Annotated in this window: 46 protein-coding genes and 1 pseudogene (1 of these 47 cut by a window edge); 14 read left to right on the top strand and 33 right to left on the bottom strand. The window is 73.3% G+C overall.

The window, feature by feature from the left end; translation table 11 throughout:
* On the top strand, positions 1–210 hold the end of the coding sequence (locus ACFZB9_RS34955; RefSeq protein ID WP_391453927.1) for a hypothetical protein. Its footprint begins 1,857 nt before the window's first position; the window shows 210 of its 2,067 coding nt (coding positions 1,858–2,067); its start codon lies beyond the left edge, outside the window; the stop codon is at positions 208–210.
* A gap of 76 nt (positions 211–286) precedes the next feature.
* Here ACFZB9_RS34955 and ACFZB9_RS34950 read toward each other — a convergent pair whose 3' ends face one another.
* Together ACFZB9_RS34950 and ACFZB9_RS34945 are read right to left on the bottom strand one after the other, a co-directional pair.
* Positions 287–1,069: a hypothetical protein gene (locus ACFZB9_RS34950; protein WP_391453925.1), complete on the bottom strand. Its 783-nt coding sequence runs from the start codon at positions 1,067–1,069 to the stop codon at positions 287–289.
* A 119-nt stretch (positions 1,070–1,188) separates the two neighbouring features.
* Entirely contained in the window at positions 1,189–2,802 is a 1,614-nt protein-coding gene (locus ACFZB9_RS34945; protein ID WP_391453924.1) for a peptide chain release factor 3, read from the bottom strand.
* A 266-nt stretch (positions 2,803–3,068) separates the two neighbouring features.
* Between ACFZB9_RS34945 and ACFZB9_RS34940 the strand changes: the two genes are divergently transcribed.
* Positions 3,069–3,527 (top strand): hypothetical protein, encoded by a 459-nt coding sequence (locus ACFZB9_RS34940; protein WP_391453923.1) that lies wholly within the window; start codon positions 3,069–3,071, stop codon positions 3,525–3,527.
* Positions 3,528–3,756: 229 nt separating this feature from the next.
* On the top strand, positions 3,757–4,224 hold the full coding sequence (locus ACFZB9_RS34935; RefSeq protein ID WP_391453922.1) for a hypothetical protein: 468 nt from the start codon (positions 3,757–3,759) through the stop codon (positions 4,222–4,224).
* A 19-nt stretch (positions 4,225–4,243) separates the two neighbouring features.
* Here the strand turns inward: ACFZB9_RS34935 and ACFZB9_RS34930 are convergent, their stop codons facing one another.
* Positions 4,244–4,720 carry a (2Fe-2S)-binding protein gene (locus tag ACFZB9_RS34930; RefSeq protein WP_391453921.1) on the bottom strand — a complete coding sequence of 159 codons (477 nt, stop codon included), beginning with the start codon at positions 4,718–4,720 and terminating at the stop codon, positions 4,244–4,246.
* A gap of 70 nt (positions 4,721–4,790) precedes the next feature.
* The gene (locus ACFZB9_RS34925) at positions 4,791–7,169 is read right to left on the bottom strand and encodes a molybdopterin cofactor-binding domain-containing protein (protein ID WP_391453963.1); all 2,379 of its coding nucleotides are present in this window, start codon (positions 7,167–7,169) and stop codon (positions 4,791–4,793) included.
* 156 nt (positions 7,170–7,325) lie between these two features.
* Here ACFZB9_RS34925 and ACFZB9_RS34920 point away from each other — a divergent pair, with 156 nt between their 5' ends.
* Positions 7,326–7,955, top strand: a complete 630-nt coding sequence (locus ACFZB9_RS34920; RefSeq protein WP_391453919.1) for a DUF1707 domain-containing protein — start codon at positions 7,326–7,328, stop codon at positions 7,953–7,955.
* A 32-nt stretch (positions 7,956–7,987) separates the two neighbouring features.
* Here the strand turns inward: ACFZB9_RS34920 and ACFZB9_RS34915 are convergent, their stop codons facing one another.
* On the bottom strand, positions 7,988–8,491 hold the full coding sequence (locus tag ACFZB9_RS34915) for a MarR family winged helix-turn-helix transcriptional regulator (protein ID WP_391453917.1): 504 nt from the start codon (positions 8,489–8,491) through the stop codon (positions 7,988–7,990).
* A gap of 50 nt (positions 8,492–8,541) precedes the next feature.
* Here ACFZB9_RS34915 and ACFZB9_RS34910 point away from each other — a divergent pair, with 50 nt between their 5' ends.
* Positions 8,542–9,270 (top strand): SDR family oxidoreductase, encoded by a 729-nt coding sequence (locus ACFZB9_RS34910; RefSeq protein WP_391453916.1) that lies wholly within the window; start codon positions 8,542–8,544, stop codon positions 9,268–9,270.
* 38 nt (positions 9,271–9,308) lie between these two features.
* Here ACFZB9_RS34910 and ACFZB9_RS34905 read toward each other — a convergent pair whose 3' ends face one another.
* Complete coding sequence (locus ACFZB9_RS34905; protein ID WP_391453915.1) at positions 9,309–10,571, bottom strand: amidohydrolase; 1,263 nt, start codon at positions 10,569–10,571, stop codon at positions 9,309–9,311.
* A gap of 179 nt (positions 10,572–10,750) precedes the next feature.
* On the opposite strand from ACFZB9_RS34905, the gene ACFZB9_RS34900 reads away from it, so the two are divergent.
* Complete coding sequence (locus ACFZB9_RS34900; RefSeq protein ID WP_329585835.1) at positions 10,751–10,933, top strand: thiazolylpeptide-type bacteriocin; 183 nt, start codon at positions 10,751–10,753, stop codon at positions 10,931–10,933.
* A gap of 105 nt (positions 10,934–11,038) precedes the next feature.
* Here the strand turns inward: ACFZB9_RS34900 and ACFZB9_RS34895 are convergent, their stop codons facing one another.
* The 12 genes from ACFZB9_RS34895 to ACFZB9_RS34840 form a co-directional block, all read right to left on the bottom strand.
* Positions 11,039–12,964 carry a TOMM precursor leader peptide-binding protein gene (locus ACFZB9_RS34895; protein ID WP_391453914.1) on the bottom strand — a complete coding sequence of 642 codons (1,926 nt, stop codon included), beginning with the start codon at positions 12,962–12,964 and terminating at the stop codon, positions 11,039–11,041.
* Positions 12,961–13,710, bottom strand: coding sequence for an ABC transporter permease (locus ACFZB9_RS34890; protein WP_391453913.1), 750 nt, complete (start codon positions 13,708–13,710; stop codon positions 12,961–12,963). Before ACFZB9_RS34890 ends, ACFZB9_RS34895 begins: the two co-directional genes overlap by 4 nt.
* Positions 13,707–14,630 carry an ABC transporter ATP-binding protein gene (locus ACFZB9_RS34885; protein ID WP_391453912.1) on the bottom strand — a complete coding sequence of 308 codons (924 nt, stop codon included), beginning with the start codon at positions 14,628–14,630 and terminating at the stop codon, positions 13,707–13,709. The genes ACFZB9_RS34890 and ACFZB9_RS34885 overlap by 4 nt, the downstream gene beginning before the upstream one ends.
* A 47-nt stretch (positions 14,631–14,677) precedes the next feature.
* Positions 14,678–15,907 (bottom strand): M50 family metallopeptidase, encoded by a 1,230-nt coding sequence (locus tag ACFZB9_RS34880; RefSeq protein WP_391453910.1) that lies wholly within the window; start codon positions 15,905–15,907, stop codon positions 14,678–14,680.
* On the bottom strand, positions 15,904–17,031 hold the full coding sequence (locus ACFZB9_RS34875) for a lantibiotic dehydratase C-terminal domain-containing protein (protein WP_391453908.1): 1,128 nt from the start codon (positions 17,029–17,031) through the stop codon (positions 15,904–15,906). The genes ACFZB9_RS34880 and ACFZB9_RS34875 overlap by 4 nt, the downstream gene beginning before the upstream one ends.
* The gene (locus ACFZB9_RS34870) at positions 17,024–19,780 is read right to left on the bottom strand and encodes a lantibiotic dehydratase (protein WP_391453961.1); all 2,757 of its coding nucleotides are present in this window, start codon (positions 19,778–19,780) and stop codon (positions 17,024–17,026) included. The genes ACFZB9_RS34875 and ACFZB9_RS34870 overlap by 8 nt, the downstream gene beginning before the upstream one ends.
* A gap of 67 nt (positions 19,781–19,847) precedes the next feature.
* Complete coding sequence (locus ACFZB9_RS34865) at positions 19,848–21,572, bottom strand: nitroreductase family protein (RefSeq protein ID WP_391453906.1); 1,725 nt, start codon at positions 21,570–21,572, stop codon at positions 19,848–19,850.
* 69 nt (positions 21,573–21,641) lie between these two features.
* Positions 21,642–23,513 (bottom strand): TOMM precursor leader peptide-binding protein, encoded by a 1,872-nt coding sequence (locus ACFZB9_RS34860; RefSeq protein ID WP_391453959.1) that lies wholly within the window; start codon positions 23,511–23,513, stop codon positions 21,642–21,644.
* Positions 23,514–23,589: 76 nt separating this feature from the next.
* Positions 23,590–25,884, bottom strand: coding sequence for a TOMM precursor leader peptide-binding protein (locus ACFZB9_RS34855; protein ID WP_391453905.1), 2,295 nt, complete (start codon positions 25,882–25,884; stop codon positions 23,590–23,592).
* Positions 25,885–25,896: 12 nt separating this feature from the next.
* Entirely contained in the window at positions 25,897–27,108 is a 1,212-nt protein-coding gene (locus ACFZB9_RS34850; protein WP_391453903.1) for a BTAD domain-containing putative transcriptional regulator, read from the bottom strand.
* A 442-nt stretch (positions 27,109–27,550) separates the two neighbouring features.
* Positions 27,551–27,820 carry a GlsB/YeaQ/YmgE family stress response membrane protein gene (locus tag ACFZB9_RS34845; RefSeq protein WP_391453902.1) on the bottom strand — a complete coding sequence of 90 codons (270 nt, stop codon included), beginning with the start codon at positions 27,818–27,820 and terminating at the stop codon, positions 27,551–27,553.
* A gap of 217 nt (positions 27,821–28,037) precedes the next feature.
* Positions 28,038–28,493, bottom strand: a complete 456-nt coding sequence (locus ACFZB9_RS34840; protein ID WP_391453901.1) for a MarR family winged helix-turn-helix transcriptional regulator — start codon at positions 28,491–28,493, stop codon at positions 28,038–28,040.
* A gap of 147 nt (positions 28,494–28,640) precedes the next feature.
* Here ACFZB9_RS34840 and ACFZB9_RS34835 point away from each other — a divergent pair, with 147 nt between their 5' ends.
* Positions 28,641–29,912, top strand: a complete 1,272-nt coding sequence (locus ACFZB9_RS34835; protein ID WP_391453899.1) for an MFS transporter — start codon at positions 28,641–28,643, stop codon at positions 29,910–29,912.
* Here ACFZB9_RS34835 and ACFZB9_RS34830 read toward each other — a convergent pair.
* The gene (locus tag ACFZB9_RS34830) at positions 29,909–31,537 is read right to left on the bottom strand and encodes an ATP-binding protein (RefSeq protein ID WP_391453898.1); all 1,629 of its coding nucleotides are present in this window, start codon (positions 31,535–31,537) and stop codon (positions 29,909–29,911) included. The genes ACFZB9_RS34835 and ACFZB9_RS34830 overlap by 4 nt on opposite strands.
* A gap of 224 nt (positions 31,538–31,761) precedes the next feature.
* Between ACFZB9_RS34830 and ACFZB9_RS34825 the strand changes: the two genes are divergently transcribed.
* Complete coding sequence (locus ACFZB9_RS34825; protein WP_391453896.1) at positions 31,762–32,121, top strand: hypothetical protein; 360 nt, start codon at positions 31,762–31,764, stop codon at positions 32,119–32,121.
* A gap of 36 nt (positions 32,122–32,157) precedes the next feature.
* Here ACFZB9_RS34825 and ACFZB9_RS34820 read toward each other — a convergent pair whose 3' ends face one another.
* Together ACFZB9_RS34820 and ACFZB9_RS34815 are read right to left on the bottom strand one after the other, a co-directional pair.
* A complete protein-coding gene (locus ACFZB9_RS34820) occupies positions 32,158–32,763 on the bottom strand; it encodes a gamma carbonic anhydrase family protein (protein ID WP_391453895.1) in 606 nt (201 codons plus the stop codon).
* A 205-nt stretch (positions 32,764–32,968) separates the two neighbouring features.
* Positions 32,969–33,673, bottom strand: a complete 705-nt coding sequence (locus ACFZB9_RS34815) for an MBL fold metallo-hydrolase (RefSeq protein ID WP_391453893.1) — start codon at positions 33,671–33,673, stop codon at positions 32,969–32,971.
* A 163-nt stretch (positions 33,674–33,836) separates the two neighbouring features.
* Between ACFZB9_RS34815 and ACFZB9_RS34810 the strand changes: the two genes are divergently transcribed.
* Positions 33,837–34,526: a TetR/AcrR family transcriptional regulator gene (locus ACFZB9_RS34810; RefSeq protein ID WP_391453892.1), complete on the top strand. Its 690-nt coding sequence runs from the start codon at positions 33,837–33,839 to the stop codon at positions 34,524–34,526.
* A 7-nt stretch (positions 34,527–34,533) separates the two neighbouring features.
* Here ACFZB9_RS34810 and ACFZB9_RS34805 read toward each other — a convergent pair whose 3' ends face one another.
* From ACFZB9_RS34805 to ACFZB9_RS34780, 6 genes are all read right to left on the bottom strand, one after another.
* On the bottom strand, positions 34,534–36,192 hold the full coding sequence (locus tag ACFZB9_RS34805; protein WP_391453958.1) for an MFS transporter: 1,659 nt from the start codon (positions 36,190–36,192) through the stop codon (positions 34,534–34,536).
* 137 nt (positions 36,193–36,329) lie between these two features.
* Entirely contained in the window at positions 36,330–36,779 is a 450-nt protein-coding gene (locus ACFZB9_RS34800) for a MarR family winged helix-turn-helix transcriptional regulator (RefSeq protein ID WP_391453890.1), read from the bottom strand.
* Positions 36,780–36,886: 107 nt separating this feature from the next.
* Entirely contained in the window at positions 36,887–39,997 is a 3,111-nt protein-coding gene (locus tag ACFZB9_RS34795; RefSeq protein WP_391453888.1) for a BTAD domain-containing putative transcriptional regulator, read from the bottom strand.
* A gap of 369 nt (positions 39,998–40,366) precedes the next feature.
* The gene (locus ACFZB9_RS34790) at positions 40,367–41,077 is read right to left on the bottom strand and encodes a PASTA domain-containing protein (RefSeq protein WP_391453886.1); all 711 of its coding nucleotides are present in this window, start codon (positions 41,075–41,077) and stop codon (positions 40,367–40,369) included.
* On the bottom strand, positions 41,077–41,658 hold the full coding sequence (locus ACFZB9_RS34785) for a SigE family RNA polymerase sigma factor (RefSeq protein WP_391453885.1): 582 nt from the start codon (positions 41,656–41,658) through the stop codon (positions 41,077–41,079). The genes ACFZB9_RS34790 and ACFZB9_RS34785 overlap by 1 nt, the downstream gene beginning before the upstream one ends.
* A 114-nt stretch (positions 41,659–41,772) precedes the next feature.
* The gene (locus ACFZB9_RS34780) at positions 41,773–42,771 is read right to left on the bottom strand and encodes a hypothetical protein (protein WP_391453884.1); all 999 of its coding nucleotides are present in this window, start codon (positions 42,769–42,771) and stop codon (positions 41,773–41,775) included.
* Positions 42,772–43,350: 579 nt separating this feature from the next.
* On the opposite strand from ACFZB9_RS34780, the gene ACFZB9_RS34775 reads away from it, so the two are divergent.
* Positions 43,351–43,800, top strand: coding sequence for a subtilase-type protease inhibitor (locus ACFZB9_RS34775; protein ID WP_391453883.1), 450 nt, complete (start codon positions 43,351–43,353; stop codon positions 43,798–43,800).
* 168 nt (positions 43,801–43,968) lie between these two features.
* Here ACFZB9_RS34775 and ACFZB9_RS34770 read toward each other — a convergent pair whose 3' ends face one another.
* Complete coding sequence (locus tag ACFZB9_RS34770; RefSeq protein WP_391453882.1) at positions 43,969–45,282, bottom strand: MFS transporter; 1,314 nt, start codon at positions 45,280–45,282, stop codon at positions 43,969–43,971.
* Positions 45,279–45,995 (bottom strand): ArsR/SmtB family transcription factor, encoded by a 717-nt coding sequence (locus ACFZB9_RS34765; protein ID WP_391453881.1) that lies wholly within the window; start codon positions 45,993–45,995, stop codon positions 45,279–45,281. Before ACFZB9_RS34765 ends, ACFZB9_RS34770 begins: the two co-directional genes overlap by 4 nt.
* Before the next feature lie 102 nt (positions 45,996–46,097).
* On the opposite strand from ACFZB9_RS34765, the gene ACFZB9_RS34760 reads away from it, so the two are divergent.
* From ACFZB9_RS34760 to ACFZB9_RS34745, 4 genes and pseudogenes are all read left to right on the top strand, one after another.
* A complete protein-coding gene (locus tag ACFZB9_RS34760; RefSeq protein ID WP_391453879.1) occupies positions 46,098–46,748 on the top strand; it encodes an RraA family protein in 651 nt (216 codons plus the stop codon).
* A 256-nt stretch (positions 46,749–47,004) separates the two neighbouring features.
* Positions 47,005–48,936 (top strand): annotated as a pseudogene (locus ACFZB9_RS34755) (APC family permease); the annotation flags it as partial.
* Positions 48,937–49,647: 711 nt separating this feature from the next.
* Complete coding sequence (locus ACFZB9_RS34750; protein WP_391453877.1) at positions 49,648–50,694, top strand: fatty acid desaturase family protein; 1,047 nt, start codon at positions 49,648–49,650, stop codon at positions 50,692–50,694.
* A gap of 53 nt (positions 50,695–50,747) precedes the next feature.
* Positions 50,748–51,296, top strand: coding sequence for a hypothetical protein (locus ACFZB9_RS34745; RefSeq protein WP_391453876.1), 549 nt, complete (start codon positions 50,748–50,750; stop codon positions 51,294–51,296).
* Between the two features lie 44 nt (positions 51,297–51,340).
* Here ACFZB9_RS34745 and ACFZB9_RS34740 read toward each other — a convergent pair whose 3' ends face one another.
* The 4 genes from ACFZB9_RS34740 to ACFZB9_RS34725 all read right to left on the bottom strand — a co-directional run bounded on the left by ACFZB9_RS34740 (position 51,341) and on the right by ACFZB9_RS34725 (position 56,070).
* Entirely contained in the window at positions 51,341–52,669 is a 1,329-nt protein-coding gene (locus ACFZB9_RS34740; protein ID WP_391453874.1) for a TolB family protein, read from the bottom strand.
* 227 nt (positions 52,670–52,896) lie between these two features.
* Positions 52,897–53,787, bottom strand: coding sequence for a hypothetical protein (locus ACFZB9_RS34735; RefSeq protein WP_391453873.1), 891 nt, complete (start codon positions 53,785–53,787; stop codon positions 52,897–52,899).
* 133 nt (positions 53,788–53,920) lie between these two features.
* Complete coding sequence (locus tag ACFZB9_RS34730; protein ID WP_391453871.1) at positions 53,921–54,586, bottom strand: TetR/AcrR family transcriptional regulator; 666 nt, start codon at positions 54,584–54,586, stop codon at positions 53,921–53,923.
* Positions 54,583–56,070 carry an MFS transporter gene (locus tag ACFZB9_RS34725; RefSeq protein WP_391453870.1) on the bottom strand — a complete coding sequence of 496 codons (1,488 nt, stop codon included), beginning with the start codon at positions 56,068–56,070 and terminating at the stop codon, positions 54,583–54,585. Before ACFZB9_RS34725 ends, ACFZB9_RS34730 begins: the two co-directional genes overlap by 4 nt.
* Positions 56,071–56,299 lie beyond the last annotated feature (229 nt).

Raw genomic sequence — 56,299 nt, 5'->3', positions numbered from 1 at the left:
TACGCGGGCCGGGTCTACGACCCGACCGTGGTGCAGAACGACAACGGCAGCCTGACCATGGTCTTCGCCGGCTACTCCACGCCCAAGCCGCTGCCCACCACCGGCAGCGTCTACGGCACCGATCCGGCGGCCCGCTACACCGTCGGGGCCGCGGCGCCCGCCGAGTACCGCACCATCCTCACCGTCACCCTGCGCCCTGGGGCGCACTGAAACGGCACCGCGTGCGGTGCGGGCCTGGTCGGCGCCCACACCGCACGCGGTGTCACTGGTAGGGATTTTGGGAGGGTCAGTCGCGGGCCTCGCCGCGGCGGGCCGCGACGAAGGCGACCAGGGCGAGGATCGCCACCGTCCAGCCCAGCGTCACCGGGCCCAGGCCCAGGTCCAGGCCGCCGCGTTCGTGCGAGACCGCCATCCAGTCCGCGAACGAGGCGCCCAGCGGGCGGGTCAGCACGTAGGCGATCCAGAAGGCCGGCACGGCGCCCAGGCCCACCAGCCGGTGCGCCAGCGCCGGCAGCGCGATCAGCACGGCGAAGGCGATGCCCGAACTCAGGTAGCCCCAGCCGAAGGTGGTGGCGGTCAGGTCGCCCACCGCGGTGCCGAGCGCGAAGGTGGCCAGCACGGTGGCCCAGTAGAAGGCCTCCTGGCGCCGGGTGCGGATGCTGCGGATGGAGAGCGTGCCCTCGGTGCGGTACCAGGTGGCGAAGATGGCCACCAGGGCGATCAGGAAGGCCGGTGCCGAGGCGGCGTACGGCACGTGCAGCGCGACGTGCAGGGTGTCGGCCGCCATGGTGCCGAAGACGCTGACCATGACGACGGCGGCCCAGTACACCGCGGCGATGTAGCGCCGCACGGTGAACTGCAGCGCCAGGCAGATCAGCAGGCCGAGGCCGCCGATGCCGACGGCGATGATCGGATTCAGCAGGTGGGCCAGGAAGTCCGAGGCGGTCTCGCCCATGCCCGTGGTCAGCACCTTGATGGTCCAGAAGGTCGCGGTCGCCTCTGGCACCTTGTTCATCACACGCAGGCCCGCCCCGGGCGGGCTGCTGACGTGCGGATGGGTGGTCGTCATGGGCGGCAGGATGGCACACCCGGATGAGCGTCTACAAGTTTGTAGACATTCTGTGAGTGCGCCCGCCCCCGCCCGCCCCCGGCCGTTGGCGGGCCGATGGCGGGCGCACCCGGGCCGGATCAGTCCGCGGTGGCGATCAGCGGCTCCAGCAGCACGTCCGGCTTGGCCCGCTGGAAGGCGTTCAGGTGCCACTTGTCGCCGAACAGGGCGAGCAGGACGTTGTCCGAGCGGCGGGTGAGCACCTCGGCGTCGGTCAGCCGGGACTTGCCCACCTCGGCGGCGCCGGCCGGGTCGGTGACCCGGGCCAGGCGGTAGCTGAGGTGGTCCAGCGTGATGGGGGAGGAGAACTCGTGCTCCATCCGGTGCAGCACCACGTCGAACTGCATCGGGCCGACGGCGGCCATCACCGGCGCCTGGTCACCGCGGCGGTCCGAGACCAGCACCTGGACCACGCCCTCCTCGTCCAGCTGCGAGACGCCGCGGCGGAACTGCTTGGAGCGGCTGATGTCCTTGGGCCGGGCCACCGCGAAGTACTCGGGGGCGAAGGCCGGCAGCGGCGGGAACTCCGCCTTCTTGCCGACGTACAGGGTGTCGCCGACGCGCAGCGCGGCCGCGTTGATCAGGCCCACCACGTCGCCGGGGAAGGCGGTGTCGACCACGGTGCGCTCGGCGCCGAAGACGGTGTGCGCGTACTTGGTGGTCAGTGAACGGCCGCTGGCCGCGCGGGTGACGTTCATGCCGCGCTCGAAGACGCCGGAGCAGACCCGGACGAAGGCGATCCGGTCGCGGTGCGCCGGGTCCATGTTGGCCTGGATCTTGAAGACCAGGCCGGAGAAGTCCTCGCCCACCTCGCGCGCGTTGCCGTTGACCATCGGGCGCGGGCCCGGCGCCGGGGCCAGGTCGACCACGGCGTCCAGCAGCAGCTTCACACCGATGTTGGTCAGTGCGGCGCCGAAGAAGACCGGGCTGATCTGGCCGGCCTCGAAGGCCTCCTGGTCGTAGCCGGGGCCGGAGGAGAGCACCAGCTCCAGCTCCTCCAGGGCGTTCGACCAGTCCTCGCCCTCCTGCTCCTGCGCCTGCTCGGCGCTGAGCGTCTCCTCCAGGGCGGCGTGGGTGCCCGCCGGCACCTTGGTGTAGCGCAGCATCTGGTCGGTGTTCCCGGCCTCGACCAGACCGCGCAGGTTGCCCGCGTCACCGACCGGCCAGACCACCGGCACCGGGGTGATGCCCAGGATCGTCTCGATGTCCTCGAGGAGGGTGAGCGCGTTGCGGCCGCGGCGGTCCCACTTGTTGATGAAGGTGATGACCGGGACGCCGCGGTGGCGGCAGACCGCGAAGAGCTTGCGGGTCTGCTCCTCCAGGCCCTTGGCCGCGTCGACCAGCATGATCGCGCAGTCGACGGCCGCCAGCACCCGGTAGGTGTCCTCGGAGAAGTCGGCGTGGCCGGGGGTGTCGACCAGGTTCATCATGTGGCCGCGGTGCTCGAACTGGAGCGCCGCCGAGGTCACCGAGATGCCGCGCTCGCGCTCCAGCTCCATCCAGTCACTGGTCACGCCGCGCCGGCCGCCCTTGGCGTGCACGGCGCCGGCCGAGGTGATCGCCCGGGCGTGCAGGGCCAGCGCCTCGGTGAGGGTGGACTTGCCCGCGTCCGGGTGGCTGATCACGGCGAAGGTCCGGCGGCGGCCGGCCTCGCCCAGGACCTGCAGGACGGGGATGGACTGTTCGTTGCTCAACGTGTTCCCTCGGATGCGGATAGGCAGCAGGCCCGGCGGAAGCCTCCCCGCACCTGTGAGCCCGACGTCTGGTCCGCAGGCCCAAGGGGCGATTCTATTCGGCTGACCGGTCTGGGACCGAATGGTGGGGTAGGGAGTCCCGTCCGTCCCCGTCGTTCACGCGATGGGGTGAAGCGGTGGGCGTGGCGCGCCGGGCCGGGGCCGGTGGCCGGTATACGGATGACAGCCGTCCGTCCCCGTCCTCCCCCCTCGTCCCCGGAGTGCCGATGAACGCCACGAAGCACCTGACCACCCCCCTCACCGCGCTGGCCCTCGGCGCGGCCCTGGCGCTGAGCGCGGGCGCCCCCGCGGCGGTCGCCGCCCCCGCCGCCGTGCCCAGCGCGCTGCACGCCGCGCCGCAGGGCGTGGCCGACGATGTCACGCTCACCAACGACAGCAACGGGCAGACCGTGCGGGTGGCGGCCGGTGACCGGATCGACGTCCGGCTCGCCGGCTCCAGCGCGGGCGGCACCACCTTGGCCTGGACCGAGCCCGCCGCCGGTGACAGCGCCGTGCTGCGGCGCACCGCGGGCGGCACCGCACCGGACGGCAGCGCCTGGGCCGCGTTCACCGCGCAGGGCAGCGGCAGCGGCCAGATCACCGCCTACCGCCGCTGCGTGCCCACCCCGGGCGTCGTCTGCTCGCACGTCGTGCTCCCCTGGAAGGTCACCGTGGTGGTGGATTGATCCGCCCGGCCGCCAACCGTGTGAATGGCCGGGTTTCGCATATCCGGCGGCAGTGCGCGTGAGGTTTGCGAGGCGGGGGGCAAACCCAGTCAATGTGCCAATAGTCGGATATTGACAGATATGGAGCTGTGCTAGCGTTCGACAAGTTCGCTCAAGATGCACCCGGAAGACGGTGTGCCAATTCTTTTCGAGCCGACAGAACGAATCGACTTTTCCAGGGGGAATCACTGTGTTCAAGAAGCGTGCCGCAAAGGCACTCGCGACGGCTGCGGCCGTTCCTGCTCTGCTGATCGGCTTCACCGGCGCCGCCCACGCGAACGGGACCATCACCTGGAAGAACGGCGCGAACGGCCAGTGCTGTTTCCTCGGCTCGCAGCCCGCCGGCGGTGCCGTGGGCGCCAGCACCGTGGGCTGGGAGTGGCACGACGTCCAGAACAGTGACGGCACCTGGAACGAGGTCGACAGGTTCGGGCGCTGCCTGACGGGCTACGGAAGTCAGGCGTACACGGAGAACTGCAACTCGGGCCAGGACGGCACGAACTCGTACCAGCGCTGGCGGGAGGTCTACGCCGGCTCCGGATTCAAGCTCCAGAACGTCCAGAGCGGCGGTTTCCTGGACTGGGCCGGCACGTACAACGTGGGCAGCGTCTACGTGAACGGCACCGACTACAACAACCAGAACCAGCGCTGGTACTAGGCGGCCTTTCCGGCCTGGCCTAGAAGTTCTTCGCGCCGGCCGCGATCGCCTCGCGGATCCGCACGTAGGTGCCGCAGCGGCAGATGTTGCGGATCTCGTCGAGGTCGGCGTCGTCGATCTCGCGGCCGGCCGCCCGGGCCTGCTGGACCTTGGCCACCGCGGCCATGATCTGCCCGGGCTGGCAGTAGCCGCACTGCGCCACGTCGAACTCCAGCCAGGCCTCCTGCATGGGGTGCAGGTCCTTGCCGACGGTGGCCGGCAGGCCTTCGATGGTGGTGATCCGGTCGGTCGGCTGCACCGAGGCGACCGGCACCGAGCACGGGTTGAACGCCTTGCCGTTGATGTGGCTGGTGCAGGCCTGGCACACGCCCAGCCCGCAGCCGTACTTGGGGCCGGTGACGCCCAGGACGTCGCGCAGCACCCAGAGCAGCCGGACGTCGTCCTCCACGTCCACCGTGACCGGCGCGCCGTTGAGGATGAAGGTGTGTTGGGGCACGGTTCTCGAAACTCCTAGTAGGCGCGGTTCGGTACGCGCGGATCAGTACGCGTGGATCGGTACGCGCGGATCAGTACGCGCGGGTCAGGCCGTCGACGGGGGACTGCGGGATGGGCGGGGAGGTCGGCAGCGGGTCGAAGGCGAGCGGCGCCGCGTGGTTGATCGGGAAGCTGGTCGGCATGGTCCCGGTGGCACGGGCGTAGGCGCAGGCCACCGCGGCCATCGCCGAGCCGACCGCCAGCTCGCCGGCCCCGCCGGGGGTGTCACCGCTCGGCGGCATCACCACGATCTCCAGGTCCGGCGGGGTGTTCCACTGCCGGGTGTAGAAGTAGTTGTCCCAACTGCCTTCCTGGAAAACGCCGTTCTCCAGGTGCAGGCCGGAGGTGAGGGCGAGCGCGATGCCGTCCATGATGCCGCCCATCATCTGTGCCTTCAGGCCCAGCGGGTTGACCGCGATCCCGGCGTCCACGGCGCAGACCACCTTGGTGACCCGCGGCCCGGTGCAGGCGTCCGGGATCTGGCGTCCGGTGGTCTGCGGCGTGCAGTCGATCTCGACCAGGACGGCGGCGACGCTGTGGTACTCCGGGTGCAGCGCGATGCCCTGGGCCGTACCCGGGGCCATCGTGCGCCCCCAGGAGCCGAGTTGGGCGACCTGGTCGAGCACCGCCACGGCGCGCTTGTCCTTCAGCGACTGGCGGCGGAACCGGTACGGGTCCTGGCCCAGTGCGGCGGCGAGCTGATCGACCATCAACTCCTGGGCGCAGCGTACGTTGGGGGAGTAGATGCCGCGCATGCTGCCGGTGTTGAAGCCCTTGTCCACCTCGCTGAGCAACTGGGTGGTGAGGCCGAAGTTGTAGGGCGTCTCCTGGCTCAGTCCGAAGATGGTCTCCGAGAAGCCGATGTCGCCGACCGGCAGCTTGGCCACCAGCGCGGTGACGATCTCGCCGAGGCCGTGGCCGAAGTCGGTGGCCACCGAGCTGTGCCGCTGCTCGAAACTGAGCACCTGGCCCAGCGCGTGCACCGCCCGCACCCGGGAGACGGACATCGGGTGGGTGCGGCCCTGGCGGAACTCGTCGGTGCGGTGCCACATCAGCTTCACCGGCTTGCCCATCAGCTGCGAGATCTCGGCGGCCTCCAGGGCCGCGTCGAAGAACAGCTTGCGGCCGAAGGAGCCGCCGCCCTGGGTGACATGGACGGTGACGGCGCCCGGCAGCAGCCCCAGCTTGGCGGCGATCGCCCCCTGCGCCACGATCGGCGACTTCAGCGAACCCCACACCTCGGCCCGCCCCGGACGCACGTCGGCGATGGCGCAGTTGGGCTCCAGCGCCGAGTTGCTGGCGAAGGCGAAGGTGAAGGTGGACTCGATGGTCTTCGCCAGCAGGTTCACCGGCGGTACCGCGAAGGGGAGTTCGGCCGCCTGCAGCTCCTGGAGCACGGTGCTGTCGGAGGAGCCGTCCTCGGTGCCCGGCCCCCAGGTCACCTGCAGCGCGCGGACGGCGTCGATGCACTGACCGAAGGTCCTGGCGCGCACCGCCACGCCGGTCGAGATGGTGACCACGTCGGTGACGCCCGGCATCGCCTTCACCGCCGCCAGGTTCTGCACCGAGAGCGGAGTGCCGTTGACCGTCGGCGGCCGGCAGACCATGGTCGGCAGCGCGTTCGGCACCGTGAGGTCCATGGCGAACTGCTTGCGACCGGTGACGATGTCCAGCGCGTCGATCCGCTGCTGGTCGGTGCCGATCACCTTGAAGTCCGTCTGCTGCTTGAGCGAGACGCCGACCTGGAGGGTGACCTGGCTGGCCGCCTGCGCCGCCAGCGAGCCGTAGTCGGCGTGCTGCCCGCTCGGCGAGCTGACCACGCCGGCGGCCGTGGTCAGCGTCGAGGCGGGGACGCCGAAGCGCGCGGCGGCGGCCGCCAGCAGCCGCTGGCGGGCGATCGCCGCGGCCACCCGGACCGGGGTGTAGGTGGAGACGGTGGTGTTCGAGGCCCCGGTGAGCTGGTTGAAGAGCAGCTCGGGGCGGGCGTCGGCGAGGGTGATCCGCACCTGGGCGAGCGGGAGGTCCAGCTCCTCGGCGATCAGCATCGCGGTGGAGGTGGTGATGCCCTGGCCGACCTCGGCGCGCGGCAGGGCGAAGGTCGCGGTCCCGTCCGTGTTCAGCTGGATGCTGATCAGGCCGGAGGTCGGCAGCGACGCGGTGGTGAGCAGGTCGGTGAGGTCGAGGATGTCGGCCGGCTCGGGCAGCGAGGGGATGGCCGCGGCGGCCGGCGTCGGCGCCAGCGCCGTCTCCTCCAGCTGCGCGGCCACCAGCAGCGTCGGCGCCGCGACCACGTAGCCGAGGAAGCGCCGGCGGCGCAGCCCGCGCCCGGCCTGCGGGGCGGTGGCAGCGGCGTCGACGTGCGGGGCGGCGTCGAGGTCGGCGTGCGGTGGCTCGGAGCCCTGAGCGTGCATCAACATGTCCTCCTGGCAGGGCTGCTGCCGACCGGTCGAGCGGGGCATGATCGCGCCAAGCCTAGGGGCCTGCCCGGGCGGGCGTGCCGCCGGGGTGCCGCATTCCTACCCGCCGGTAGTACCGTGCGTCCGAGGCGAGCGCATAAGGTACCTGGCATGACGGGTGAGATGTCGCCGGGCGGGCAGCACCGGCCGGAGCTGCGGGTGTCGCACGAGGAACGCGACCGGGTGGCGGAGCAGTTGCGGATCGCCGCCGGGGACGGCCGGCTGACCGCCGCGGAGTTGGACGAGCGGCTGGAGCGCGCGCTGACCGCGCGCACCGGCAGCGAGCTCGCGGTGCTGGTCACCGACCTGCCCGCGGTGGCGGGTTCGGCGGCGCCGGAGGTCAAGGACCTGGTGCGGATCGACTGCGACAGCGGCCACACCGAGCGGGTCGGCCGCTGGGTGGTGCCGCGGGCCTTCGACGTCACGGTGGCCAGCGGCAGCGTGAAGCTCGACTTCACCGAGGCGGTGATCGCCCAGCCGGTGCTGCGGATCGACGCGGAGGTGCGCAGCGGGTCGCTGGTCATCATCACCAGGCCGGGGATGATGGTCGACGTCGACGAGGTGAGCGTGGACAGCGGCGCTGTCCAGGTCAAGCGGGCCCGCGGCGACCAGGAGCCGACGGTGCTGCGGGTGGAGATCTCCGGGTCGGTGCGCAGCGGCCACATCGTGGCGCGGCCGGCGCGTCGTGGCTTCTGGGCCTGGCTGCTGCGGCGCCCGCACCCGGGGGCGGCCGCTCGCTGACGGGGCGACAGTTCGCCCGGGCGCGGCCCGGGTTACCGGGCGAGCCGGGTGGCGATCCGCAGCAGGGTGGCCCGCTCGTCCGCGGTGAGCCGGTCGAGCAGCTGGCTGCGGACGGCCTCGGCGTGCACCGGGCGGGCCTGCTGGAGCAGCGTGTGGCCGTGGTCGGTGAGGATGACGGTGCTGGCGCTGCCGGACTTCTCGCGCAGCACCAGGCCGCGGTGGGTCATCCGGGTCAGCTGATGGGACATGGCGCCCTTGCTCAGGCCCATGGAGTCGGTCAGTGCCTGCTGGCCCAGGCGTCCCGGGCCCAGGTCCGCCAGGCGCGAGATGACGCCGTAGTCGGTGCCGGAGAGGCCGGTGGCGGCGGTGAGGGCGGCGCCGACCTGCTGGGTGACCACGGTGCCGAGGGCCTTGCAGGCGTGCCAGAGGGCCAGTTCGTCGCTGCTGAGCGGTTCGCTGCCGCTGCTGCCGTTGCCGTCGTTGCTGCTGCTGTTGGGGTCACTGCTGTGGGGGTCACTGCTTGCGATGGGGTCCATGTCTCCAGCATAGGTTGCCATGGCAACCCATGCATGCCACAGTGGTTGTCATGACAACAAGTGTGTTGGTGACCGGGGCGTCGGCCGGGATCGGGCGGGCCGTCGCGCTGCGGATGGGTCTGGCCGGGTGCCCGGTGACCGTGGGCTACCGCCGGGGTGAGCAGCGGGCGTTGGCGGTGGTACGGGAGATCGAGGCGGGTGGCGGCCGGGCGGTCGCGGTCTGTGCCGACGTCTCCCGCAGCGCCGGGGTGAGCACGCTGTTCGACCGCGCCGAGGAGGCGTTCGGCCCGGTCGGCGCGCTGGTGAACAATGCGGGGGCGAGCCGGGTGGCGCCGCTGGCGGACAGCGGCGACGAGCTGATCGGCGAACTGCTCGGGGCCAACCTGCTCGGCGCCCTGTACGGGATGCGGGAGGCCGCCCGGCGCCTGGCCTCCGGCGGCAGCATCGTCAACCTCTCCTCCACCGCCGTCGCCGTCGGCACCCCTGGCCTGGGCGTCTACCTCGCCGCGAAGGCCGGGGTCGAGGCCCTCACCCGGGTGCTGGCCAAGGAGCTCGGGCCCCGGGGCATCCGGGTCAACACCGTCGCCCCGGGGCTGGTCGACTCGCCGATGTTCCGCGACGGCAAGACCGAGCAGGACCTCGAACGCTTCCGCGCCCAGGCCCCGTTGCGGCGCTTGGGCGGGTACCAGGAGATCGCCGAGGCGGTGGCCTACCTGCTGAGCCCGGCCGCCTCCTGGGTCAGCGCCCAGACCCTGCGGGTCAACGGCGGCGTGGCCTGAGCCCGCAGCCGCTGCGCCGCCCCGCCCCGCTGCGCCGCTCAGGCGGGCCCCAGCGCAGCAGTGGCCGCGCTGACCAGTGCGGTGATGCCGGTCTGCAGGGTGAGCCGGACGCTGGGGCGGAACTCGGGGGAGTGGTTGGGCGGCAGTGCGGCCATCTTCTCCGCCGGGCCGCTGCCCGGCGCCTCGGCCCACTGGCGGGCACCGACCATGCCGAGCATCCAGTACGCGGTCCGGATGCCGCGCACCCCGTGCAGGTCGAAACCGGCCTCGCCGAGGAGCGGGAAGTCCTCGGTGGCCAGCGCCGGCGGCCACTGCGCCACCCGGGCCGTGCCGAAGGCGGCCTGGTGCGCGACCCGCACGGCCTCGGTCAGGCCGGGGTCGGGCAGGTTGACCCCGGAGCGGGAGAGCAGCTCGACGGTCGGCTCGCGCGGGCAGCCGGAGGCCGCCGCCTCGCCGCCCGCCACCCGGGCCACGGCCGCACTGACCCGGTCCAGCACCTGTTCGGAGAAGCCCCGCACGGTCACCGTGAGGGTGGCCCGGTCGGGGATCACGTTGCCCTGGCTGCCCGCCTCCAGCGAGCCGACCGTCACCACCACCTGCTCGGCGGGGCTGGTCTCCTGCGCCACGACGGCCTGCAGGCGCAGCACCACGGCAGCCGCCGCGACCACCGGGTCCACCGCCAGATGCGGGGCGGCCGCGTGGCCGCCCCGCCCGTGGATCACCAGCCGCAGCGTGCGGCTGCCTGCCGTCACCGGGCCGAACGCGTGGGCCACCAGGCCGGCCGGCAGCGGGGCGGTGTGCTGGGCGAGGACCACCTGGGGCGGCTCGAACCGCTGGTAGAGGCCGTCGCTGAGCATCGCCGCCGCGCCCTGCAGGGTCTCCTCGGCCGGCTGGCCGACCACCAGGACGGTGCCGCGCCACCGGTCGCGGGCCCGGGCCAGCGCGGCCGCAGCGCCGGCCGCGCAGGCGAGGTGCACGTCATGGCCGCAGGCGTGCATCACCGGGACCGTGCGACCGTCGGCGGTGCGGGCCGTGGCGGTGCTGGCGTACGGCAGGCCGGTGCGCTCCTCGACGGGCAGCGCGTCGAGTTCGGCGCGCAGCAGCACCACCGGACCGGGGCCGTTGCGCAGGGCGGCGACGACACCGTGGCCGCCGACCCCCTGGACGACCTGGTAGCCGGCGCCGGTCAGCCAGTCGGCGAACCGGGCGGCGGTGCGCTGCTCGGCGCCGGACAGCTCCGGATCGCGGTGCAGTTCGAGGTAGAGCTCGGCGGCCCGGGTGAGGGCGCTGGTCGTCGTCATGGGGGGTCTCTCCTGTCCTCGTGGTGAGCGGGTCGGCGGTGGGTGGTCAGTGGAGTGCCAGCGGACCGCAGTCGGGGGTGCCAGCGGTGCGGCGTAGAAAGGGTGTTGCGGGATGGTGGGTACCTGTTCGAGGGGCCCGCGGTCCCGGCCCGTGCCAACCCCCGTACGAAGGAGTTCCCATGGCCGCCCCGCAGAACAACTCCCTCGCCTCCCTGGCCGAGGAGATCCTGAACCTGGAGTCGGAGACCTTCGAGATCAGCGACTACTCGGACACCAGCGAGGTCATGCTCGGCTCGTCGACCAGCTGCTCCAGCACCAGCACCTGCTCCAGCACCACCAGCACCACCAGCTGCACCGCCTGATCCAGCGGCGGCGGTACGGCGGCCCCCCGGTACGAGCAGCGGCCGGGGGGCCGTCGTCGTTCCCGCGCCCGCCGTTTCCGCGCCCGGCGGTCACGGGAACGGCGGTCATGGGAACGGGTGCGGCACCAGGCGCAGTTCGTCCTCGGCCAGGTCCCGCTGCCGCAGCCCGCCGCGGCGCAGCGCGGTGCGCAGCCGGGGCAGCCGCAGGGCGCGCTGGCGCGACCAGCCGAAGTCGATCGGCAGCAGGCCGGGCACCAGGGTGCAGACTGTGCGCAGGCCGAGCCGCCGCTGCTCGGGCGTGGTCTGGTCGACCACGATCACATCGAAGCCGGCCCGGACCAGCTCGTCGCGGCAGTGCAGCAGATCGTCCAGCAGGTCACCGGAGTCGGGCCGTTGCTTCAGCCAACCCTGGTACGTCTGCGCGGAGTCGAGCAGCGCGGTGGGGCGCAGGTAGCTCTCGGCGTGCGCGGCCATCCGGGGCAGCCCGAACAGGGCGGCGTGGTCGGGCAGTCGGCGCACCAGGTCGAAGTCCTCGGCCATCGCGGCCAGTTCGGCCGGTCGTGCGCTCACTTGGCCCGGCAGGTGCGGGATATAGGTGAGGATCTCGCAGACGGCCGACTCCACGGTGGCCGCCGGGTCGAACCCGGCCGAGGCCGCGAAGGCCAGTGTGCCGGGGCCGCCGTCCTCGCGCACCGCGAGCGCGGTGACCACCGGGACGCTCAGGTCCACCCGGTTGTCGAAGGCGTGCACCCGGTAGCCCTGCAGTGCGGCCCGGTCCACCATCGCCCGCAGCGCCGGGCCGGCGTCCTGGGACAGGTCGATCTCGGGCAGCGCGGCGTTGCCGTACCAGCCGAGCAGGAAGGCGTCCCGCTCGATGAGTTCGAGCAGGCCGAACAGGATCGCCTCCTCCAGGCAGCTGCCGATCGCGCAGCCGTTGGAGCACTCGAAGACGAAGTTGTCGGCGGCCACCCCGGCGCTGTAGTAGCAGAGCCGGGCCGGGACCAGGATCGGGCGCAGGTCGCGCAGCGAGTAGCCCTGGACCCAAGGGATCGGCCGGTCGGGGTCGAAGGGGCTGAGCATCGGGTCGTCCCGGTAGGTCCGCTCGGCGTACAGCCCGCAGTCGCGCGGGTCCAGCGCGGCACCGGCCAGGTTGCGGTAGGCCTCGGTCAGCGGCGGCGCGGTGCGGCGGCGGTGGGTGCCCGCGTACCGTTCCAGGCCCTCCAGGAAGGCCAGGTTCCGGCTGGCGGCGAAGGAGTTGGCCTGGCCGCTCCAGGTGACGTCGGTGAGGCCCGCGTAGCCGCGCATGAAGACGCTGCCCGCCACCGGCGCGGTGGTCGGTGAGGTGACGTCGGACCAGGTGCCGGCGCCGAGCACGCCGCAGACCGGGTTGGCCAGCGCCAGGGCGGGCAGCGGGTAGGAGCCCGCCGCACGCAGCCGGTACTCCTGCGCCGCCGGCTTGGGGCGCGCGACCAGCGGCAGCACCGGCCCCTCGCCCGCCTGCGCGGCCTCACCCGCGACGCAGGCCGGGCAGAGCGGCTCGGCCAGCAGCGGGACCGTCCGCACCCGTAGGGTCTCCAGGTCGAGCCGGCTGACCTGCGGCAGCTCCGCGTCCGGACCGCTGCCAGACGGCCTTACGCCCAGGGCGAGTTGGTACAGCGCCCAGATGGCGTCCAGCGCGTGCTCGGTCAGCCGCGGCCAGCGGGCGTCCAGCACGGTGACCGCCGATCCGGTCTCCAGCGCCTCCCGCTCGGTGCGGCTGCGCAGCCGCTGCCAGCGCATCGCCAGGCAGCAGCCGCAGGCGCCCGGCGCGGTGGGCGAGCCGCCGTAGGGGCCGATCAGCACGGCCCCCGAGCCCAGGTGCACGGTGGCGCCGGCCCGTTGCCGGGCCGCGTCCAAGGGCTCGGGCCGCAGTAGGTCGACGCCGCCCAGTGCGGCCACCCGCGGGGCGTCCTGGCCGCCGGCCGCGGCGCGCGCGGCCAGCCGGCGCTCCAGCAGCGCCCGGGCCTCCTCGAAGGGCACGGTGGCGGTCACGACTGGTTGCTCCAGCGGAAGAAGCGCCCGGCCACCAGGGCGAAGAGCAGCGCGAAGCCCAGCAGCGCCAGGCAGTCCAGCGCGGGGACGCCGAACCCGCCGCGCCCGGCGAACGCGTCGGTGACCCCCTCGTCGAAGTACCGCAGCGGCAGCGCCCGGGAGAGCGTGCGCAGCCAGCCCGGCATCAGGTCGATCGGATAGAACGCGCCGGACAGGAAGGCCATCGGCACCATCACGCAGTTGGCGATCGCGGCCACCGCCTCGGGCGTGTTGGCGAGGGTGCCGACCACCAGGCCGAGCGCGGCGAAGGCGGTGATGCCGAAGAGCAGCACCGGCAGCGCCAGCGGCCAGTGGCCGGTGACGTGCAGGCCGAAGGCGCTCAGCGCGACGACGGCGAACAGCGCTGCCTGGATCAGCCCGGTGCCGAGTGCCACCAGGTAGCGGGCGCCGAGCACCGAGCCCAGCGGGGTGGGGGTGCGCCAGATCAGCCGCAGCAGGTCGTCGCGCCGCCAGTGCATCAGGGTGAAGGCGACGCCGAACAGGGCGGCGTTGCCGATCCCCCAGGAGAGCACCCCGGGCGCGATGTAATTGATGTACGACAGGCCGCCGTTGACCGACTGCCCGCGGAAGATCAGCCCGAAGACGACCAGGAAGAGCAGCGGGAAGGCGAAGGTGAAGATCACCGAGGTGCGGTCCCGCAGGTAGGCCAGGTAGCTGGCCCGGGTGACGGCGAGGTAGGCGTTCACGGGCGGGGCTCCGATCCGGTCAGCTCCAGGTAGGCGTCCTCCAGGGTCGCGCTGCGGGTCCGGACCTCGTCCACGTCGACCAGCTCGCCGAGCGCGACCAGCACCCGGTTCGCGGACCTGGTCCAGAGCACCAGGTCGCCGCCCTCGACGGCGACCCGCTCCACCTCGGGCAGCGCCTCGGCCTCGGCGGCGGTCAGCCGGTGCACCGGCAGGCTGAGCCGGGTGGGGGCGGCGAGCGAGCGGATCAGGTGGTCGGGGCTGTCCTGGGCCAGGATCGACCCGCGCGCGATGATCGCCACCCGGTCGCACAGGGCCTGCGCCTCGTCCAGGTGGTGGGTGGTGCAGACGATGGTCCGGCCCGCCCCGCGCAGCGCGCTCAGCACCTCCCAGAGCGAGCGCCGGGCGGCCGGGTCGAGCGCGGCGGTCGGCTCGTCCAGGAAGATCAGCTCGGGCTCGTGGACCAGCGCGGTGGCCAGCGCCAGGCGCTGGCGCTGGCCGCCGGACAGCGCACTGATCCGGCTGTCGGCCTTCTCCCGCAGATCGACCAGGTCGAGGGCGCGCAGCGCGGCGCCCCGGTCCAGGCGGTAGAGCGCCGCGACGGTCTCCAGGTGCTCGCGCGCGGTGAGCCGGGTGAAGAAGGCCGAGCTCTGGGTCTGGATGCCCAGGCGGCGCAGCAGCGCGGTGTTGCGCGGCCACGGCTGCTCGCCGAGCACCGCCACCCGGCCCGCGTCCGGGGTGCGCAGGCCCTCCACGATCTCCACCAGGGTGGTCTTGCCGGCACCGTTGGGGCCGAGCAGGCCGAAGAACTCGCCGCGCGCCACGGTCAGCGAGACCCCGTCGAGCGCCTGCACGCTCCCGTAGCGTTTGGTCACCCCGTCCAGTTCGACGGCGGGGCCCGAGCGGCTTGCGGCTGAACTCATCGTCAATCTCTCCGTTGCGTGCGGTCGTGCTCGTTCTCGTGCCGGCATCAGGTCGCCTGCCGTCTGCGGTAGGTGCGCAGCAGCAGGCCGCCGGCCCACAGCGCCAGCGCGAGGGCCACCGCCAGCAGCGGGGTGAGGCCGGCCACCGGCGCCCAGCCGGCCGGCAGCAGCCGGTGGGCCAGCGGCCCGAGCGCGGCGAGCGCGGCCGCCGCCAGGGCGGCGCAGCCGAGCGCGTAACCGCCGTAGACCAGCCGCAGGCGCCGGGGGTAGCCGTCGGTCCCCGGCCCGCGGCGCACCGCCGAGCGGGCCAGCAGGGCGACGAACCGGCGGCTCTCGGTGGCGAGTTGGAGGCAGTCCAGGGCGTAGCCGAGGGCCTGGTAGCCGTCCAGCGGTGGCAGCGGGATCAGGTTGGCGAAGGCCAGCGCCGCGCCGAGCAGCAGCAGGCCGCCGATGAACGGGCGGGCCTGGGCGTGCGCCGGCAGCAGGTTCCAGGCGAGGTACCAGGGCAGCAGGAAGACCAGGTTGACCAGCGCACCGGCGCAGGCGGTGGCGATCTGCTGCCGGCGCCGGGCGAAGAACTGCACGTCCTCCACCTCGCAGTACAGGTAGGTCACCGGCAGCCGCCAGCGCAGGCCGATCTCGGTGATCTGCCCACCGAACGCCCGGCCGACCAGAGCGTGCCCGAGCTCGTGCAAGGCGAGGCTGACCCAGAGCAGGGTGCCGACCGCGAACAGCGCCACCGGCTGATGGAACAGCTGCTCGGTGTCCCCCAGTAGCGCGCCGAACTGGACGGCGAGGCCGACCAGCAGCGCGGCCACCAGGGTGAACAGGGCGGCCAGGAACCAGCGTCGGCGCAGGACGCCGGTGGCCGCGTGCAGCCGGTCGAGCAGTGCGGGTGCGTCGGCGACCATCCGCACCCGGCCCGCCAGCACGGTCGAGCGGGGCTGCTCGGCCTGCTGCCCGGTGACCTCGGCCCGTGGTGGCGGGGCGTCGCCGAGCAGGCCGCGGCTGTAGAGCAGGGCCAGCATCTGCTGCCACTGCGGCTCGCCGAGCCGGGCGCGGAACTGCCGCGCGTACTGCTCGCCGACCTCGGCCAGCGACCGGGTGCCGTCCAGCCGGCTGATGATGAAGTGCTCCTTGGCGCCGACCGTCAGGCGCCGGCCGCTGGCCGGGTCCTTGAGCAGGTGCACCGGCGCGGTACCGCGCAGCAGCGGGCGGCTGATCCGGATCTCCGGACGGATCCGCGGCTGGAGGGCAAGCAGGTGACGATCCGTCATGTGGTCACCGCTGCCCGCGGTTCGCGCAGCGCGCGGGCCAGCACGTAGGAGAGGTAGGCCTCGTCGCGAACCGTCACCGAGAGCCGGTTGTTGGTCATGTGGGCGTAGGGGGAGAGCAGCATCGGCAACGCCTGTGCGAGATCGGTCACCGGCAGGTCCCGGGTGCCGTCCCAGGAGCGGAAGACCAGCTCACCGCGCTCGGCCAGGCCGGTGGCCCGCGCGCGCAGCTCCAGGCAGTGCTCCGCCCAGCCGCGCAGCAGGCTGGGCAGGTGGTCGAGCGCGCCGCTGCCGATGGCCGCGCGGATGGCGTGGAACCGGTCCGCCAAGGCCTCGCCGGTGCTGCTGTAGGCCCGGTCATAGCCTTGCTGGGCGGTGAAGTTGGTGCCCTCGAAGGCCCCGTTCCAGAAGGCGTGGTAGCGGTCCAGGAAGGCCAGCAGCTGTTCCTGGTCGGGCAGGAAGCAGGCCGACACGGTCATCATCAGCTGCGCGGCCAGCCCCAGCACCACGGTGCGCAGATGCACGTTCATGGTGCGGGCGGCCTCGATGACCAGGTCGCTGGAGCGCTGGAAGTGCCACTCGGCGAGCGCCACCCCGGCCGGGCCGCCGTACTTGCCGTACTCCGGCTCATAGGGTTCGGCGCTGAAGCTGTTGTTCTCGCGCAGCCGCATCCGCCCGTCCGGGCCGAGCAGGCGCGCGCGGTCCTCCTCGCGGTACTCCAGCTCGAAGAGGGTGTTGTAGAGCTCGGCGAAGAAGCTGTCCTTCACCTCGTAGAGGGCCGGGCGGCGGCGCAGGAAGGCCGCGATCGCCGCCTCGGCGCGCTCGGTCACCTCGGCGGTGGCCCGCACGGTGGCCGGGCGCAGCCGCAGTCGCAGGTGCGGGCCCTCCAGCCAGTAGTTGATGAAGAAGTACCCGGCGAGCAGGCCCTGTTCGTTCAGCTCCTCGACGAGCGGGCGCACGCACTGGAGCAGCAGCGGGCGCGGGCTGGCGGCGTAGAAGATGTGGAAGGCCTGCCAGTCGCCGGGGGTGGCGGTGTCGGTGCGGGCGCCGGTGGGGGCGACGGCGGGATCGGGATCGGGGTCGCAGGTGGAGGTGGGGCCGGGGGCGGTGGGTTGCCGGTCAGTCATGGCTGGGCTCTCCTTCCCGCTGCCCGGTGGCGGCGGCCGTGGTGCGGGGGATGATCTCCAGGGCCACTTCGGCGACGTGCCGGCCCTGGGCGGAGCGCACATGCAGCTCCTGCTCGCCGGGCAGCATCTCCTCCAGCACCAACTCGGCCGGACCGCCGGTGAGCAGGCCCTCCAGGGCGAGCAGCGAGAGCGGGCTGGCGAAGTCCAGGTACTGCGGCTTGACAGCTCCCAGGCGCGGGCCGGCCCCGCCCAGCGGATGCACCCGGACGAAGAGTTGGCGGGGGAGCCCGAGCCGGCGGCGCCAGCGCTGCCAGTCCAGGAACCGCTCGGCCTCGTTGCGGCCGGCCGCGGCGGCGGGCCGCGCCTCGGGTGCCACCGTCCAACTGCGGCGCTGGAGCACCAGATTGCCGTAGCGGACCCGGGGGCGCCTGGTCGCCCCGGCGGTGGGAGGGCCGGCGGGCACCCCGCGCCACAGCTGCGGGGTGACCCGCGAGGTGGGGGAGAAGAGCAGCAGGCTGCGCGGCACCTCGGGCAGCACCATCGGCACCAGGTAGCCCAGGTAGAGCGGGACCACCTCCCGGTTCAGCCGGCGCGAGCGCAGCAGCAGCCGGTCGGCGGCCGGGTCGTGCTCCACCAACAGGTCGTCGAGCCGCAGTTGGGCGGCCTCGGGGGCGGTGCTGGTCTCGCCGGGGCAGACGATCTCGTACTCGGTCAGCCGGGCGTGCAGGTTGAGGTTGGTGGTGGCCGATCCCGCGGTCACCTCGGCGAACACCGCGCCCTCGGGCTGGGCCGCCAGCAGTTCCTGGCGCAGGCGGGCGGGCAGACCGGCGGCGTCCGGCCGGTCGAAGCAGTGGGTGAAGCGGGTGAACGGGAACGCCAGTCCGCCGTAGGAGTGGTTGAGCACCACCAGCGGCTCGCCTGCCCGCCGGGCCAGCTGGACGAAGTGGCTGTGCGGCGCGAACTCCTCGCCGAGCGGCGCGAGTTCACCGGCGACGGCGGTCAGATCGGCGGGCTCCAGCAGCAGCTCCTCGCTGCCGTCCGGCAGCTTGGCGAACAATTCGGCCATCCGCCGGGAGAGTTCGCCGCGGGCCCGGTCGAGTGCGGTCAGCTCGGGACGGCCCAGCCAGTTCTCCTCCGGCAGATAGGCTCCGTCCTCGCCCTGCTCCGGCTTGAGCGCGGTGAACTGCAGGTACTGGTTGAAGATGTCCTCGTGGAAGTCGTGCACCAGTTGCAGCAGGTCCGGGCAGCTGCCGCCCGGGCCGAAGCGGGCCAGGAAGAAGCCCTTCAGGGTGAGCCTGCGGGCCAGGCCCAGATCGAAGACGGGCAGGATCCGGGCGAGTTCGCGCAGCCGGGCGGCGGCCTCCCGCCACTCGGTGGTGTCCGCGACCGGTTCGCCCGCCGCCACGTCCTCGTAGAGCAGGGTCTGCGGAAGCGCGGGCGGCTCCCCGGCTGCCAGCTCCCGCTGCAGAGCGGTGAGGTCCCGGCGCAGTGCGCCGAGCAGGGCCCGTCGGGTGGGCGCGTCCGCCGCCGGGTAGCGGTCGATCGCGGCGGCCGGGCCGGCCAGCCGCGCCGCGGCGGCCTCGGCCCACGGCCGGTCCAGCGAGCGCAGCGCCGCCTGGAAGGCGCGCAGCGGGTCGGCGGCGTGCACATCGGTGCCGAGCGCGGGCAGTTGGAGCATGCCGACATCGAGCAGCGCCGTCAGGTAGCGCTCGGCGTCCGCCGTGCTGCCGCCGGTGCGGGCGGCCAGCAACTCGGCCAGCTCCCCGTAGCGGATCAGCGGGCGCTCGCCGAAGAACTCCAGCAGGTGCTCCAGCACCCCGCTCAGCCGCAGGAAGAAGAGACGGTCGTGGGCGGCGTCGAAGCTCACCGTGGCCGCGGCGTCCCCGGCGGTGACCGAGCGCCGCACGTAGCGGACCCGGTCCTCGGTCAGCTCCCAGCCGGAGGCGGGCATCAGCGGCAGGTCGCCACGGCGCTCGGGGTCGGCGGCGATCAGCTCGGCCAGCCGGGCGAGGACGACCACGTTCAGCCGGGGGTGGCTGGTCCGCCCGGGGCCGAGCAGGAGGTCCGCCGGGGCGTCCGGTCGGCCGCCGAACGGGGCGTCCGCCTGCTGGGACGGGACACCTGGCTGTTGGGACGGGGTGCCCGGCTGCTGGGTGAAGGTGCCGGCGGCGACCGCGGTGAAGGTGCTGAACGGGCTGGTCTTGCAGGCGGTCCGGTACAGGTAGGAGAGCAGCGACCGCTCCAGCTTGCGGGCGCGCTTGTCCAAGGGGGCCGCCGGGTCGGCGGGTTGGCCGTCCAGTCGGTCCACCAGCGAGGGCGAGGCGAGCAGCAGGCCCAGGCGCAGCTCCTCGCGCTCCGCGAGCTTGCGCAACTCCGCCCGGGTGGTGAGGAGTTCGGTCGCCAGGGTGGCGGTGCCACGGTCGGCGAGCCGGGCCAGGTGCCGGCGGGCGCGCAGCCACTCGGCCAGCAGCTCGCCGGTGGCACCGCCCAGTTCGGCGGCCAGCGCGCCGAGTTCGGCCGGCCGGTCGGGCAGCCGGTTGTTGAACACCTGCCGCCGCACCGCCAGCAGGTCGCGGCGGCGGCCCGCGTCCTCGGTCGCCTTCACCAGGGCGGAGAGCGGCTCGCTGAGCCGGGCGCCCAGCTCGGTCAGCCGCTCCTCCTCGGCCAGCAGCCGCTCGGCCCAGGCGAGCGACTCGGGTGCGCGCAGGGCGTGCACCGCCTCGACGGGCAGCCCGCCGACCCGCAGCATGAAGTGGCGTCCGAGGCTCTCGGGGGCCGCGTCCGGTGCTCCAGTGGTCAACTCTTCCCCCCGCACGTCAGGCGATCCGGTGGTCGAAGTCGGCGGGGCTGCGGTGCTCCTGGCCGACCATCATGATCAGCATCGGCACCTCGCCGCGCTCCGCCAGCCCCAGCTCCTCGGCGTACGAGACGCAGTCGAAGCCCAGCGCCACGCCGCAGGCCAACCCGGCTGCGGCGGTGGCGGTGTAGAGCGCCTGCGAGCAGGCGCCGACGGCCGCATTGACCAGCCGCAGGCCCCGGTCGCCCACCGCGTCCAGCACGGCGGCTGTCGGTGCCGCCACCGCGATCACCGCACCGGCCTGCTCCAGGTTGTAGTTGGCCAGGAAGTAGGTGCGCTGCAGGAACGCGCCCGGCGTACCGCTGCCGAGTGGGCGCAGCGCGGCGCGCTCGCCGTGTGGGAGGTAGGCGTAGGAGCCCGGCGCGATACCGGCAACATGGTTGACGAAGACGTACAGCCGGGTCAGCGGCGGCCCGTCGGGGTGGGCCGCGGTGCCGGTCTCCGCATCGGTGTCCAGGCGGGCGGTGGTCGACGCGGCGGCCAGTGCGGTGGCCAGCTGGACCGCGCTCATCGGCGGCTCGGCCGTGAACCGGCCGAAGCTGCTGCGCCGGGCGCGCAGCGCGGTGCGCACCCCGGTGGTGAGCGGCTGCGGGGCGGGCAGTTGGAGGTCCGCGCCGGCCGGTGCCCCACCCGGCGGCTGCTCGCCACCGGCCGGCGCGTCGGTCAGCGCGTCGGTCAGCGCGTCGGCCAGCGCCCCGGCGAGCAGTCCGGGAGCCGGTCGCTCGGTCGCGCCCGCCAGGGTGGCGGCATGCACGCTCTGTACGGTCTCGAAGTCCAGGACCGTGCGCGAGCGTTCCTGGTCCACGGCGCGCACCCGAACCCCGGCCGGCGCGGACCCGGGGCGGGCACCGGCCGTCCCGTCCTGGTGCCAGCGCAGCGGGACGACGGCGAAGACGCCCTCCTCCTCGGGCGCCATGCCGAGCAGCCCGGTCAGCCGCGGCTCGTCGAACCAGAGTGCGGCGCCGATGTGCAGGCCGTGCGCGCGGGCCCAGATCCGCCAGGTCTCCAGCAGCGCACCGATGTCCATGGCGACCACGTGGTACGAGAAGCTGTTGTACTTGAAGGCGTTCTGCCAGAACTTGACCCCGAGCACGAGGAACTGGTCGGTCTCCCAGTCGGGTTGCTTCTGCTTCTGCTCCTGGTCCTGCTCCTGCTCCTGGTGCTTGCCCTGGCCCTCGTGCGGCGCCGGGCCCAGTGCCGCGCGCACCTCGGCCGAGACGTCGCCGGTGAGCAGGCGCTCCATCGCGTGGTGCCCGGTGGCGTAGTGGTAGACGCCCGGTGTGAACGGGCCACTGGGCCCGCAGACCCAGTGGATCCCGATCGGGTACAGCCCGCCGCCGGAGGCGGTGCCGCGGGAGAAGTTGGCGTGGGTGTAGAACGGCAGCGAGCCCAGGTCCGAGTTGGCCTGCACGGCCAGCCGCCGGCCGGTCAGGCCGTAGGAGTCGCGGAGCATCCCGCCGAGCAGGGGCAGGGTGAACTCGCCCTGCCCGCGCGGCCCGAACAGGCCGCGCTGAACGTCGGCGTCCGGGGCCGCCGTGCCGTCCGGCAGCGGGAGGCGCTCGGCGCCGGGGAAGTACTTGCCCTTGCGGGGCCGGTCGGCCCAGTTGGGCACGAAGTCGGCCGGCTCCATCGGCACCCGGCCGCGCCGCATCACCGCGGCGGCGTACTCGTGGGCGTAGCCCATGCTGACTCCTCTCTCAGGTCTCAGGTCTCGCTGCTTCGCCGTGGCCTCGGGTGGTGGCCGGGTGTCGGCTCAGGGGAAGGGGTGTGGCGCCCAGTTGAGGTCGGTATCCGACAACTCGCGCTCGCGCAGGCCGGCCGCCAGCGGGGCGGTGCGCAGCCGGGGCATGGTCAGGGCCCGTTGCCGGTGCCAGCCGAAGTCGATCGGCAGCAGGCCGGGGACCAGCACACTCGCGGTGCACAGGCCCAACTCGCGCTGCTCGGGCATGGTCTGGTCGACCACGATGACATCGAAGCCCGCCCCGGTCACCGCCCCCACACACTGCTCCAGGTCCTCCCGCAGGTCGGTGCCCGGCCGGATCGCACCCGGGCCGGTGGCGAGCGAGGCGGGGGAGGCCAGCTGAGTTGACGAACCGTCATGGCGCAGCAGGAAGTCGGCGTGCCTGGCCATCTCGGGCAGCCCGTACAGCAGCGGATGGTCGTGCAGCACCCGTACCTGGTCGAAGTCCGCGGCCATCGCCCGCAGTCGGTGCTCCTCGCGGGCGGTGCGGCGGCGCAGGTTGACGGCGTCGGTGGCGATCTCGCAGAGCCCGGCCCAGAGCGCCGCCTCCGGATCGAGGCTCGCGCCCGCGCCGAAGGCGAGTCGGCCGAGCCCGCCGTCGATCCGTTCGGCGACCGCGGTCACCACCGGGATCGGGAAGCCGATCCGGGTGTCGAAGAACCGGGCCCGGTAGCCGTACATCGCCAACCGGTCCACCATCGCCCGGGTTTCGGCCCGGGTGCTCTGCCGCGGATCCAGTTCGGGCAGCGCGATCCTGCCGTACCAGCTGAGCAGAAAGGCGTCGCGCTCCACCACCTCCATCAGCCCGAAGTAGACCGCCTCCTCCAGGCAGCCGCCGGAGGCGCAGCCGTTGGAGCTCTCCTGGACGAAGCGGTTCCGCAGCCCGCCCGGGGCGTGGTAGTAGGTCAGGATCTCGGGCACCAGCACCGCCCGGTCCTCGCGCAGCGACCAGCCCCAGACCCAGGGGATCGCCCAGCTCGGCGAGAACGGCAGGATGTCGGGCTTGAGTTGGTGGAACTCGGGGCTGTAGAGGCCGCACTGCCGGGGGTCCAGGGCCTGCTCGCCGAGCTCTCCGAGCTCGTCGAAGGTGGCCGTGACGGTGCGGCGCCGGCCGCGCGGGCGCATCCCGGCGAACCGCTCCAGGCCCTCCAGCAGGCCGACCTGGGTGCTGGTCCGGTAGGCGGCGGTGTGGCCGCCCCAGAAGGACTCGCGCAGGTAGCTGCCGGAGCGCATGGTGAAGCAGCCGACGGTCGAGGAGGTGGTGGCCGACACCAGGTCGGGAATCACCGAGGGGCCGAGCATCCCGGCCACCGGGTTGACCAGCGCGGGCAGCGACAGCCGGTACTCCTCGATCCCGCGCAGTCGGAAGTCGTCCGGTGCGGACTTGGGCCTGCCGGCCAGCACGATCCGGGCGTCCTCGGCGCAGTCCTCGGTGCGCGGGTCGCAGCGCGGGCACTCGGCGTCGGGCAGCAGCGGGAAGCCGCTGACCCGCAGTGTCTCCAGGTCCAGCAGGTGCACCCGCCCCGCCCGGGGGCGTTCACGGCGGGCCGCGAGCAGCGCGGCCAGCGCGTCGGCGAGGAACGGCACCGCCCACGGCGGATCGCCCACCGCCCGGGTGTCGCCGCCGAGTTCGAGCGCCTCGCGCAGCGGCCCGGAGCGCACGGCCTGCCAGCGCCGGGCCAGGCAGCGTGGGCAGGGCGAGCCGGCGGGGGAGGGGCCGGAGCCGGGGCCGGGGCCGACGATCGCGTGGTGGCCGTACAGGTGCACGGGATCGGCCGAGTCGCCGTCCGGGGCGGGTTCGGTCTCCGTCAACTCGTCCTGGACGCCCAGCAGTCGCGGGGGGCTCTGCGGCTCGTCGAGGGACCGGGCCAGCAGCTCGGCCAGCGCGCCGCGGGTGCGCGCCCAGCGCTCGTCGGCCGGCTCATCCCTCGCCTCCGGTCGCTCGGTGACCTCGATGACCTCAGTGCGCACCCGAAGTCCCGCGGGTGAGAAGCACCTTGACCACCTCGATCTGGCCGGCCCGGAGATCGGCTGCGCCCGCCGGTGCGACCAGCACGTCGCGCCCCGCCTGCCGCAGCCGCTCCAGGACCCGCGCCCAGTCGAGCCGTTCGTCGAGGGCGCCCGGGGTGGCAGCGGTCTCGTCGGCGCTGGCCACCAGGACGGCCGGGTCGAGGTCCCGCACCAGCGGGTCACCCGGGTCGCCGGACCCGGGGGTGCCCAGGTCGCGGCCGAGCTGGACCGGGCCGAGCAGATCCCGGGTCGCCTCCAGTACCGCCTCGCGCAGACTCAGGCCGCTGCCCACCGCCCAACTCCCGCGATCCGCGCCCGGCTCGGTGGCCCGGGCCAGCACCACCGGAAGCGGGTCGGCCGGGCCGTCGCCGAGGCGCAGCAGGTCGAGCTCCAGGCCGAGGTTCTTGGCCGAGCGGGCCAGGAAGGTGAGTTCGACGTCGGCTTCGAGCAGGTCCAGTGGGATTGTCCGCGGCGTGGCGGTGCCGCGCAGCGCCCGTCGCAGCGCGTCGTACGCCAGCGCCGAGCGCAGCGCCCGGACGGTCGCCCCAGCCAGCGTGCCACCCGCGCCGGTGCCCGCGCTGGTGGTCTCGAAGGTATGACCGGCGTTGTCGGCGCCCAGCGGCCGCAGCGCGGCAGCCGGCACCAGCAGCCGCTCGCCGGTGAGCAGCGAGCGGGTCGGGCGCCAGGCCCGGACAGCGGTGGGCAGCACGGCGGTTGGCAGGACGGCGGTGGGCAGCACGGCGGTGGGCAGGACGCCGCTGGCAGTTGCCAGCCTGGCGGGGTCGACGCGCGCGCAGTCCTGCGTCGCGGCCCGGTTGTGCGGGTCGGTCGCCGGGATGACCCGGTCCGCGTAGACCTCGGCCGCCCGGTAGAGCGCCCGCAGCCGCGCGCCCGCCACGTGGTGCACATCGAAGGCGGAGATCTCCCGGCGCCTCCCGGGCTCCAGGTTCAGCCGCACCGTGCCGACCTTGAGCGGCGTCTGCTGCCAGGTGTCGTCGGCGAACTCGGTGCAGAGCCCGGCGTGCGGTCGCACCAGCACGGCCCGCGTGTCGAGTTCGGCCAGCGCGTGCTGGGCCGCCGCCTCCTCGGCCGCGCCGTCGGCCGGCTGGGTCCGCGGTTGGTCCGCCGCGTCCAGCTCGGCGGCGCTCGGCCAGTGCTGCTCGGGCCGGGCCGTCGCCGGGTCGGCGAGCGCGGCGCAGCGCGGGCAGCGCGGGTGCGGGAGCAGCGGCTCACTGGCCACGTCCAGCGAGTCCAGGTCCTGCACGATGAGCTGCCCGTCGGTCTCGGCCGGCAGCGCCTCGGTGGTGAGCCGGAACACCTCGTAGCCGAGCAGGTTGCCGAGCATCGCCGCCAGCGGCCCGCTCGGCTGCCGGTCGCCGGACTCCAGCGGCGCGAGCGGCGCGACGCGGCTCCACAGCTCGGCGCTGTCACCGGGGTCGGCGCCCGCGCCCAGGCGCAGCGCGGCGCACGTCCAGCAGCCGGGGCGGCCTTCGGTCATCAGCGGCCCGAGCACCGCGCGGCCGCCGACCGTCCAGGCCGGCAGCAGCCGCTGCCCCGCCGGGATGCCCGCCGCCAGCAGGCGGGCGGTCTGCCGGGCCCCGCCGGTGACCACGACGAGGTCATAGCCGTCGAGCGCGTCCCAGTCCACCAGGTCGACGTCGGTAGACAGCTGATGGAGCGTCAGATCACAGCCCGCCTCGGCGAGTGCGGCCGCCTCGGTGGCCGGCGCGCCGGTCTCGTCCGCCAGGATGCCGGGCAGCAGACCCAGGGTCGCGCAGCCGTTGCGGATCAGGCTCAACGCGCACCAGTGCGCAAGCTCGTTGTCGCCGAGGACGGCGACCCGGGTCCGCCGGTAGCGGGCGAACCGCTCGGCGGCGCCGTTCACGTAGTGGTCGATGTACTCCAGCTGTGCGCCGAACCGGGCGGCGACCTCAGGGGTGACAGGTGCTGCGTCCGCCTCCGGGGCCGGGCCGGCGTCACGGGCGAAGCCCCGGCCGTACAGCGCGGCCACCAACTGGGCGATCATGGCGCGCTGCTGGTCGCCGAGCCCACCGCAGAGGTCGGCCACGCTGTGCTCGCCGTCCAGGTGCGGGACGAGCAGCGAGGCGAAGCGGTAGGCGTTCTTCGTGGTGAGGCTGAAGCCGCCGTGCGCGTTGTGGAAGAGCACGCCGGTGGGCGTCTGCGTGTACAGCACGTCGCGGCGGATTCGCGGCCGCGTGTCGGCGATCTCCTCGTACAGGGCCATGTCCCTCACACCTCAGGTTCTGCGCAGCGGGGCGGCCGGAAGCCGCGGGGGGCGGGGGTGCTCGGTGGCGCTCTCGGTGCGCCCGGTGCTCTCGGCGGGTGGTCCGGTGGCCGGAGCGTGCGCCCAACTCCCGGCAGCGGCACGGGTGAAGGAGAGCAGGAGGTCGTGGACCCGGTAGAGGCCGCGCGGGCCCTCACGCAGCAGCCCCGCCTGGACCAGCCCGGCCAGGACGAGTTCGCCGCTGACCGGTCCGCCCGGCCCGTCCGGCGCGGCCAGGGCGCACGCCCCGGCCGTCGACTCGGGCTGTGGATCCGGCGCCGGCCCGGGCCCGGACCCGGGCACGGTGGCGGACATGGAGGCGGGGATCGCGGTGCGGGCGGCCGTTTCGGTGGAGCGCGGCCGCTCGGCCGGTCCGCCCGGGCCGTCCGCCCGGGCCGTGGTCGTCACCGACTCACCGCGCAGAATGGAGAGTTCGAGGCGCCGCAAGGCCGGCCCCGGATCGACGCCGAGCTCCTCCAGGAGGTGATCGCGGACCCGGCGGTACTCGGCCAGTGCGTCCGCGCGACGGCCGGTGCGGTAGAGCGCCTCGATCAGCTGCTCCCAGAACCGCTCGTGCACCGGGTGCGATCTGGCCGCCGACCAGAGTTCGGCGAGCACCTCGCGACATCGTCCGAGGGCGAGTTCGATGTCGTAGGCGCGTTCGGCGCTCCGCAGCCACTCCTCGGTGAGCCGGGGTACCTCCTCGCGGTGCACCGCGTCGGAGGGCACATTGCCCAGGACCGGTAGCTGCCACAGGGTCAGCGCCTCGCGTAACAGGCCCAACTCGGCTACCTGGTCGGTAGCTTGGTCGGCCAGCCGGAGTAACTCGCGGAATTCGAGCAGGTCGAGGGTGCCGGCGTCGGCGGTCATCCGGTAACCGCCGGGCAGCGCCTCGATGGTGTGCCCCGCGATGCCGTACTTGGCGAACAGCCGGCGCAGGCGCAGCACACAGGAGTGCAGGGCGGCCTTGGCGGTGGCCGGGGTCTCCTCGCCCCAGATCGCCCGCTGCAGCCACTCGACGGAGACCACGGTGTTCGGGCGGACCAGCAGCGCCGCCAGCAGGGTGGCGGGCTTGGAGGGCTGGAGCACGGCGGTCTCCCGCTGGTCCGCGATGGCCAACAGGCCGAGCACGGTGAACCGGGCGGCTCCGTCGCCGTCCTGCCCCGCTCCTGCGATCCCGCCCACGGCTCACCCCCCCCGATGCGGTCACGGTCGTCGACCGGACGGCGCCAGTTCCGCCCGTTTCTGTCCGCCGGAAGCTACTTGCCAAAAGTCGATCAAGTCAACGACTTCGACAGGCATTTGAGTGAACTTCCTGCCAATGCTCAGTCCTGATCCCAGGTCTGGACCTGCACCGACGCCAACGAAAGCGCAGCTCAGCGCCATGACAAACCGCCCCCGGCCCATAGACATGAAAGTCAAACCCACAACTTCTGAAGGTTCGACCACTGGGACCCCGCCCTCAGCGGCGCGGGCCACGGCTTCCTCTTCCAACACCCCACGGACTTCGGCGCGGAGGTGCTGCGCTTCCTTCGGTGAGCGTGAACAGGCCGCTGCGAGTTCGCGGAGCCGCTGAACTCGCGGGTTTCTCGGGCGCGGCGTTCCCCGGGGGGTGGCCAGGCCCGGTCTAGCGGCTCACCTTGCGTCTGCTCCAGGCCGGGCTGATCACGCCGACCAGGACGACCGCGAAGCCGATCTGCAGCAGGTGCCGGATCCAGTCGATCCCGGAGGTGTGCCGCACGCCGATCCAGCCGGCCACGGCGTTGCCGAGCAGCGCGCCCACGGCGCCGAGGACGACGGTGAGCCAGAGGGGGATGGCCTGCGGGCCGCGCAGCAGCATGCGGGCCAGCACGCCGAGGATGAGGCCGATGATGAGGATCCACACGATCTGGAACATGATGCCTCCGGTGGAACGGCAGCCCCCCGGGTGGGACGCAGTCCCTCGGGCCTGCGTCCGGACAGCGGTCACCGCCGTGCGGGAACGCCTCTCAAAGGCTAAGCCGTCACCCGTCGGCCCGGCATCCGGACCACGTGGTTGACGCCACCGCCGCCGAGCACCTGCTCGGCTGATGGGTGGCCGTCCGGCACCGCTTCTGCCCCGTTCCCCGCCCCGCTCAGGCGGTCGGGGCCCAGAGGGTCTGGACGGCGGTGACCAGGGGGGCGAGTTCGGGGCGGGCGGCGGCTTCGGTGAGGGCCTCGCGCAGGGCGGTGTCGTTGGTCGGGCGGGCCTGGGTGAGCAGGGTCCGGCCCGCTTCGGTGACCTCGGTGTAGATGCCGCGCCGGTCGTCGGGGCAGAGGTAGCGGGAGAGCAGGCCGCGGTCCTCCAGGCGGGAGACCAGGCGGGTGGTCGCGCTCTGGCTGAGCAGGACGGACTCGGCGACCTGGCTCATCCGCAGGTGGCCGCCCTCGCCGGAGTGCTGTCCGCTCAGCACGTTGAGCAGCGAGTACTCGCGCACGCTCAGCTCGTGGCCGGCCTGCAGGGCCCGCTCGATGTGGGCCTCGATCCGGCTGTGCAGGGCGGAGAGCGCACACCAGCCCTGGGCGAGACCCTGTCCGACCTGCTCGCTCACGTTCCGCTCCTCCATCGATCGTCCGGCGTGCCGGAGCACCAGGATAGCTCCAGAACAAAATAGCCCGCGCTTGCAAGTATCAGGCGTCTGCAATTATTGTCGGAGCCTGTAATGCTCGTTCGCAACAACCATGGAGGGCGGCTTCCCATGCCCCTCGCACTGCTGGCCCTGGCGATCGGAGCCTTTGGCATCGGCACCACCGAGTTCGTCGCGGCCGGTCTGCTGCCACAGGTGGCCGCGGACTTCGGCCTCTCGATCCCCACCGCGGGCTTCCTGGTCACCGGCTATGCGCTCGGCGTGGTGCTGGGCGCTCCGCTGCTGACCGCGCTGGGCACCCGGATCCCGCGCAAGCGGATGCTGATGCTGCTGATGGGCGTCTTCGTGCTGGGCAACGCGCTGTGCGCCGTCGCGCCGAGCTTCACGCTGCTGCTGGTCGGCCGGGTCGTCGCCTCGCTCGCGCACGGTGCCTTCTTCGGCATCGGCTCGGTGGTCGCCGCGGGCCTGGTCGCGCCGCAGCGCCGGGCCGGGGCGATCGCGCTGATGTTCACCGGCCTGACCGTGGCCAACGTGGTGGGCGTGCCGCTCGGCACCCTGGTCGGCCAGCACTACGGCTGGCGGGCGACCTTCGCGGTGGTCGCGGTGATCGGCCTGGTGGGTCTGGCCGGGGTCGCCGCCCTGGTCCCGCAGCTGCCGCAGCCGGCCGCCGGTGGCGGGCTGCGACGCGAGCTGGCGGCCTTCCGCAATGTCCAGGTGGTGCTGGCGATGGCGATGACCGTGCTCGGTTTCGGCGGCGTGTTCGCCGCGATCACCTACATCACGCCGATGATGACCGGCCCGGCCGGGTTCCCGCAGTCCGCCGTCGGCTGGCTGCTGGCGCTCTTCGGCGTGGGCATGGTGGCCGGCAACCTGGTCGGAGGACGGTTCGCGGACCGCGCGCTGCTGCCGATGCTCTACGTCTCGCTCGGCGCGCTGGCGGTGACCCTGGCCCTCTTCACGGTCACCGCGCACCACCAGCTGGCCGCCGCGATCACCGTGCCGCTGCTCGGCGCGTTCGGCTTCGCCACGGTGCCGCCGCTGCAGAAGCGGGTGCTGGACCAGACCGCGCAGGCCCCGACCCTGGCCTCGGCGGTCAACATCGGCGCCTTCAACCTCGGCAACGCGCTGGCCGCCTGGCTCGGCGGGCTGGTCATCTCGGCGGGCCTCGGCTACACCGCGCCCAACTGGGTCGGCGCGCTGCTGACCGGCTCGGCCCTGCTGCTGGCGCTGCTCTCGGCGGCACTGGAGCGCCGCACGGCGAGGGCGGCGACGGACGGGGCGACGGACGGGGTGACGGACGAGGCGGCGCACGGAGCGGCGCACCGAGCGACGGACGGAGCGACGGACCAGCCGGTGGGCGGCTCCGTCCCCGCCTCGGTCTAGCTGCGCGCGGTCGGCGGGTCGGCAGGTGCGCCTGGCGTCCCGGGCAGCCGGATCGTCGCGACGGCCCCGCTGCCCCCTGCCCCCGCCGGACCGCCGCCCCCGGCCCCTCCCGCACCGTCGGACCGTGCGGCGGCAGCGTCGGCGGGGCCCAGCGACACCTCGCCGCCCACCTCCCGGATCGCCTGCGCCACGATCGCCAGCCCCAGGCCCGAGCCCGGCATCTGCCGTGCCGAGGGGGAGCGCCAGAAGCGGTCGAAGACATGCGGCAGGTCCTCGGCCGGTATGCCGGGCCCGTGGTCGCGAACGGTCAGTGTCCCGGAGCGCAGCCGCACCTCGATCGAACCCTCGGGCGGGCTGAACTTCACCGCGTTGTCCAGCAGGTTGATCACGGCCCGCTCCATGGTGTGCGCGTCCGCCCGGACGTACCAGGGGTCGAGCTCGACGGTGAAGGTCAGCCCGGGGCCGCGCAGTCGGGCCCGGTCCAGGGCGCGGGCCGCGACCTCGTGCAGCGGCACCACGTCCAGCTGCTTGGCGCCGAGGGCGTGGGTGGGGCGGGAGAGTTCCAGCAGGTCGTTGATGAGCGTGGTCAGCTCCACCAGCTGCGCCTTCATGGCGGCGACCATGCGGTTGCGGGTCTGCTCCGGCAGCGCCCGGCCGGTCTCCTGGCTGCGCACCAGCAGGTCGACATTGGTGCGCAGCGAGGTCAGCGGGGTGCGCAACTCGTGCCCGGCGTCGGCGATCAGCTGGGACTGGCGGTCACGGGAGTGGGCCAGCGCGGTGCTCATGGCGTTGAACGAGTCGCTCAGCCGGGCGATCTCGTCGTGGCCGAAGACGGTGATGGTGGTGCCGGGCTCCTGGGTCCGGGCGATCTGCTCGACGGCCTCGGTGAGCTGGTTCACCGGCCGCAGCGCGGTACGGGCGATCCACCGGGCGCCCAGGGCGGTGCCGGTGATGACCACGGCGGCCAGCGCGGCCAGGAAGAGGGCGAGTTCGCGCAGCGCCTGCTGGACCGGGGCGAGCGGCTGGGAGACCAGCACGGCCATCGGCAGGGCGGTGCCGCCGGGCTGGTTCGCCGGCATGCTGATCACATAGACCCGCACCGACTTGCCGCTCCTGGTGCGGCCCGTCCGGATCCGGTTCTCCGCGTGCGCGCCGGTGGTCCCGCTGGCGGCGATGGCCACGTCGCCCGGGGTCACCACGACCGTGTCGCCGCCGTCCGGCGGGCAGGCGCGACCGCCGGCGAAGACCACGGTGGGGATGGGGAGCCCGGTGTCGTACGGTTCGGTGCCGCCGCACAGCCCGGCCAGGTGGCGCACCGCGGTCTTGCTGACCGGCCCGACGGACTGCCGCAGCGTCTGATCGACCTGACTGGTCATCCGGTCACGGGCGAGGAACCAGCTCGCCGTCGAGCAGACCACCACGGCCAGCGAGATCGCCACCACCGTGAGCACCACCAGCCGCCCCCGCAGCGACACCCGGGCGAGCCGGCCCCCGGCCTGCCGCCCGGATCCGCCGCCGGCCGGCCGAGCTCCGCGCGCAGCCTCGGCCGCCGTCCGGTCGCCCGACGCCTCGTCGGCGTCCGCCCGCACCTGTGCCGGCCGGACGCCTGCCCCTTGATCGGCCATGCCGCTCCCCGTCATCCTGCAGACTCGGACCTCGTCGGCGTCCACCGCCGGACCCGGCTGCTCCCCGGTCAGTCGCGCGTGCTGACCTGGAGTCAACCTCAGGGACTTTCCTTAGGGAAGACTGAGTGCTTCCTGAGAGCAGGGGCAGAATCGGCTGAGACCGCATGGCGAAGGCCGGCCGTGCAGGTGCTGGCCGGCAGGTGCTGGACGAGAAGGGAGAGGGCATGGGAAACCCGCGTAGGCTGCGCCGGCTCGTGGTCGGCACGGTCACCTGGCGCTGGTCGGTGCACCATCGGCGCGGCGACGACTCCGGCGAGGTGCTGACCCTGCACCGGGAGGCCACCGGGGGGCGCCTGCGCATCGTCTTCCGGCCGGGTCCGGGGCGGCTGATGTCGGACGCCCTGTGGCAGACGGGCTCCGTCGGCTGCCGCGACAGCGGTGCCGTGCTCAACCTGCACGAGCCGAACGTGGTGCGACGGTTGCTGGACGCCGCGGCCGCCCGCGGCGCGCTGACCGGCCTGGCCGGGCGGGCCGAGCGGGAGGTCGACGGCTGGCCGCTCTTCGCGGAGCTCGTCGACCGCTGACCGCCCACCCAGCTCACGTTCGGGCCAGGGCCCCGGTCAGCTCTCCTCCTGGTGTTCGGCGTCCCGGTGTTCGGTGCCCTGCTGTTCGGTGCCCTGCTGTTCGGCGTCCCGGTGGTCGGCGAGCGCGGACCGGTGGGCCTTGGCGAGGTCGACGTAGAGCAGGGCGTTGACGCTGATCGCCTCGCGCTCCTCCTCGGTCAGCGGGCGCTTGACCTTGGCGGGGACCCCGGCGACCAGGGAGCCCGGCGGCACCTGCATGCCCTGCGGCACGAGGGCCTGCGCCGCGACGATCGAACCGGCGCCGATCACCGCGCCGTTGAGCACGGTGGCGCCCATGCCGACCAGGCTGCCGTCCTCGATGGTGCAGCCGTGCAGCACGGCGTTGTGCCCGATCGAGACCCGCTCGCCGATCGTCATGGGGAACCCGAAGTCCACGTGCACCGAGCAGTTGTCCTGCACGTTGCTGCCCGCGCCGACCACGATCGGCCCGCAGTCGGCCCGCAGCACCGCCCCGTACCAGACGCTCGCCCCGGGGTGCAGCGTCACCTCGCCGACCACCACCGCCATCGGTGCGACGAAGCACTCCTCGTCCACCACCGGCCGCTGGCCACCCACCGCCGCGATCAGCGCGCGCTGCGCCATGATGCTGTCTCCTTCTGGTAGTCCGTAATCGAGTTGACCGATGACACCCTGGCACATGCCCGCTCGGCGCCGCCGCGGCGTCAGCCCCGCATGCTCGGTGGGCCGCTCCGGCCGCCTACGCTGCCTCGGCCGCCTACGCTGCCTCGGCCGCCTACGCTGCCTCGGCCGCCTACGCTGCCTCGGCCGCCTACGCTGCCTCGGCCGCCTACGCTGCCTCGGCTGCCGCCGACCGCTGCCGGGCGAGGAAGGCGTGGAAGGTCTCGGCGTCGCGTCCGCCGAGCGGGGCGCCGTGGGCGAAGCCGACGGCACGCACGTCCTCGGGGATCCGGGCCAGGCTGCCCGCGCGCAGGGCGGGGTCGGCGGCCAGGGCGGCGGGGCCCAGGGCGGGCCGGCCGCGGTTGAAGGCCGCGTCGCCGAGCAGCACGGTGTGCGTGGGCTCGTGCAGCAGGACGATGTGGCCGGGCGTGTGGCCGGGGGTGTGCAGGACGCGCAGGCCGCCGGAGTTCTCGATGAGTTCGCCGTCGTCGAGCGTCGCGTCCGGGGTGGTCGGCGTCCAGTGCAGCTTGGGGAGGCGGTCGATCAGGCGCCCGAGGGCGCCGGAGCGCCCGGCCGCCGGGACGCGTCCGGCTGCCAGCCAGGGCTGGTCGGCCTGGTGGATGAGCAGCCGGGCGCCGGTCAGCCGGCGCAGGGTGGCGGCGCCCTGGACGTGGTCGGGGTGGGCGTGGGTGAGCACCACGCGCTTGACGTCGGTGGGCCGGTGGCCCAGCTCCGCGACGGCGGCGAGCAGCGTGGTGGCCGCGCTCTCCCAGCCGACGTCGACCAGGGTGAGGCCGTCGTCGCCCGCGACGAGGAAGGCGTTGTCGCTCTTCGTGGTGGCGACGCGGGTCACGCCGGGAGCGAGCTGGGTCATCGGGGGCTCCTCAGGGATGGGCAGACAGATGGCCGGACAGATGGGCAGGCGGACGGCCAGACAGACGGGCAGACACTTTGCGAACGGTGTACGCGAATGACGATAGTGCGCCGCGTACACTGTTCGCAAACACGTTCAGCAGGGCTTGAGCACGGAGGTACGGATGTCGACCGGGCGGACCGAGGACGTCATCTGGCTGCGCCCCGAGCAGGCGTCGGTCGGCCGGCCCGCCGAGCGCAGCCGCGCCGAGATCACCGCCGCCGCCGTCGATTTGGCGGACCGGGAGGGCCTGGACGCCGTCTCGATGCGCCGGCTGGCCGGCGAGCTGGGCACCGGTGCGGCCTCGCTCTACCGCTACCTCGCCACCCGCGACGACCTGCTCGACCTGATGACCGACGCCACTGCCGCCGAGTACGCCCTCGCCCCGCCCAGCGGTGACTGGCTCGCCGACCTCGTGGAGGTCGGCCGGCAGGCGCGCGCCATCATGCGGCGCCACCCCTGGCTGCCCGCCCTGGTGGCCGCCCGGCCGACCCTGGGGCCGAACGGTGCCGGGCTGCTGGAGCACGTTCTCGCGGTGCTCGCCGACCACCCGGCCGCGGCGGCCACCAAGTTGGAGGCGTTCGCCATGCTCAACGCGGTCGCCACCGCGCTGATGCAGCACGAACTCGGCGGCGGCGAGGCCGCCCAGCAGCGCCAGGCCGCCTACCTGTGGCACCTGGCGCAGCAGGGCGAACACCCGCACCTGGCCGAGCTGGTGGGCCGGCTCGCCCCGGCGGCCGGCCCCACCGACCGGGCGGACGACATCCTCGCCCGCGTCCTGCGCGGCATCCTGGAGGCGGGGCCGGCTCACTGACGAGGCGTCAGTCCGACGACCGCGCAGGCTGCTTGGCCTCGCTCGACGCGGTGTGCCCGGCGCCCTCGGAGCGGCCGCGCAGCGCCGAGGCGAGCGCGCCGATCAGCGCCATCACCGCGGCCGCGCCGAAGACCGTGACGAGCCCGTGGTGGAACGGTCCGGAGACCAGCTCGGGGAAGAACCGCGTCCCGGTCAGCGTCTGCGCGTTCGAAGCCGGCAGCGTGTGCAGCACACCGCTGGGGCCCAGTAGATGACCCACCGGGTTGTTGCCCAGGAAGGTGGCGAACAGCGTGCTCACCGGCGGCAGCGCGGCCACCTGCTGGGCGGTGGCCGCGGGGACCTGCTGCGCCTGCAGACCGGCGCTCAGCGTGTGCGGCAGCGTACCGGCCAGGCCCACCACCATGAGCGAGAAGAAGAGCCCGATCGACAGCGCCGTCCCGGAGTTCTGGAACGTCGAGCGCATGCCGGAGGCCACCCCGCGCTGCTCGGGCGGCACGCTGCCCATGATCGCGGAGGTGTTGGGCGCGGAGAACATGCCCTGGCCGAGTCCGCTGAGCAACAGCAGGGCGGCGAAGGCGGGGTAGGAGAAGTTCACCGGCAGGGCGAGCAGGCCGAGGAACGAACCCGCCACCAGCAGCAGCCCGGTGGTGGCGAAGAAGCGCGCGCCGAAGCGGTCCGACAGGTAGCCGGAGGCCGGGCCGCCGATCAGGAACCCGACGGTCAGCGGCAGCATGAAGATGCCCGCCCACAGCGGGGTGCGCTCGAAGTCGTAGCCGTGCAGCGGCAGCCAGATGCCCTGCAGCCAGATGATCAGCATGAACTGCATGCCGCCGCGGGCGATCGCGATCAGCAGCGCGGCCAGGTTCCCGGCGGCGAAGGCGCGGATCCGGAACAGGCTCAGCTGGAACATCGGTTCGGCGATCCGGGTCTCCGCGATGCAGAACGTGAGGAGCAGCAGCACGCCGGTGCTCAGCCCGCCGATCACCCAGGGGTTGGTCCAGCCGGTGGAGTTGCCGCCGTAGGGCTGGATGCCGTAGGTGACGGCGGCCAGCAGGGTGCCGGCGCCGGCGGTGAAGGTGAGGTTGCCGATCCAGTCGATCCGTCCTGGCCTGCGGGTGCCGGTCTCGCGCAGGCTGCGGTAGGACCAGAAGGTGCCGATCACGCCGATCGGGACGCTGACCCAGAACACCGCGCGCCAGTCGATGGTGGCCAGCACGCCGCCGACCAGCAGGCCGAGGAACATGCCCGCGAGCGCGGTGATCTGGTTGATGCCCAACGCCATCCCGCGCTGGCGGGCCGGGAAGGCGTCGGTGAGGATGGCGGCCGAGTTGGCGGTCAGCATCGATCCGCCGACGGCCTGCACCACCCGGAAGCCGATCAGCCACAGTGCGCCCGGGCCGCCCCGGAACGGGTCGAGCGAGAGGGCGAGCGAGGCGCAGGCGAAGATGGCGAAGCCCAGGTTGTACATCCGGACCCGGCCGAACATGTCCCCGAGCCGCCCGAGCACGACCACCATCACGGCGGAGACCAGCGTGTATCCGAGGATCATCCAGAGCAGGTAGCCGATGTTGGCGGGGGCCAGCGGGTCCAGGCCGATGCCGCGGAAGATCGCGGGCAGCGAGATGATCACGATCGAGCTGTCGATGGTCGCGATCATCACGCCCATCGTGGTGTTGGAGAGCGCGATCCACTTGTACCGCTCGCCCACCTCCCGCCCCGCGCCGCCGGCGGTGCTGCCGTGCGCGGTCCCGGTCCCGGTCCTGCTCCTGCTCCTGCTCCCGCCCCCGCGACCGGCGGGGGCGCTCACAGCCGCTCCGCGAGGCGGTCGAGCAGCGGCAGCAGCCGGAGCAGTTCCTGCCGTTCGGTGGGGTCGAACTCATGCTCGATGGCGCCGGCCAGCAGCTGCACGGACTCCGAGCGCCGGTCGGTCAGCAGGTGCCGGCCCGCCTCGGTGACGCTCAGCACCGACCGGCGCCCGTCACCGGCATCGGGGCGGCGCAGCACCAGGCCGCGCTCCTCCAGCCCGGCCAGGGTGGTCGCCATGGCCTGCGGGCGCACCCGCTCCAGCTCGGCGAGCGAGCCGGGGGAGTCCGCGCCGTCCCGGTCCAGCCGGGCCAGCACGGAGATCTCGGAGTGGCTGAGGTCGCCCACGGTGTGGGCCTGCCGCACGCGGCGTGCGATGCGGCCCACGACGAGCCGCAGCGCGGCGCCCGTCTCGACCGCTTCGTCCGTGGGTGGTGTCGTCTCGTCCATGTAGTAACAATAGATTAATCAATCAGATGTAACTACCCCTTTGGCTCCTCCGGCTCCGGCTCCTCCGGCGACCCGAGATCCGCGATCGGCGGCTCTCAGGTGCCTGGCTAGTGCGTCAGGGTCGCCTCGATGCCGGCCAGCTGCTCGGTGAGCGCGGTGGCCACGTGGCCGTGCAGTTGGTGCAGGTTGATCGCCATCCGGAGGTGCTCGGCGGCCTCGTCCAGGCGTCCCAGGTCCACCAGGAAGCTGGCGTACCACTTCTCCACCACCGCCTGCAGGTGCAGGAAGCCGGTCTCCCGGGTGGTGGCCAGGATGGTGGCCCACAGGGGTTCGGTGGCGGCCGAGTTGCCCAGGATGTGCAGGATCTGCGCCTCGTTCAGGGTGGCCAGCAGATTGAGCGTGGAGGCCGGGTAGCCGGCCAGCAGCCGGCGGGCCTCGCGGGCGTGGGTCAGGGCCGCCACCGGGTCGCCCGCCATCAGCTTGATCGTGGCGGCGTAGCCCTGTGCGGCGCCCTGGTGCTCGGGCAGCGCGGCGACCTCCGGGGACTGGCTCAGCTCGACCGCGCGGTCGGCCAGTTCCCGGCCCCGTACCGGGTCGCCGCACTCGGTGCTGATCAGCGCCAGTGAGTAGACGGCGCGCAGATGGGTGTTCCCGTCCGCGGGCACGGTGCGCTCCACCGCCTGCTCGGCCAGGCTCAGCGCCTCGGCCTGGAAGGAGACGCCGAACAGCGCGTTGGCGCAGGCGCCTTCCAGGACGGCCAGGGCCTGGGCGGACCCGGTGCGCTCGGCGGCCCGCAGGCCCGCGCGCAGGCAGACCAGCTCGTCGGTGAGCCGGCCGGTCCCGTAGTAGAGGCTCTCGGAGATGCGGGCCATCCGCCAGGCGTGCTCATGGCGGCCGTCGGTGCTCGCGGCGGTGACCAGGGCGCGGATGGTCGGCTCCTCCGGACGGAACCAGGCCAGCGCGGCGCGGGCGTCGGCCGGCTGCGGGCAGGCGAGCGGCGGGTAGGTGCGCTCGCCGTAGCCCTCGATCCCCGGATCCAGGTGGTCGGAGGCCAGCCGCAGGGCGGTCAGGTAGTAGTCGAGCAGCCGGTCGGAGCTGAGCTTGCGCTCCTCGGCCGGCTGGTCCGCGTACAGCTCCATGCTGAACAGGCGGATCAGATCGTGGCGGGTGTAGCGGCCGGGGATGTTCTCGGTGAGCAGGTGGTAGGCGGCCAGCTCGCCCAGCGTGCGCCGCGCGTCGTGCAGTTGGCAGCCGAGCAGCGCGGCCGCCGCGTAGCCGTCCACCTCACGGCCCGGGTGGGCGGCCAGCAGGGTCACCAACCTGGCTGCGGTGGAGGACAGGTGACGGTACGTCAGAGTGAGCGCGGCTCGGACGCTGGTGGCGCCCTGGGTGTCCAGGGTGTGCAACCGGGTACGTTCGTCGGTGAGTTCGGCGACCACGTCGGCGATCGCCCAGGTCGGCCGGGAGGCCAGCCGGGAGGCGGCGATCCGCAGGGCCAGCGGCAGGCGGTCGCACAGGGCGATCAGGCACTGCGCGGCCTGCGGTTCGGCCTGGACCCGCAGGGGGGTCAGGACCCGCTCCAGCAGCCCCAGCGCGTCGTCGTCGGGCAGCGCCTCCAGCCGCAGCAGCGCGGCGCCCTCGGTGACCACCAGGTCCTCCAGCGAGTTGCGGCTGGTGACCACCGTCGCGCAGGCCGGGCCGATCGGCAGCAGGCCGACGACGTCGGCCGCGCTGCGGGCGTTGTCGAGCACCACGAGCAGTCGGCGCCGCTCGGTCTTGGTCCGGTACAGGGCGCCGCGGGCGGCGGCCCCCTCGGGGATGTCGCCCTCGGCCACGCCCAGCGCGATCAGGAACTGCCCGAGGACCTCGCTCTGGGCGGTCGGGCCGGCCGGGTCGAAGCCGCGCAGGTCGACGAAGAGCTGGCCGTCCGGGAAGGCCTCGGCGGCGCTGTGGGCCCAGCGGATGACGGTGGCGCTCTTGCCGACGCCGGCCGGGCCGACCACCACGGCCAGGCCGTCGCCGACCCGGTCGGGGCCGCACTCGCGGTCCAGCCAGTGCGACTCCAGGCTGCGGCCGACGAACCCGGCGATCTGGCGCGGCAGTTGCCTGCTGACGGCGGGGGCCGGGGTGCCCGCGGCGGCGGTCGGCTCGGCCGGGAACCCGATGGCGGGCTCGGCGTGGGCGGGCGCGTGGGCGTGGGCGGGCGTGGGCGCGGTGGATGCGGGACGGGGCGCGGGGTCGGGCGTGGACGGCTCGGCGACGGCGGGGGCGGTCGGCTGCTCGCCCGCGGTCTGCCGTTCGCTCGGGGCCGGCTGCTCCGCCGCGGGCCGGTGCGGCGGGCGGGGTGCGCGGAGGCTGTCCGGAGCCGGAGCCGGAGCCGGAGCCGGAGCCGGAGCCGGAGCCGGAGCTGGGGTCGGGATCGGGGTCGGGGCCTCGTCGGTCAGGGCGGCGGCGAAGGCGGCCCGGAGCATGGGGCCGGGGGTGACGCCGAGTTGGCTGTCCAGGCGCTCGCGGGCCTGGTGGTAGGCGCTGAGCGCGTCCGCGATCCGGCCCGCCTGGTGGAGGCAGCGGATCAGCAGCGCGGCCATCGGCTCGCGCAGCCCGTCCGCGCGCACGCTCTGCTCCAGCGCGGGGACCGCGGCGGCTCCGGTGCCCAGGCGCAGCTGCAGCTCGGACCAGCTGATCAGTACCTGGGTCCAGGACTCCTGGAGCCGCCCGGCCAGTGCCCGGCGCAGCTCGGTGTCGGGCAGGTCGGCCAGCGGAGCGCCGTGCCACAGGTCCAGCGCCTGCTGGAGCAGCGCGGCGGCTTCGCCATCGGGGACGGTGGTCTGCGGAGTGCTCGGCGCGGGCTCGGTGCCGCCCGCGGCGTCCTGGGCCGCCGGGGCTGCTTCGGTGCGGGTGACGAGGTCGTTGAAGCATCCGAGGTCCACCTGCTCCGGCGCGCCGGTGAGCAGGTAGCCGGGTGCGCGGGTGTGCAGCGTGAAGGTGCTGTCGACCAGTACCTTGCGCAGCGCGGCGATGTGCCCCTGCAGCGCGGCCCGGGCGTGGGCGGGCGGGCGGTCGCCCCAGAGCAGTTCGAAGAAGCGCTCGATCGCGACCGGTCGGCCCAGCTGCAGCGCGAGCAGGGCGAGAACCGCCCGCCGCTGGGAGCCGGCCACCTCCAGGAGCCTGCCGTCCTCGGCCCGCAGTTCCACCGGGCCCAGCAGCCGAATCCCCATGTGTCCCCTTACCTCTGCCCCCACTGCATCGGTTGGAGTTGCCAACCGGGCGAGCAGTCTAACCATGGCCGGCGAGGGAAAAAGACCGTGTTTGGCCGTCTTGTTGATGTCCTGTTACGCAGTCTGATCGCTACTGAATGGCTGTGATCAGGAACTGTCGTGCGCCGTCGGGTTCTCAGGGATCTTGACCGTTCGACCGGAAAGGTTCAACAGATCGCTGTGATCTCCGTCATATCCTCCGTATCCGTCCTGGTCGGGGCCGCCCTGGGACTGCCCCCGGGACTGCCCCTGCCCCCGGACTGCCCCCGGTCCTGGGCAGGCCAGGGTCGGGGGCAGTCCGGGGCGAGCGGCGAGGTGGCGGACGGACGGTCAGGGCTTGCCGGTGGAGACGAAGATGTCGACGGTGGCCCCCGCCGGCAGCCGGGTGCCGCCCGCAGGCGACATGCTGATCACCACTCCGGCGGGGACGTGCCAGTCGGTGAAGGGCTGGACGCGCCCGACCAGCAGCCCGGATGCGATGAGGGCCTGCTCGGCCGCCGCCTGGGACTGGCCGACGAGGTTGGGCACGATGGTGACGGCCTGGCCCGGTTGCGGTGAGGTGTCGGGACCGGCGGAGGGGGTGCCGTGGCCCATGCTCGGGCTCGGGCTGGGCGCATCGCCGGTGGGTGTGCCGGTGGGTGTGCCGGTGGGCGAGGTGACGGGGGAGGGTGTGCCGTTGCCGTTGCCGTTGCCGTTGCCGGTGGGCGAGGCCGCGGGCGAGGGCGTCGGGCTGTGGTCGGCGCCGAGGCCGGCCACGGCCGCCACCGCCCGGCTCGGCGGCTGGTTCGGGGCGTGCAGCGCGAAGGCGGTGCCGCCCGCGAGGGCGACAGCCGCCGCCGAGGCGGCCACCGTGAGGACGGCGCGCCGGCGTCGGGTGCGGTGCAGGATGGCCGAGCCGTCGAAGGCGGGCGTCGGTGCCTCGTTCGCGAAGTTGTCCATGGCCTGGGTGAGTGCCTTTCCGAACGCTGAGTCGGGAGTGGGGTCGGTGCGAACGAGCCGATCGGCCCGATCGCGGTGGTCGTCGGCGGGCAGCGGAGTCATCACGCACCTTCGAACTGGACGGGCCCCAAGGGCCCTCTGGCGGTTGAGCGGTCCACGAGATCCCCTGCCGGTGCTTCGCTCCGCGGTACCGAGCTGCGCAACTTGGCCAGACCGCGGGCCAGTTGGGAGCGCACCGCGCTGGGTGAGATACGCAGGATGTCGGCGATCTGTTCGTCGCCCAGGTCGTGGAGGTAGTGCAGCACCACGACCGTGCGCATGCCGATCGGCAGCGCGTGCAGGGCCTGGACCAGTTCCTCGCGCAGGTCCACCAGCCGGTACGGGTCGCGCGGATCCGCGTGGTCGACCAGCTCCGCCCGCTCGCCCCGGCGCCGCAGCCCGCGCCACCGGTCGTTGGCCAGGTTGACCACGATCCGGCGTACGTAGGCCTCCGGCGAGTCCGTGACCGCCACCCGCCGCCAGTTCCGGCAGGTCTTCTCCAGGGCCTCCTGCAACAGGTCCTCCGCCACATGCTGACTGCCGGTCAGGATGTAGGCCGTGCGGAACAGCGCCGCGGAGCGCTGCTCGACGAATTGGACGAAATCGACCTGTGGGGCCTGCCTGCCCCGCTTGCCCAGCCTCACCAGCCGTCCGCCGATGCGTTCACGCGTGGTCTCTCCTCTTCGAGCCGTTGTCTCCGCACCCATGACGGCGGCTCGAAGCGCTGTGCTGCACCGGAGCGGCAGAAGTGACGCGGCTCACATGTCGGCCGGTCCGCTCGACCCACGCGCGGACGACGGCGCGGCGGAGCGGGCCGGGCCTGCGGCCTCCCAGTACCCCGGCGCCCGCGCCGCCCGCCCGCGCAGGTCGGCCCGGACCTGCGCGGCCAGCCGCCGGGTGTCGCGCCGGTTCAGCTGCGCGCCGAGCGCCGAGCCGATCAGCAGAGGCGTGAGCGAGGGCAGCTTGCGCAGCGAGCCGCGGGTCAGCCGGCGGGTGACCTGTCTGCGCACCCGGGCGCCCGCGCCCATGGTCAGCAGCCCGCTCGGCTGCAGCAGGCTGATGCTGTCGATGCCGCGCCGCTCGGCCCAGGCGCCGACGTAGGCGGTGGCCCGCTCGGTGCGGCTGCCGACGGCCGGCTGCCCGTAGGCCTCGTGCAGTTCGGCGATCAGCTTGACCTCCACGGCCGCCACCGCCAGCAGTTCCGCCGCCAGCTCGGCGGTCACCGCCACGGTCGGCACCACGGCCGCCGCGCCGACGCCGGCTCCGATCGTGGTGGTGGCGCGGGCGGCTCCGGTGGCCAGCCGGTCGGCCAGCTCCTCGGGGGTGGCGGCCTGCGGGAACTGGCGGCGCAGCGTGGCCAGGTCGCGGACCGGGATCCGCGGGGCGGTGGCGAGCAGCCGGTCGGCCAGCGAACGGCTGCCGACGGCGGCACGGTGGGAGGCCGTGGCGGTGCGGCCGGCGAGGGACCGGCTGACCCTGCCCAGCGTGGCCCGGGTCCGGGCCTGGGCCCGCTCCTGTTCGGGTGCCCGTCCCTGCTCGGGTCCCCATTCCTGTTCGGCTGCCCGGCCTGTGCCGGGTGTCGGCGCGGCGACGGCGTCCAGGGTGGCCAGCTCGGCGGTCAGCTCGGCGATCCGTCGCTCCGCTTCGGTGGTGTCGCCGGTGGGGCCCCCAGTGGGGCTGTCGGTGAGGCCGTCCGCGGTGCCCTCGGCGCGACCGGCCTCCGGGCCGCGGCGGCGGTTCCTGCGAAGAATGCCCATGCCTGTCGCGTACCCGCCCTGGCCGGTGTCACGCGGGCGCGGCCGACCACGCCGGTGACGGCCGGCCGGCCGCTCACCGTCACTACTCGTGCACCGGTCTGAGCTTCTGGCCGTCGTCGGTTCGTGAAGCCAGTTCCCGAAGCCGATTCCCGAAGCCGATTCCTGAAGTCGGTTCCTGGGGCTGTCGGTTTCCGATCGCTGCGGGTCGTACCGCCGGTGGCCCGGTCCGGACGGCCAGGGCCCCGGCGGTGTCTTCGGGAGGTGAACATTCGGTTGCCGCTCTGTTGCTGCCCGTGATTTTCGGCCCTTGATCACCGCTTTTCGGCCCCGCAAGGGGGCCGTCTCGGCCGTTCGGGGGTGGCTTTGGCCCGGGGGAGACGGCGCGTGCGCGGTCGCCGCCGTCGCAGGGGCCGGTGTCGGGTGGGGCCCGGCGAGTCGACTGTGGCGGTTGTGGCGATGAGTTTCGGTCGATCTGGCGCGGCGGGCGCTGGCTGTCCGGCGCTGATCGATTATGGGCATGTCAACTCCGTGTGGTGATACTGCGGTCACTGTCCGTTCAGTCGACCAAGGGAGTTCGACATGCGAACCAAGAACGTCCTCGCCGCCGCCCTCGCCGCTGCCGCCACCCTCGCGCTGGGTGCGGCGACCGCCGCCCCCGCGACCGCGGCCCCCGGCGTCCGCACTCAGGCGGCGCCCACCATCGCCACCCCTGCCCCCGACGCGCTGGTGCTCACCCTGACCGGTGCCAACGGGCAGGGCGTGGCCCAGTGGGAGCACACCGTGATGCTCAGCTGTCAGCCCACCTCCGGTGGCGACCACCCCGACGCGGCCGCGGCCTGCGCCGGACTGACCGGTGTCCAGGGCGACTTCGCCGCCCTCCCGGCTGCCCACACCGCCTGCCCGGAGATCTACCTGCCGGTGACGGCCGCCGCCCAGGGCTTCTGGAACGGCCAACCGCTCTCCTACCAGCAGACCTTCACCAACCAGTGCAACGCGATCCGGGCCACCGGCCAGATATTCAACTTCTGACCGACGAGACCAACTGGCCAACCGGACACAGCACTTCGAAGGCCCGGGTCCGACTCGACCACCGAGTCGGACCCGGGCCGTCCGTGGCTTGCGGCCCTCCGCGCCGGACGCCGCCTCGGCCCTCCCGCGCCGGACACCGCCTCAGTGCTCCCACGCCGGGCGGCCGCCTCAGGCCTCCGGCGCCGGGTGCGCTGCGGCGGGCTGCGGCAGGTCCCGGATGCCCAGGATCGGCGAGGCCAGCACCCACAACAGCGAGAGACTGCCGCCCGCGGCCGCGATGAGCAGCGCCGCCCGGACGCCTATGACGGTGGCGAGCAGGCCACCGAGCAGGGCGCCAAGCGGACGGATGCCGTAGTTGACGGTGCTGAAGGCGCCGGAGACGCGGCTGCGCAGGCCGTCGGGGATCACGGCAGCCTGCAGGGAGTTGAGGTTGATGTCGAAGAACATCAGGCCGGCGCCCGAGAGGAACTCCGCCGCGGCCAGCGCCCCCGTCCGGGCGAGCAGCGGGCCGCTCGCGATGGTCGCGAGGGCGATCGGCGCCGGGAACAGCACCGTGCCCAGGGCGATGCCGCGCCCCACGCCCAGCCGCCGCGAGAGCCGTGGGGCGAGCACCGCACCGAGGAAGCCGCCGGTGGCGCCGGCCCCGAGGGCCAGCCCGATGGTGCCGGCGGAGAGTCCGAGGGTGCGGCCGGCAAAGAGCACCAGCAGTCCGCTCGTGATGAAGGTGAAGAAGTTGACGGTCGCACAGCAGCCGAGGCAGGCGCGCAGCACCGGATGGCGGGCGATGAACACCAGCCCCTGTCGGGCGCGTCCGAGCATCGAGAGCTCCGCCGTCTCCCCGGCCGTGCGGGGCGGCTCCTCGATGGGGATCCGTCCGACCAGGAACGCCGAGGCCAGGAACGACAGGGCGTCGGCGAGGACGGCGACCGGGGCGCTCAGCGCCTGGACCAGGGCGCCACCGATCGCCGGACCGGCGACGTAGGAGGCGGAACGGCTCGCGCTGAGCCTGCTGTTGGCGTCGAGATAGCGGTAGGGCGGCACCAGACGGGTGAAGAAAGGGGGATAGGCATTGTTGAACAGCACGCCCGCGGCACCGGTCAGCGCGGCCACGGCATAGAGCTGACCCATCGCCACCTTCCCCGTCAAGGAGGCGATCGGGAGCGTGGCCAGGACCGCCGCGCGCACCAGGTCGGCCAGCACCATCAGTCGGCGCTTGCGGCGCTGCTGGTCGACCCAGGCCCCGAGGAAGACCGCGAGCAGGTTCGGGGTCCAGATCACGGCGGTCAGCGAGGCGACCTGGCCGGCCGAGGCGTGCAGGGTGCCGACGGCGATCAGTGGCAGTGCCAACTCCGATATCCGGTCGCCGAACTGCGAGATCGACTGGCCGGCCCAGAAGCGGCGGAAGCGCCGATCGCGCCAGAGCGGGCCCGCCGAGGGCGAAGAGGCGGCGTCCGAGGGCGCGGGGCGGGTGGCACTGCTCACGACGCGCCACCGCCGTCCGCCTGCTCGCCCGCGACCTGCCCGTTTGCGACCTGCTCGCCCGCGACCTGCCCGTTTGCGGCCGGTGCGCCCGCGACCTGCTCGCCCGCGGCCGGTGCGCCCTCGTCCGCGTCCGAGGCCTCCGGCAGCACGTACCGCATCAGCCGCACCCCGCGACTGCCCACCGGCCGCTCGGCCGGCTCCCGCATCACATACGGCGCGAGCAGCCGCTCGATCGCCTCCCCGAGCTCGGCGAGCTCCTCGGTGGTGAGTACGACGCGGGTGTTGGCCAGGCCGCCGAGCCGTCGCCACTCGGGGGCGAGCTCGGGGGCGACCTCGGTGATCCAGCGGTTCGGCAGGTCGCCGGAGCGCAGGAACATCTGCTGGGACAGCGCGCGGGCCGCCGCCGCCCCCTCGTCGTCGCCGCCGACCTCGAAGCGGAAGCCGCGCGCCACCGCCTGCCAGCGCCGCTGCCTGCGGTCGGGGCCCGGTTCGGCGTCGCGGACCAGGCCGAAGCCCGCCAGGTGGCGCAGGTGCCAGCTGGTCACGGTCGGGGTCGCGCCCACCTCGGGGGCCAGTTGTGTGGCGGTCGCCGGGCCGTGGCGCTGCAGGCGCTCCAGGATCGCCAGCCGCACGGGGTGCGCCAGCGCCCGCATCGTCTGCGGATCGGTGATCTCGATGTCGCCCAGCTGATTCGTGGGACTGCTCGCATCCATGATCTGAGAGGTTCCTCTCAGATATTGTGAGAGTCAAGCTCTATAACTCTGCGCAGTCAACCGTGTTGCATCCGTGGCCATCGGGCGGACTACGGTACGGGCATGACAGATGACATTTCCGTACGGGTGACCGAGGAGTGGACGGGCTTCGCGGAGGTGCCGCCGACCACGCTGGCGGACCTGCTGGGGCGCGAGCAGGTGATGGACATCGGCATCCGTCCGCTGTGGTCGGGGAGCCCGCGGGTGGCGGGGCCGGCGTTCACCGTGCGGTGTCCGCCGGGCGACAACCTCATGCTGCACGCGGCCATCCACCGCGCGGGGCCCGGGTCGGTCGTCGTCGTCGAATCCGGGGACCTGGACCACGCGCTGGCCGGCGGCAACGTCTGTGCCGTCGCCCAGCGCCGCGGCATCGCGGCCTTCGTGCTCGACGGCGTGATCCGCGACCTCGCGGAGGTGCGCGCGATGCGGTTCCCGGTCTTCGCCAGGGGCGTGATCCCGATCCCCGGCAGCAAGGCGGCCGTGCGGCCGCTCGACGTGCCGGTGCGCTGCGGCGGTGTCCGGGTGAGCCCCGGCGACATCGTGGTGGCCGACGAGGAGGGCGTCGTCGTCACGCCCCGGGACCGTCGGGAGCAGGTGCTCCGCGACGCCCGGGCGAAGCTGGCGCAGGAGGCCGGGGTGTCCCTCGACGACTGGCAGGCCGCCCATCGCGCCCGGATCGACGCGATCCTGCGCGCCCAGGGTTTCGAAGGCTGACCGGTGACCGTTAAGACCCAGCCACCGGAACCTCGCCGTTCTCACCCCTCCGGCCGCCCGCCCGTAGGGGGCGTAGGGCGGTGCCGGTCCGCACAGGCGACAAGAACACGATAAGAAGTCGTCAAGAACGAGCTGCGAGCGCTCCCGCGGTTGGCTATTGGCGTCAAGAAGGCGCTAAGCAGTTCAGGTGCAAATCGACGATGTCACCACCGCGGCGCCGCAGCGCCCCGCCGGCGTGCCGGCCGGACCCGAGGTCATGCCTCCCGAGGTCGACCTGCCCGAGACCCTTGGCTACCGGGTGAAGAAGGTCCTGCTGGGGCCGCCCCTGGTGACCTCGGAGCTGCACAACGAGAAGCTGTCGAAGCCGATCGCGCTCGGTGTGCTGGCCCCGGACTGCATCAGCTCCAGCGCCTACGGCACCGAGCAGATGCTCACCGTGCTGGTGCCCACCTTCGGCGTGCTGGGCTTCGCGCTGGTGATGCCGGTGACCGGCGTCATCCTCGCGCTGCTGCTCCTGCTCACGCTCTCCTACCGCGACGTCGTCATGACGTACACCCGGGCCGGTGGCTCCTACGTGGTCGCCCGGGAGAACTTCGGCCCGCGGGTGGCCCAGGTCGCCGCGGTCGCGCTGCTGATCGACTACATCGTCACCGTCGCCGTGCAGACGGCGGCCGGCACCGACGCGGTGGCCTCACTGCTCCAGCTGTTGTTCCACACGAACATCGACTCGGAGAAGCTCTACATCACCCTCGGCGTGGTCTGCCTGCTCTGCTACGGCAACCTGCGCGGCATCCGCGAGGCCGGCAAGGCCTTCTCGCTGCCCACCTACCTGTTCATCCTGGCCACCGGCCTGACCGTGGTCTTCGGCCTCATCCGGCTGTTCACCGGCACCCTGCCGCACCTGAGCGACGCCGACCTGCACGCCACCGGCGTGATCGACATCGGCCACTCGTCCGGCAGCCTGATGACCTTCGCCTCGATGTTCGTCCTGGCGCGTGCCTTCGCCAACGGCGGCTCCTCGCTGACCGGTCTGGAGGCCATCTCCAACGGCGTCAGCGCCTTCCGCGAGCCGCAGGGCAACAACGCCCGCCGCACCCTGGTGGTCATGAGCGCCACGCTCGGCGCCCTGGTGCTCGGCGTCTCCGTGCTGGCCTGGAAGACCCACGCCGTGCCGTTCACCTCCGGCAGCCCGACCGTGCTCGCCCAGGAGGCGCACCTGGTGTTCGGCCAGAGCGGCTTCGGCTCGGTGATGTTCGCCTTCGTCCAGGTGGCCACCGCGCTGATCCTCTACACCGGCGGCAACACCTCGTTCAACGGCTTCCCGTTCCTGGCCAGCTTCGTCGCCGAGGACTCCTTCCTGCCCCGGCAGCTGACCATCCGCGGCCACCGCCTCGCCTTCTCCAACGGCATCATCGTGCTCACCGGTGTGTCGCTGGTCCTGCTGCTGGTCACCGACGGCGACCTCAGCCGGCTGGTGTCGCTCTACGCGATCGGCGTCTTCACCGGCTTCGTGATGGCCGCGAGCGGTCTGGTGAAGTACCACTGGACCCGCCAGGAGAAGAACCGCACGGCGAAGGTCGCGGTGAACGCGGCCGCCGCGGTGGCCTCCGCCGCGGTCGTGGTGATCTTCGCGGTCACCAAGTTCACCGAGGGCGCCTGGACGGTCGTGGTGATCTTCCCGATCGGCGTCTGGGCGCTGATCCGCACCAACTCCCGCTACCGCGCCGAGAGCGCCGCGCTGGCCGCCGCGCCGGCCTCCGCCAGCCTGCCCAACCGTGACCGCAGCGCGGTCTTCGTGCTCGTCGACCGGCTCGACCTGTCCGCGATCCGGGCGCTGCACCACGGCCGCAGTCTGCGGCCCACCGAGCTGCGCGCGGTGCACTTCATGGTCGACGACCGGCACGCCGAGCGGCTGCGCGCCGAGTGGGAGCAGAGCCGGGCCGCGGACGTCCCGCTGGAGATCGTCGACTGCCCGGACCGCCGGCTGCGCCGGGCCACCGCCGAGCTGGCCGCCCGGGCCACCGCCGACGGCCGCACCCGGGTCACCCTGGTGATCCCGCGCCGCGCGTACGGCACCTTCATCGGCCGGCTGCTGCACGCCCGGGTCGGCGACCGGATCGCCGGCGCGGCCAGCCGGCTGCCCAACGTGGCGGCCACCATCGTGCCGTTCGACGTCAGCCAGGCCATCGACGACATGGGCACCGTGGCCCGGGAGGGCGCCGCCGTGCCCGCCCCCGCCGTCGGCGGATCGCGCGGCGTCAAGGGCCTGCAGACCCCGCCCGCCGACTGCTCGCCGCTCGACGGGGCCACCGTGCCCGCGCCGCGCACCGACGGCCTGACCCACATGCGCGACCTGGTCTGGCGCGAGCGGGCCGGCGTCGAGGGCCAGGTGCGCTCGGTCAACCTCACCCCGGTGTCGGGCGTGCCGCGCCTGGAGTGCCGGCTCTACGACGAGACCGGCGGCATCACCCTGATCTTCTACGGCCGCCGCGACGTGCCGGGCATCAGCCCCGGCGTGCGGCTGCGCGCCGAAGGCATGGTGGGCAACACGGACGGGCGGCTGACCATCGCCAACCCGACCTACACCCTGCTCCCCAAGGCCGAAGCCCCGGTCGAGAGCTGAGAGTTCACCGCGTCACGCGGTCGGCGGCGGTACCGAGGTCCCCTCGGTACCGCCGCGGTCGTTCCCGGACCTTCTCCCGCCCGGCGGGGGGTGTGGTTAACCCCACCCTCCGGTAGTGGCAACCCCCCTGCGGCTTCGGGGTGGTGGCCGCATGGCTGCGGTGGGTGGCGAATCCGTACGTTTCATGGTGTCAGCGCAGGTCACTGCGGGGGCGGGGGCCCACCGGCGATCCAGCACGGGGCATCGGGGCCCGTTCGAGGACCCAGGGGAGACGCCATGCCACCGATCAGCACCACCCTCGCCGGCGCCACGGCCACCGCGCCGCCGCGCACCGGCAGCGAGTTCGCGCCACTGCTGCGGTCGGTCCGGGACGCGGGGCTGCTGGAGCGCCGGACCGGCTGGTACGCGCTCTGCATCGCCGTCAACGCGCTCACCCTGGCCGCCACCGTCACCGGCCTGCTGCTGGTCGGGGACAGCTGGTGGGGGCTGCTGCTGGCGCTGCCGCTCTCCCTCGGCTGGGCCCGCACCGCCTTCCTCGGCCACGACGCGGGCCATGCCCAGATCACCAGCGGCCGGCGGTCCGGGCGGGTGCTCGGGTTGCTGCACGCCAACCTGCTGCTCGGCATGAGCTACGGCTGGTGGAACGACAAGCACAACCGCCATCACGCCAATCCCAACCACCTCGACAAGGACCCGGACGTCGGTGTCGGCGCCATGGTCTGGACCCAGCGACAGGCCGAGCAGCGGGCCGGCTTCGCCCGCTGGCTCACCCGCAACCAGGCCCGGCTCTTCCTGCCCATGCTGATGCTGGAGGGGATCGCGCTCAAGGTCTCGGGCCTGCAGGACCTCAAGCGCCAGGCACCCCGGGAACGCGCCGTCGAGGGTCTGCTCCTGCTGCTCCACCTGGTCGGCTACGCGAGCCTGCTGCTGACCGTCTTCTCCCCGGGCCGCGCGCTGGTCTTCGCCCTGCTGCACCACGCCCTGTTCGGCCTGCACCTCGGCCTGGCCTTCGCCCCCAACCACAAGGGGATGGAGATGCCCGACGGGCAGGACGAGGGCTGGGGCCACCTGCGCCGCCAGGTGCTCACCTCGCGCAACGTGCGTGGCGGGCTGGTCACCGACTGGGTCCTGGGCGGCCTCAACTACCAGATCGAGCACCACCTGTTCCCCAACATGCCGCGCCCGCACCTGCGACGGGCCCAGCCGCTGGTCCGCGCGCACTGTGCGGCGGTGGGCATCCCCTACACCGAGACCTCGCTGTTCGACTCCTACCGCCAGGCCTTCGGTCACATGCACGAGGTCGGCGCCCCGCTGCGGAAGTGAACTCGGGCCTGACCTGCGCGGATCACGATCGCGGCAGCTGGCAGACTGGCGGCATGAACGATGAGCGCCGTCCCACCGAACCCGACTCCCACGTCCCCGAAGCCCGGGTCGACGACATCCGCTTCGGGATCGTCGAGCTGACCGTGGATCCCGAGCAGGGCCGTATGGCGGTGACCGGTCCCAAGCTGCCGCCGGTGAGCCTGCGGCGCAGCGCCGGCACGGACTCCGACCGCCGGTCCCCGATCGGCACCCGGGCCCCCGCGCGGCTGGAGCTCGTGATCGACGGCGCCGTGGTGGCGGTCGACCCCGGCCTCGGCTTCGTCAGCCGGCGCTCGCGCCGCGTCGACGTCCGTTACGACGGCCGGTACTACCGGCTCACGCCGACCGCGGACGACCGCAGCACGCTGCTCCGCGACGACCACCGGATCGGTGAGTTCGTCCTGTCGCCGCGCACGGTGGCAGGCGCGGACTGGGACGTCGAGTCGCAGATCGCCCCGGTGGAGGCGGCGCTGGGCTACGTGCTGGCCGCGGCCTTCGGCGTCGGGGCGCCGGGGTTCGTGAAGTCCGCGATCGGCGCCGGCACCGTCGCGCCGCCGTTCTGAGGGGCCGGGTACTGCCGGGCCGTCAGCGCCCCGGCAGGTGCCCGTCAGTGCCTCGGCAGGTGCAGGGTGAAGGCCTCCGGCGTCCGGTCGGTGTCGCCCGGCAGCAGCTCGCTGCCGTCCGCACCGAAGAGCAGGGTGCACCCGCGGGCGTCGACGACCGCCGGCAGGCCCTCGGCCAGGTTCGAGGGGTCGGCGACCTGCAGCAGGCGCTCGGTGGTGTGGGTGCGCAGGTCGTAGCGGTAGTAGCCGTAGGCTCCCGGGGCGGTGCCGGGCAGCAGGTTGTCCGCGGTGGAGGTGAAGAGGACCTGACGGTCGTCCGCGCTCATCCCGATCATGAAGGAGCTCCGGTCACCCTGGGCGCCGCCCGGGGCCGCGCTGACCACCGTGGTGGTGCCGTGCTCCAGGTCGCGCACCATGACCTGGCTCGGCGCGAGGTAGTCGTTGTCGAGCGAGGTGAACACCGCGTAGCGGCCGTCGGCGCTGATCGCTCCCTGGCCGACGGCGGCGGTGCTGCCGTCGGGCTCCACGCTGGCCACGCTGGTGCGCCCGGTGCGCAGGTCGTGGACGTAGAGCGGGTAGAACCGTGCGCGGTGCGGCACCAGGGCCCCGCCGGTGGGGTCGGCCAGGCTCGGGTCCAGCGAGATGAAGGACACCCGGGAGCCGTCCGCGCTGATCGACGGTTCGACCGAGCCGTTGCTCGCCTGGCTGCCGTCACTGTGCACGGAGGCCCGCACGGTGCTGCCGGTCCGGCGGTCGAAGACGAAGATGTCGACGGCGTTGTCGGTGTCGCCGGGGACCAGGTCGGTACGGGTCGAGCGGTAGGCGATGTAGCGCCCGTCCGCGCTGATGGTCGGCTCGTCGCTGCCGCCGACCTGCGGCAGCCGGCCACTGCCGGTGCTGACCAGCGTGGTGCGGTGGGTGCGCAGGTCGCGCAGGTAGACGTTGGCGACGCCCTTGGTGGCCCCCGGGGTCAGGTTGTCGGCCGTCGAGCTGAAGACGACGTAGCGCCCGTCGGCGCTGATCCCCCCGCCGTTCCCGTAGGAGTCGGGCAGGCCGCCCGAGGTGCTCAGGTCCACCTCCTCGACCCGCCCGCTGTGCAGGTCGCAGACGAAGACGCCCTGGTTGCCGTTGCCGCCCAGGGCCGTGAGGTTGTCGGCGAGCGAGTCGACCAGCGCGTAGCGGCCGTCCGCGCTCAGCGCGTCCGGGTCGACGCGCTGGTCGGGCTGGGCGCCCCCGGGTGCCAGGCAGACCTGGGTCGGTGCGGGCGGCGGTGCGGCGGCGAAGGCGGGCGCGGCGCCGGTGGCCGCGAGGACGGCCGCGACGGCGCAGGCGCCCGTGGCGGTCAGGATCCTGGCACGACGGAGTCCGAACAAGGGGTCCCCTCCCGAAGCGGCCGTCCCCACGGCCGGTGACCGGACGAACGCATAGGCCGTGTCTCATAATTCGCCCGGCGGGAATTATGCGACACGGCCTAGAGCCAAGCGCTGTCGGTGCGCCCAGTCAACCGGTCGGGAGACAATGTCCTTACTCCGCCAATGGCTTGACAGTCAGTCAGAGATCCGCTGCGGTGCCGGAGTTCAGCCGCTCGCCAGGGCCCGGGTCACTGCAGGGTGACGATCTTGTGCATGCCCAGCACCGCGTGCGGGATGCCGGTGCTCTCGTCGGGCACCATGCAGAGCAGCACGTAGCGCCCGGGCTGCAGGCCGTGCGCCTGCACCGAGGCGGTGTGGTCGGTGGACATGGCGCCGAGCCCGGTGGCCGGCCCGGTGAACGGTGACTTGGGGGAGCCGCCCCGTTGGACCTCCCGCAGGTACCGCCCGATCTGCTCCTCGGTGGTGTCCGCGCCGATCGGCCGCAGCTCCATCTCGTGGATCTGCTGGGACTCGTCGTGCACCAGGTAGGCCAGGTGCGCGTGGTCGACGTCCTCGGTCTGGAAGCTCCGTTCGTGCTCGATCACGATGCCGTCGTCGAAGCGGGCCTGGTTGGCGCTCTGCCCGTTGGTGCCGGCCAGGGTGAGCAGCTTGGCGACCGGGTGGGCCGGGTCGTTGCGCAGCGCGGTGAGGTCCAGCAGGTAGACCGGGCCGGGCGAGATCTCCTCGGTGAACTGCTCGTGCACCTGCGGGGTGACCAGCGCCCCGCCGAGCAGGTCCGCCTCCTTGTTCACGGCCCGGATGCCGGCGCGCGCGGTGCTCGGTGCGGGGCTGACGGCCTTCGCGAGGTCCTGGTAGACCTGTTCGGCCGTCACGCCGGCGTGCGGGCGCAGCAACTGGAGCTGTCGGCCGTTCGGGTCGTCCGTCTTGACCCGGAAGCTGACCAGGCCGCCCTTCGCGGTGTCCGGGGCCTGCAGGCCGGAGGCGCCGATGCTCACCTCGATGGGGTGGTCCTCGGGGGAGGCGGCGCCGGCCACCCCGCTCGCGCCGACGCTGGTCGCCAGCGCGAGGGCCGAGACGGTCGCCGTCCGCGCCAGCCTTGTGAACACGTGATCCAACATGAAGATCCTTCCGACGGGTTGTCACCGGCGCGAAGCATCCCCCGCCGCGCCCGGCAGAGCACCCATGGCGCCAGAAGGCGACCGTTCGGGCTAGGCCTGGCTCAGCGGCTCAGCGGCTCAGCGGCTCAGTGGCTCAGCGGCGCGCCGAGCGCAGCGGCACGCCGGTGGCGACCAGCGAGTCGTCCGCGGGCCGGTACGGCAGCGGCTGGTCGGCGGGGCGGAAGCCGGCCAGGTGCACGCTGAGGTAGCGGCGCCAGGCGTCGGGGGCCCGGCCGACGGTGTCCTCGATCAGGCCGCGCATCGACAGCACGCAGAGGTAGACGTCGGTCAGGGTGAGGTCCGCGCGGACGGTGCCGGCCTGCTGAGCCTGCTTCAGCAGCGCGTCGGCCAGCGCCCACAGCTCGGTGCGGCGGGTGTCCGCGGCCGGCGGGGCCATCTGCCACAGGCGCGAGAGGCAGCCGCAGTGCGCGGCCATCGCCCGGCCCATGTTCCACAGCGCGGCCTCCAGGGCCTGGCCGGGCGGTTCCTCGGCCAGCACCTGGCGGGTGCTGTCGATCAGGTGGTCGAGGAACTCGTCGTTCAGCGCGGTGATCAGCGCGTCCTTGGTGGGGAAGCGCCGGTAGAGCGTGCCCATGCCGACCCCGGCCCGCCGGGCGATCTCCTCGACGCCGGCGTCGGGGCCGAGTTCGCCGAAGACCTCCCAGGCGGCCCGCAGCAGCCTTTCCCGGTTCTGTGCCGCGTCGCGGCGCAGCGCCTTGCTGCCGGTCGGTGCGGGTCCGCCTGGGGGGCTGGTGGTCATGCGACGGTCGATCCCTCGGGTCCGGGTGCCTGATGCGGTACGGCCCGGTGCTCCGGCTCGGCGTCCGCCGGGCCCGTGTGCCGGGTCGGGATGAGCAGTGCGGCGACCGCCGCGAGCACCGCGGCCCCGGTGAGGAACCAGAACGTGCCGGTGTAGCCCGAGTCCAGGGGGAACGGGTGGGTGGCGGTCACCCCGGAGGCCAGGATACTGGCCGCTACGCTGCTGCCGATCGCGCCACCGATGGTGCGGATGTTGGCGTTCATGCCGCTGGCCACGCCGGTCTGCGCCGGCGGCACCGCCTCGACCACGATCGAGGACATCGAGGAGAAGGCCAGCCCCATGCCGATGCCCATCAGGCTGGAGGCCAGGTAGATCTGCCAGCCCCGGTCATGGGCCAGTGAGAGCAGCGCGAACGGCAGGATGGTGAAGGTGCCGCCGACGACCAGCACCAGCTTGGAGCCGAACCGCGCGGCCAGCGGACCGGTCAGCACGCCGAGCACGAACATGCCGATCGTCATCGGCAGCATGTAGACGCCCGACTGGGTGATGCTCGCGCTGAAGCCGTAGCCGGCCAGCTCGGCGGGGGTCTGGACCAGCTGCGGCAGGAAGGTCATCGCGGTGTACATCACGACGCCGAACAGCAGTGCGACCAGGTTCGCGGTCCACACGGCGGGTATCCGCATCATCCGCATGTCGATCAGCGGTGCCTCGGACTTCAGCTCGACCACGATCCACAGCGCGGCGAAGACCACGGCGACGGCGAACAGGCCCAGGATCCGGCCCGAGCCCCAGCCCCAGCTCGGGCCCTCGCTGACCGCGAGCAGCAGGGCGACCAGCCAGACGGAGAGCAGCAGCGCCGCGCCCCAGCTGATCCGCCCGGGGGTGCGCACGGGGGACTCGGGGACGAACAGCAGGGTGGCGACGGTGGCGATCGCCGTCATGATCATCGGGAACCAGAACAGCCAGTGGTAGTCCAGATGGTCGACGATCGGACCGGCCAGCAGCAGGCCCAGCCCGCCGCCGACGGCGGTCAGCGCGGCGGTGACGCCCACCGCGCCGCGCACCCGGGCGGCGGGGAACTCGTCGCGGATGATGCCGAAGGCCAGCGGCAGCACGCCGCCGCCCAGGCCCTGGATGACCCGGGCGACGATCATCAGGCCGATCGAGTTGGACAGGCCGGCCAGCGCCGAGCCCGCGGTCAGCGCCACCAGCGTGACCACGAGCATCCGCTCCTTGCCGGCCTTGTCGCCGATCCGCCCCAGGATCGGGGTGGCGACCGAGGCCGACAGCAGGTAGCCGGTCATCAGCCAGGTGGCCGTGGACTGACTGGTGTGCAGGTGCTGCATCAGCGTCGCCAGCACCGGGATGATCAGCGACTGCAGCAGGGAGTACGCCGCGACCCCGAGGAGCAGCACGGCGAAGGTGACGTTGTAGTGCGGGCGGGCCTTGGTCTGAGCCGTGGCCGCCGTGGATGTCCGAGCCATAGGTGTGGGCCCCAGGTGGGTAGGAACCGGAGATTCGACTCCGCATAAGCAGGCTCAAGGAAGCTAGCAGAAGCGGAGAACCTACTCCGCATCGGGGCCCACACCTCTCCTGACTCGGCCGCTCAGTCGTTCAATCAGCCGGTCCTACGTTGTTGGTGTGGCAGAGGGGCCAGTCGTATGGTCCTGAGGCCCAGGGACACCGGGTATGGCTTTCAGCCGGTTGCACGCG

The sequence above is a fragment of the Kitasatospora sp. NPDC008050 genome (assembly GCF_042957465.1).
Lineage (GTDB): Bacteria > Actinomycetota > Actinomycetes > Streptomycetales > Streptomycetaceae > Kitasatospora.
Note: the sequence above shows the minus strand (reverse complement) of the source record. Positions and strands in the feature narration are given on the sequence as shown.

Bases quoted from the DNA above. Each gene is read 5' to 3' on its own strand.
- ACFZB9_RS34750 (WP_391453877.1), top strand. From the start codon at position 49,648: ATGCCACCGATCAGCACCACCCTCGCCGGCGCCACGGCCACCGCGCCG.
- ACFZB9_RS34725 (WP_391453870.1), bottom strand. From the start codon at position 56,070: ATGGCTCGGACATCCACGGCGGCCACGGCTCAGACCAAGGCCCGCCCG.
- ACFZB9_RS34765 (WP_391453881.1), bottom strand. From the start codon at position 45,995: ATGGATGCGAGCAGTCCCACGAATCAGCTGGGCGACATCGAGATCACC.
- ACFZB9_RS34810 (WP_391453892.1), top strand. From the start codon at position 33,837: ATGTCGACCGGGCGGACCGAGGACGTCATCTGGCTGCGCCCCGAGCAG.
- ACFZB9_RS34825 (WP_391453896.1), top strand. From the start codon at position 31,762: ATGGGAAACCCGCGTAGGCTGCGCCGGCTCGTGGTCGGCACGGTCACC.
- ACFZB9_RS34820 (WP_391453895.1), bottom strand. From the start codon at position 32,763: ATGGCGCAGCGCGCGCTGATCGCGGCGGTGGGTGGCCAGCGGCCGGTG.
- ACFZB9_RS34845 (WP_391453902.1), bottom strand. From the start codon at position 27,820: ATGTTCCAGATCGTGTGGATCCTCATCATCGGCCTCATCCTCGGCGTG.
- ACFZB9_RS34875 (WP_391453908.1), bottom strand. From the start codon at position 17,031: ATGACTGACCGGCAACCCACCGCCCCCGGCCCCACCTCCACCTGCGAC.
- ACFZB9_RS34835 (WP_391453899.1), top strand. From the start codon at position 28,641: ATGCCCCTCGCACTGCTGGCCCTGGCGATCGGAGCCTTTGGCATCGGC.
- ACFZB9_RS34865 (WP_391453906.1), bottom strand. From the start codon at position 21,572: ATGGGCTACGCCCACGAGTACGCCGCCGCGGTGATGCGGCGCGGCCGG.
- ACFZB9_RS34885 (WP_391453912.1), bottom strand. From the start codon at position 14,630: ATGAGTTCAGCCGCAAGCCGCTCGGGCCCCGCCGTCGAACTGGACGGG.
- ACFZB9_RS34855 (WP_391453905.1), bottom strand. From the start codon at position 25,884: ATGGCCCTGTACGAGGAGATCGCCGACACGCGGCCGCGAATCCGCCGC.
- ACFZB9_RS34915 (WP_391453917.1), bottom strand. From the start codon at position 8,491: ATGGACCCCATCGCAAGCAGTGACCCCCACAGCAGTGACCCCAACAGC.
- ACFZB9_RS34730 (WP_391453871.1), bottom strand. From the start codon at position 54,586: ATGACCACCAGCCCCCCAGGCGGACCCGCACCGACCGGCAGCAAGGCG.
- ACFZB9_RS34735 (WP_391453873.1), bottom strand. From the start codon at position 53,787: ATGTTGGATCACGTGTTCACAAGGCTGGCGCGGACGGCGACCGTCTCG.
- ACFZB9_RS34830 (WP_391453898.1), bottom strand. From the start codon at position 31,537: ATGGCCGATCAAGGGGCAGGCGTCCGGCCGGCACAGGTGCGGGCGGAC.
- ACFZB9_RS34800 (WP_391453890.1), bottom strand. From the start codon at position 36,779: ATGGACGAGACGACACCACCCACGGACGAAGCGGTCGAGACGGGCGCC.
- ACFZB9_RS34940 (WP_391453923.1), top strand. From the start codon at position 3,069: ATGAACGCCACGAAGCACCTGACCACCCCCCTCACCGCGCTGGCCCTC.
- ACFZB9_RS34925 (WP_391453963.1), bottom strand. From the start codon at position 7,169: ATGCACGCTCAGGGCTCCGAGCCACCGCACGCCGACCTCGACGCCGCC.
- ACFZB9_RS34905 (WP_391453915.1), bottom strand. From the start codon at position 10,571: ATGACGACGACCAGCGCCCTCACCCGGGCCGCCGAGCTCTACCTCGAA.
- ACFZB9_RS34880 (WP_391453910.1), bottom strand. From the start codon at position 15,907: ATGACGGATCGTCACCTGCTTGCCCTCCAGCCGCGGATCCGTCCGGAG.
- ACFZB9_RS34900 (WP_329585835.1), top strand. From the start codon at position 10,751: ATGGCCGCCCCGCAGAACAACTCCCTCGCCTCCCTGGCCGAGGAGATC.
- ACFZB9_RS34780 (WP_391453884.1), bottom strand. From the start codon at position 42,771: ATGGGCATTCTTCGCAGGAACCGCCGCCGCGGCCCGGAGGCCGGTCGC.
- ACFZB9_RS34870 (WP_391453961.1), bottom strand. From the start codon at position 19,780: ATGCTGCGGGTCGGCGGGCTGCCCGTCGAGGCGGTGCACGCCCTGCGC.
- ACFZB9_RS34950 (WP_391453925.1), bottom strand. From the start codon at position 1,069: ATGACGACCACCCATCCGCACGTCAGCAGCCCGCCCGGGGCGGGCCTG.
- ACFZB9_RS34775 (WP_391453883.1), top strand. From the start codon at position 43,351: ATGCGAACCAAGAACGTCCTCGCCGCCGCCCTCGCCGCTGCCGCCACC.
- ACFZB9_RS34795 (WP_391453888.1), bottom strand. From the start codon at position 39,997: ATGGGGATTCGGCTGCTGGGCCCGGTGGAACTGCGGGCCGAGGACGGC.
- ACFZB9_RS34745 (WP_391453876.1), top strand. From the start codon at position 50,748: ATGAACGATGAGCGCCGTCCCACCGAACCCGACTCCCACGTCCCCGAA.
- ACFZB9_RS34805 (WP_391453958.1), bottom strand. From the start codon at position 36,192: ATGGGCGTGATGATCGCGACCATCGACAGCTCGATCGTGATCATCTCG.
- ACFZB9_RS34920 (WP_391453919.1), top strand. From the start codon at position 7,326: ATGACGGGTGAGATGTCGCCGGGCGGGCAGCACCGGCCGGAGCTGCGG.
- ACFZB9_RS34760 (WP_391453879.1), top strand. From the start codon at position 46,098: ATGACAGATGACATTTCCGTACGGGTGACCGAGGAGTGGACGGGCTTC.
- ACFZB9_RS34790 (WP_391453886.1), bottom strand. From the start codon at position 41,077: ATGACTCCGCTGCCCGCCGACGACCACCGCGATCGGGCCGATCGGCTC.
- ACFZB9_RS34815 (WP_391453893.1), bottom strand. From the start codon at position 33,673: ATGACCCAGCTCGCTCCCGGCGTGACCCGCGTCGCCACCACGAAGAGC.
- ACFZB9_RS34910 (WP_391453916.1), top strand. From the start codon at position 8,542: ATGACAACAAGTGTGTTGGTGACCGGGGCGTCGGCCGGGATCGGGCGG.